Annotated in this window: 50 protein-coding genes, 1 tRNA gene and 1 pseudogene (2 of these 52 cut by a window edge); 37 read left to right on the forward strand and 15 right to left on the reverse strand. The window is 65.6% G+C overall.

Annotated elements, in window-relative coordinates:
• The 8 genes from ASE52_RS01155 to ASE52_RS01190 all read right to left on the reverse strand — a co-directional run.
• Positions 1 to 1,976: the 5' portion of a hypothetical protein gene (locus tag ASE52_RS01155; protein WP_140426108.1), read on the reverse strand. 241 nt of this gene lie to the left of the window's left edge; only the first 1,976 of its 2,217 coding nucleotides appear in the window; it begins with the start codon at positions 1,974 to 1,976; its stop codon lies beyond the left edge, outside the window.
• A 126-nt stretch (positions 1,977 to 2,102) separates the two neighbouring features.
• Positions 2,103 to 4,331, reverse strand: coding sequence for a hypothetical protein (locus ASE52_RS01160; RefSeq protein WP_140426109.1), 2,229 nt, complete (start codon positions 4,329 to 4,331; stop codon positions 2,103 to 2,105).
• Positions 4,332 to 4,597: 266 nt separating this feature from the next.
• The gene (locus tag ASE52_RS01165) at positions 4,598 to 5,431 is read right to left on the reverse strand and encodes a M90 family metallopeptidase (protein WP_029413583.1); all 834 of its coding nucleotides are present in this window, start codon (positions 5,429 to 5,431) and stop codon (positions 4,598 to 4,600) included.
• Between the two features lie 36 nt (positions 5,432 to 5,467).
• Positions 5,468 to 6,277, reverse strand: a complete 810-nt coding sequence (locus ASE52_RS01170; protein ID WP_057223144.1) for a UDP-2,3-diacylglucosamine diphosphatase — start codon at positions 6,275 to 6,277, stop codon at positions 5,468 to 5,470.
• A gap of 163 nt (positions 6,278 to 6,440) precedes the next feature.
• On the reverse strand, positions 6,441 to 6,947 hold the full coding sequence (locus ASE52_RS01175; RefSeq protein WP_010460411.1) for a peptidylprolyl isomerase: 507 nt from the start codon (positions 6,945 to 6,947) through the stop codon (positions 6,441 to 6,443).
• 38 nt (positions 6,948 to 6,985) lie between these two features.
• Complete coding sequence (locus tag ASE52_RS01180; RefSeq protein WP_029413587.1) at positions 6,986 to 7,567, reverse strand: peptidylprolyl isomerase; 582 nt, start codon at positions 7,565 to 7,567, stop codon at positions 6,986 to 6,988.
• Positions 7,564 to 8,850: a L,D-transpeptidase family protein gene (locus ASE52_RS01185; RefSeq protein WP_057223145.1), complete on the reverse strand. Its 1,287-nt coding sequence runs from the start codon at positions 8,848 to 8,850 to the stop codon at positions 7,564 to 7,566. The genes ASE52_RS01180 and ASE52_RS01185 overlap by 4 nt, the downstream gene beginning before the upstream one ends.
• A gap of 84 nt (positions 8,851 to 8,934) precedes the next feature.
• Positions 8,935 to 10,050, reverse strand: a complete 1,116-nt coding sequence (locus ASE52_RS01190) for a nuclear transport factor 2 family protein (RefSeq protein WP_057223147.1) — start codon at positions 10,048 to 10,050, stop codon at positions 8,935 to 8,937.
• A gap of 212 nt (positions 10,051 to 10,262) precedes the next feature.
• Here ASE52_RS01190 and cysS point away from each other — a divergent pair, with 212 nt between their 5' ends.
• The 7 genes and pseudogenes from cysS to ASE52_RS01225 all read left to right on the forward strand — a co-directional run bounded on the left by cysS (position 10,263) and on the right by ASE52_RS01225 (position 17,321).
• Positions 10,263 to 11,645, forward strand: coding sequence for a cysteine--tRNA ligase (cysS, locus tag ASE52_RS01195; protein ID WP_057223148.1), 1,383 nt, complete (start codon positions 10,263 to 10,265; stop codon positions 11,643 to 11,645).
• Between the two features lie 48 nt (positions 11,646 to 11,693).
• Positions 11,694 to 12,365, forward strand: coding sequence for a DNA-3-methyladenine glycosylase (locus ASE52_RS01200; RefSeq protein ID WP_057223150.1), 672 nt, complete (start codon positions 11,694 to 11,696; stop codon positions 12,363 to 12,365).
• 87 nt (positions 12,366 to 12,452) lie between these two features.
• Complete coding sequence (locus tag ASE52_RS01205; protein ID WP_010460423.1) at positions 12,453 to 13,430, forward strand: acetyl-CoA carboxylase carboxyltransferase subunit alpha; 978 nt, start codon at positions 12,453 to 12,455, stop codon at positions 13,428 to 13,430.
• Between the two features lie 173 nt (positions 13,431 to 13,603).
• Complete coding sequence (locus tag ASE52_RS01210) at positions 13,604 to 15,457, forward strand: methyl-accepting chemotaxis protein (RefSeq protein WP_057223152.1); 1,854 nt, start codon at positions 13,604 to 13,606, stop codon at positions 15,455 to 15,457.
• A 128-nt stretch (positions 15,458 to 15,585) separates the two neighbouring features.
• Positions 15,586 to 16,551, forward strand: a complete 966-nt coding sequence (gene tilS, locus ASE52_RS01215; RefSeq protein WP_057223154.1) for a tRNA lysidine(34) synthetase TilS — start codon at positions 15,586 to 15,588, stop codon at positions 16,549 to 16,551.
• Between the two features lie 91 nt (positions 16,552 to 16,642).
• Positions 16,643 to 17,186: pseudogene (locus ASE52_RS01220) on the forward strand (ACT domain-containing protein); the annotation flags it as partial.
• Positions 17,187 to 17,228: 42 nt separating this feature from the next.
• A tRNA-Ser gene (locus ASE52_RS01225) sits at positions 17,229 to 17,321 on the forward strand.
• A gap of 104 nt (positions 17,322 to 17,425) precedes the next feature.
• Here the strand turns inward: ASE52_RS01225 and ASE52_RS01230 are convergent.
• From ASE52_RS01230 to ASE52_RS01240, 3 genes are read right to left on the reverse strand one after another with little or no spacing between them, the layout of a single operon-like run.
• A complete protein-coding gene (locus ASE52_RS01230) occupies positions 17,426 to 17,857 on the reverse strand; it encodes an RNA-binding S4 domain-containing protein (RefSeq protein WP_029413597.1) in 432 nt (143 codons plus the stop codon).
• A complete protein-coding gene (locus ASE52_RS01235; RefSeq protein ID WP_057223156.1) occupies positions 17,854 to 19,320 on the reverse strand; it encodes a sensor histidine kinase in 1,467 nt (488 codons plus the stop codon). The genes ASE52_RS01230 and ASE52_RS01235 overlap by 4 nt, the downstream gene beginning before the upstream one ends.
• Positions 19,317 to 20,015 carry a response regulator transcription factor gene (locus ASE52_RS01240; RefSeq protein WP_010460431.1) on the reverse strand — a complete coding sequence of 233 codons (699 nt, stop codon included), beginning with the start codon at positions 20,013 to 20,015 and terminating at the stop codon, positions 19,317 to 19,319. Before ASE52_RS01240 ends, ASE52_RS01235 begins: the two co-directional genes overlap by 4 nt.
• Positions 20,016 to 20,128: 113 nt before the next feature.
• Between ASE52_RS01240 and ASE52_RS01245 the strand changes: the two genes are divergently transcribed.
• The 15 genes from ASE52_RS01245 to ASE52_RS01315 all read left to right on the forward strand — a co-directional run bounded on the left by ASE52_RS01245 (position 20,129) and on the right by ASE52_RS01315 (position 37,547).
• Positions 20,129 to 21,088: a tripartite tricarboxylate transporter substrate-binding protein gene (locus ASE52_RS01245; RefSeq protein ID WP_010460433.1), complete on the forward strand. Its 960-nt coding sequence runs from the start codon at positions 20,129 to 20,131 to the stop codon at positions 21,086 to 21,088.
• Between the two features lie 83 nt (positions 21,089 to 21,171).
• Entirely contained in the window at positions 21,172 to 21,690 is a 519-nt protein-coding gene (locus tag ASE52_RS01250) for a tripartite tricarboxylate transporter TctB family protein (RefSeq protein WP_057225060.1), read from the forward strand.
• A 12-nt stretch (positions 21,691 to 21,702) separates the two neighbouring features.
• A complete protein-coding gene (locus ASE52_RS01255; RefSeq protein ID WP_029413600.1) occupies positions 21,703 to 23,208 on the forward strand; it encodes a tripartite tricarboxylate transporter permease in 1,506 nt (501 codons plus the stop codon).
• A 240-nt stretch (positions 23,209 to 23,448) separates the two neighbouring features.
• Positions 23,449 to 24,153, forward strand: a complete 705-nt coding sequence (locus ASE52_RS01260; RefSeq protein ID WP_057223158.1) for a DUF2325 domain-containing protein — start codon at positions 23,449 to 23,451, stop codon at positions 24,151 to 24,153.
• A 107-nt stretch (positions 24,154 to 24,260) separates the two neighbouring features.
• A complete protein-coding gene (locus ASE52_RS01265; protein ID WP_057223160.1) occupies positions 24,261 to 25,772 on the forward strand; it encodes a sigma 54-interacting transcriptional regulator in 1,512 nt (503 codons plus the stop codon).
• Between the two features lie 152 nt (positions 25,773 to 25,924).
• Complete coding sequence (locus ASE52_RS01270; RefSeq protein ID WP_057223162.1) at positions 25,925 to 27,118, forward strand: substrate-binding domain-containing protein; 1,194 nt, start codon at positions 25,925 to 25,927, stop codon at positions 27,116 to 27,118.
• A gap of 149 nt (positions 27,119 to 27,267) precedes the next feature.
• Positions 27,268 to 28,740 (forward strand): PHB depolymerase family esterase, encoded by a 1,473-nt coding sequence (locus tag ASE52_RS01275; RefSeq protein ID WP_057223164.1) that lies wholly within the window; start codon positions 27,268 to 27,270, stop codon positions 28,738 to 28,740.
• A 91-nt stretch (positions 28,741 to 28,831) separates the two neighbouring features.
• Positions 28,832 to 29,605 carry an ABC transporter ATP-binding protein gene (locus tag ASE52_RS01280; protein ID WP_057223166.1) on the forward strand — a complete coding sequence of 258 codons (774 nt, stop codon included), beginning with the start codon at positions 28,832 to 28,834 and terminating at the stop codon, positions 29,603 to 29,605.
• On the forward strand, positions 29,602 to 30,345 hold the full coding sequence (locus tag ASE52_RS01285; RefSeq protein ID WP_057223168.1) for an ABC transporter ATP-binding protein: 744 nt from the start codon (positions 29,602 to 29,604) through the stop codon (positions 30,343 to 30,345). The genes ASE52_RS01280 and ASE52_RS01285 overlap by 4 nt, the downstream gene beginning before the upstream one ends.
• Positions 30,346 to 30,460: 115 nt before the next feature.
• Complete coding sequence (locus ASE52_RS01290) at positions 30,461 to 31,447, forward strand: branched-chain amino acid ABC transporter permease (RefSeq protein WP_057223169.1); 987 nt, start codon at positions 30,461 to 30,463, stop codon at positions 31,445 to 31,447.
• A gap of 16 nt (positions 31,448 to 31,463) precedes the next feature.
• Positions 31,464 to 32,537: a branched-chain amino acid ABC transporter permease gene (locus ASE52_RS01295; protein ID WP_057223171.1), complete on the forward strand. Its 1,074-nt coding sequence runs from the start codon at positions 31,464 to 31,466 to the stop codon at positions 32,535 to 32,537.
• Between the two features lie 80 nt (positions 32,538 to 32,617).
• Positions 32,618 to 34,765, forward strand: a complete 2,148-nt coding sequence (locus ASE52_RS01300) for a D-(-)-3-hydroxybutyrate oligomer hydrolase (protein WP_140426110.1) — start codon at positions 32,618 to 32,620, stop codon at positions 34,763 to 34,765.
• A gap of 105 nt (positions 34,766 to 34,870) precedes the next feature.
• A complete protein-coding gene (locus ASE52_RS01305; protein WP_010460459.1) occupies positions 34,871 to 36,040 on the forward strand; it encodes an ABC transporter substrate-binding protein in 1,170 nt (389 codons plus the stop codon).
• A 74-nt stretch (positions 36,041 to 36,114) separates the two neighbouring features.
• Complete coding sequence (locus ASE52_RS01310) at positions 36,115 to 36,981, forward strand: alpha/beta hydrolase (protein ID WP_082606722.1); 867 nt, start codon at positions 36,115 to 36,117, stop codon at positions 36,979 to 36,981.
• An 89-nt stretch (positions 36,982 to 37,070) separates the two neighbouring features.
• Positions 37,071 to 37,547: a DM13 domain-containing protein gene (locus tag ASE52_RS01315; RefSeq protein ID WP_057223175.1), complete on the forward strand. Its 477-nt coding sequence runs from the start codon at positions 37,071 to 37,073 to the stop codon at positions 37,545 to 37,547.
• 9 nt (positions 37,548 to 37,556) lie between these two features.
• On the opposite strand, the gene ASE52_RS01320 is transcribed toward ASE52_RS01315, so the two are convergent.
• On the reverse strand, positions 37,557 to 37,811 hold the full coding sequence (locus ASE52_RS01320) for a glutaredoxin (RefSeq protein WP_057223177.1): 255 nt from the start codon (positions 37,809 to 37,811) through the stop codon (positions 37,557 to 37,559).
• A 112-nt stretch (positions 37,812 to 37,923) separates the two neighbouring features.
• Between ASE52_RS01320 and ASE52_RS01325 the strand changes: the two genes are divergently transcribed.
• The 6 genes from ASE52_RS01325 to ASE52_RS01350 are packed head-to-tail and all read left to right on the forward strand — an operon-like array spanning position 37,924 to position 43,382.
• Entirely contained in the window at positions 37,924 to 38,502 is a 579-nt protein-coding gene (locus ASE52_RS01325) for a lipocalin family protein (protein WP_057223179.1), read from the forward strand.
• A complete protein-coding gene (locus ASE52_RS01330) occupies positions 38,499 to 39,500 on the forward strand; it encodes an NAD(P)-binding protein (RefSeq protein ID WP_057223181.1) in 1,002 nt (333 codons plus the stop codon). The genes ASE52_RS01325 and ASE52_RS01330 overlap by 4 nt, the downstream gene beginning before the upstream one ends.
• A 45-nt stretch (positions 39,501 to 39,545) precedes the next feature.
• Entirely contained in the window at positions 39,546 to 39,731 is a 186-nt protein-coding gene (locus ASE52_RS01335; RefSeq protein WP_057223183.1) for a DUF2256 domain-containing protein, read from the forward strand.
• On the forward strand, positions 39,728 to 41,050 hold the full coding sequence (locus tag ASE52_RS01340; protein ID WP_057223185.1) for a DASH family cryptochrome: 1,323 nt from the start codon (positions 39,728 to 39,730) through the stop codon (positions 41,048 to 41,050). Before ASE52_RS01335 ends, ASE52_RS01340 begins: the two co-directional genes overlap by 4 nt.
• The gene (locus tag ASE52_RS01345; protein ID WP_057223187.1) at positions 41,047 to 42,597 is read left to right on the forward strand and encodes a cryptochrome/photolyase family protein; all 1,551 of its coding nucleotides are present in this window, start codon (positions 41,047 to 41,049) and stop codon (positions 42,595 to 42,597) included. The genes ASE52_RS01340 and ASE52_RS01345 overlap by 4 nt, the downstream gene beginning before the upstream one ends.
• Positions 42,598 to 42,644: 47 nt before the next feature.
• Positions 42,645 to 43,382, forward strand: coding sequence for an SDR family NAD(P)-dependent oxidoreductase (locus ASE52_RS01350; RefSeq protein ID WP_198928048.1), 738 nt, complete (start codon positions 42,645 to 42,647; stop codon positions 43,380 to 43,382).
• Between the two features lie 94 nt (positions 43,383 to 43,476).
• Here ASE52_RS01350 and map read toward each other — a convergent pair whose 3' ends face one another.
• Together map and ASE52_RS01360 are read right to left on the reverse strand one after the other, a co-directional pair.
• The gene (gene map / locus ASE52_RS01355) at positions 43,477 to 44,274 is read right to left on the reverse strand and encodes a type I methionyl aminopeptidase (RefSeq protein WP_057223189.1); all 798 of its coding nucleotides are present in this window, start codon (positions 44,272 to 44,274) and stop codon (positions 43,477 to 43,479) included.
• Positions 44,274 to 44,528, reverse strand: a complete 255-nt coding sequence (locus ASE52_RS01360; protein ID WP_010460477.1) for a ParD-like family protein — start codon at positions 44,526 to 44,528, stop codon at positions 44,274 to 44,276. The genes map and ASE52_RS01360 overlap by 1 nt, the downstream gene beginning before the upstream one ends.
• 278 nt (positions 44,529 to 44,806) lie before the next feature.
• On the opposite strand from ASE52_RS01360, the gene ASE52_RS01365 reads away from it, so the two are divergent.
• Positions 44,807 to 45,517, forward strand: coding sequence for a hypothetical protein (locus ASE52_RS01365; protein ID WP_241776891.1), 711 nt, complete (start codon positions 44,807 to 44,809; stop codon positions 45,515 to 45,517).
• Between the two features lie 95 nt (positions 45,518 to 45,612).
• Here ASE52_RS01365 and ASE52_RS01370 read toward each other — a convergent pair whose 3' ends face one another.
• Complete coding sequence (locus ASE52_RS01370) at positions 45,613 to 47,538, reverse strand: sigma-54-dependent Fis family transcriptional regulator (RefSeq protein ID WP_057223191.1); 1,926 nt, start codon at positions 47,536 to 47,538, stop codon at positions 45,613 to 45,615.
• Positions 47,539 to 47,817: 279 nt separating this feature from the next.
• Here ASE52_RS01370 and ASE52_RS01375 point away from each other — a divergent pair, with 279 nt between their 5' ends.
• The 8 genes from ASE52_RS01375 to ASE52_RS01410 all read left to right on the forward strand — a co-directional run.
• Positions 47,818 to 49,293, forward strand: coding sequence for a benzaldehyde dehydrogenase (locus ASE52_RS01375; RefSeq protein ID WP_140426111.1), 1,476 nt, complete (start codon positions 47,818 to 47,820; stop codon positions 49,291 to 49,293).
• A gap of 232 nt (positions 49,294 to 49,525) precedes the next feature.
• Positions 49,526 to 50,293 carry a coniferyl-alcohol dehydrogenase gene (locus ASE52_RS01380; protein ID WP_057223193.1) on the forward strand — a complete coding sequence of 256 codons (768 nt, stop codon included), beginning with the start codon at positions 49,526 to 49,528 and terminating at the stop codon, positions 50,291 to 50,293.
• A gap of 15 nt (positions 50,294 to 50,308) precedes the next feature.
• A complete protein-coding gene (locus ASE52_RS01385; protein WP_057223195.1) occupies positions 50,309 to 51,223 on the forward strand; it encodes an alpha/beta hydrolase in 915 nt (304 codons plus the stop codon).
• Positions 51,224 to 51,257: 34 nt separating this feature from the next.
• Positions 51,258 to 52,499 (forward strand): ABC transporter substrate-binding protein, encoded by a 1,242-nt coding sequence (locus tag ASE52_RS01390; protein WP_057223197.1) that lies wholly within the window; start codon positions 51,258 to 51,260, stop codon positions 52,497 to 52,499.
• Positions 52,500 to 52,588: 89 nt separating this feature from the next.
• Positions 52,589 to 53,491: a transporter gene (locus tag ASE52_RS01395; protein WP_057223199.1), complete on the forward strand. Its 903-nt coding sequence runs from the start codon at positions 52,589 to 52,591 to the stop codon at positions 53,489 to 53,491.
• Positions 53,492 to 53,521: 30 nt separating this feature from the next.
• Positions 53,522 to 54,865, forward strand: a complete 1,344-nt coding sequence (locus ASE52_RS01400) for an ABC transporter substrate-binding protein (protein ID WP_057223201.1) — start codon at positions 53,522 to 53,524, stop codon at positions 54,863 to 54,865.
• Between the two features lie 6 nt (positions 54,866 to 54,871).
• Complete coding sequence (locus ASE52_RS01405) at positions 54,872 to 55,642, forward strand: ATP-binding cassette domain-containing protein (RefSeq protein WP_140426112.1); 771 nt, start codon at positions 54,872 to 54,874, stop codon at positions 55,640 to 55,642.
• Between the two features lie 56 nt (positions 55,643 to 55,698).
• Positions 55,699 to 56,328, forward strand: partial view of an ABC transporter ATP-binding protein gene (locus ASE52_RS01410; RefSeq protein WP_057225069.1) — the 5' portion only. Its footprint extends 174 nt past the window's final position; 630 of the gene's 804 nt are visible here — the first part of the coding sequence; the start codon lies at positions 55,699 to 55,701; its stop codon lies off the right edge, out of view.

The following is a 56,328-nucleotide window of genomic DNA, read 5'->3' on the forward strand; positions in this document are numbered from 1 at the left end:
GAGTCGGAGAGTGCAGCAAGCTTTTCCACCGTCAGTTGTGCCTGCGATACCGGGCCGTCCACAAGTCCGGGCGGCACGTTAGCGCGGCCCGCCAGGGTGCTCACCATGCCAGCAGGCGTGATCTTGCGGATGGTGGGGCCCACGCCCGTGATGAAGTGGTAAACCCCATCCACCACATACAGATTGCCTGCCGGGTCCAGGGCCATGCTGCCCAGCCCCGAGAACAGCGCCGAACCGGCAGGGCCGTCTGCATGCCCCCGTGCGTTGGGGTTGCCTGCAAACAGGCTGACGGCACCGGTCGGGTTGATCTTGAAGATCACGCCTTGCAGCGACGATGCGTACAAGGTGCCCGCATCGTCGGCGACCAGGCCCGTGATGCCAAGATCCAGAAATGCTGGGATGGCATTTAACTGAGCGGACAGGTCCGCAAAAACTGCGACGTTGCCTGCGGGCGTGGCCTTCAGGATGCGCTTGAGAGAGTAGGAGTAGATGTTTCCGGCACCATCCACGGTGAGTGCTTCAGGGCCGCAGAAGGCGACTTCGTTGATTGGCCCCGTGATTTGCGAGCACGGGTTTTTAACCCTGCCCAGGGTGCCTACCATGCCATCCGGCTGAATGGTTCGAATAGCTGCGTTGTTACGGTCACGCACATACAGGGTGCCTGATTTGCCCATGGCCAGCGCCCCCGGGCCGTCAAACCGGGCTGTGCTCCCGCTGCCATCGGCCCAGCCAGGGCTGGGTGCCGTTCCCACTTTCAAGTCGGCAGCGCCATCGCGGGGGTAGCGGTGGATCAGTGCGTAGCTTTGGAAACTGCTGGACGCGCTGCTTTCGGTGACGAGGAAGCGCCCTTGGGCATCCACCGCGAGGCGTTTGGCAGCGCAAAAGGCAGGCGGCAGGCCATCGGTGCCGAAGGCGCAGTCCGCTGCGCGCCGCACGGTGGTGACGGAACCATCGGCAGCGATCTCGCGCAGCGGCGTGCCCAGGTGCCTGTCCAGCACAAATATCCGGTTGGAGCGGTCTATGGCAATGGCTTGCAGTTCGCCAAACTTGGCCGCTGATGCCGAACCGTCCACATGGCCAGCGTTGCCCTGGGCCACGGTGCCTGAGAGCAGCGTGGCCTGTCCACCGGGCGCAAATTTGCGCACCACATGGTCGTTGGAATCGGCGGCGTACAAGGCCCCGGCGGAGTCGGTCGCCAATTGCACCGGGTAGAAGCGCGCAGGGTTGTTGCGCCCTTGTCCTGGCGTCGGAATCTGGCTGACCTTGAACACCACGGTGCTGACCACGCCGGCTGGTGTGATTTTGCGGATGGGGTTGCCCGTGGGCTCGGCAGGCAGGGTCTGCGTCAAAGGTGCCCATTCAGAGACATAGACATTGCCATCTTTGTCCACGGCAATGCTGGTGGGGCTACACAGCGTGGCCGCCGTGCCGGTGCCGTCGGCATTGCCACATACGCCCACCTGGCCGGCCAGCGTGGTGACGTTGCCGGATGCATCGATCTTGCGCACCAGGTGGTTGCCGGTGTCGGCCACATAGGTGTTGCCCGCCGCGTCCACGGCCACGGCCTGCGGCGCGTTGAAGCGTGCGGCGGTGCCTGCGGCGTCCAGATACCGTGGCCCCGGGCTGCTGGCATCGCTGCGGGTGGGGCCGCCGCCCGCGAAGGTGGTGAGTTGCCCGGTGGGCGAAAGCCTGCGAATGGTGTGGTTGCCTGGATCAGCGATCAGCACGTCGCCGTTGGATGCCAGTGCCATCCCGCCGCTTTCCGTGCTGATCTTGGCTGCGGTACCCTGGCCATCCTGCATACCCGGCCCATCGGTCGTGCCGGCAAGCACTGCCAAGGGAGTGGACGGGGGAGGAGGCGGCGGCGGGGGCGACGTGTCGCCCGAGCCTCCGCCGCAGGACACGAGCGCCGCAATGGCCAGGGATGCCAACAGCGCCGTGGGCAGCCGGAGGACACTAAACAGGGAACCTTGCATGGTGGTGTTCCTTTGGGATGAATGAAGGGGTCTGGAACGTGCGGCTGGGGCCGCACGCCGGTGTGTCGATGTGACGATGTGACGATGTGCCATCGCGCATCGGGCGGCGCTGCGCGCGTGGCAGGCTCACTGCGCCGGCAGCTTCACCTGCGCCACGGCGTTGGGCATGGAGAAATAAAGCATGTTGTCGCGCACCGCGATCCCCGCCGGCCGGTGGATGAGGCCTGGCAGATCGCCCGCCGCAAAGCCGGATGCGCCGAACTGCCCCGCCAGCGGGCTGACCCGGCCGTCCGGGGTGATGCGGCGGACCACATGGTGGGCGCCGTCGGTGATGTAGACATTGCCCTGCGCGTCCACGGCAAGCGCGGCCGTCTGCTGGGGGTACCTGAAGCCCAGGTCCACCGTGAACACTGCGGCGGCGCCGGTGCCGTCCGCGTAGCCCGGCGCAGCCGCGGGGTTGCCTGCCAGGGTGCTGACCATGCCCGAAGGTGTGATCTTGCGGATGGTGGGCCCGATCTTGTTGACTTCATGGAACAAGCCGTCAACCACATACAGGTTGCCGGCCGCATCTGTGGCCATGTTGCCCAGCGCGGAAAACTGCGCCGCCGCGCCCTGCCCGTCCGCGTGTCCGACGGTGCCCAGGCTGCCAGCGAGCAGGGTCACCTCGCCCTTGGCATCGATCTTGTGAATGGTGCCTTTGAACGTGGACACGTAGACATTGCCCGTCCGGTCGGCGGCGATGCCCGAGGCCACGCTGGTGAAGAAGGTCGGTACCTTGTCCAGCAGAGGCTTGAGGTCCGCCCACAGAGCCGCCTGGCAAGCGCTGGTCTTGAAAACGCGCGCTTCCTGGAGGGTGTAGAGAGCACCTGCGCCATCGGTGGCCAGGGGCGCGGTAAAACTGGAGAGCACCTCGCTGCCCAGCCCGCCCACCGTGGTGCAGTGCCCGCCCGGCGTACCCAAGGTGCGCACCACGCCGTCAGGCATCACGGTGCGCAGCGACCGGTTGCCGTCATCGCGCACGTACAGCGTGCCCGAAGGGCTCCACGCCAAGGCACCGGGGGCGTCAAACCGGGCGCTGCCGCCCTGACCGTCGTCCGCGCCCGGCGCGGAGGCAAGACCTGCCACCAGGGTCGATGTGCCCTGGGGTGAGTAGCTGCGCAGCTGCGAGTACTGGAACGTGTTGCCTTGCATCCCGTATTCGGAGACAAGGAAGCTGCCATCGGGCCTGACCGTCATCTGGTTGGCGAGGCACAGGCTGCCCGGCGCACGGGACTCGGTGCATCCCTGTGAGCGCACCAGAGTGGTTGCACTTCCGTCGCTGCCAATGCGGCGGATGGCCGGCAGGCCCGTGCTGTCCAGCACGAACAGGCGGTCTGCCGCGTCGAACGCCATCGCCTTGAAGGCGCCGAACTTCGCCTGCGAGGCCGTGCCGTCGGTGGTGCCCTGGTTGTTGGGGCCGACGGTGCCCGACACCACAGTGGCCTGGCCGTCGGTCGCATACCGGCGCACCACGTGGTCGTTGGGGTCGGCGGCATACAGGGCGCCCGTGGAGTCGGTGGCCAGATGTACCGGGTAGTAGATCTGGATCGGGGGGCCGGAGAAAAAGATGGACGTCGGGTACTCACTGGCCTTGCTGGTCAGTGTGCTCACCTGGCCGGTGGTGGAGATCTTGCGGATGGGATTGGCGGCGGACAAGGTGGTCGACGACGGCCTGGTTTCCGCCACGTACACGGTACCGGCCTTGTCCACGGTAATGCTGGAAGGCCGGCAGAACGTCGCGGTGTCGGACGTGCCATCCTGGTTGCCGCACACGCCCGGCTTGCCAGCCAGAGTGGTCACCGCTCCGGTGGGGCTGATCCTGCGCACCAGGTGGTTTTCCGTGTCGGCCACATACATGTTGCCGGCGGTGTCCACCGCGACCGCCTTGGGCTGGTAGAAGCGGGCAGCGGGGCCGTCGCCGTCGGCATGGTTGGACACGGCGCCGGTGTGCACCCAGCCGCCACCTCCTGCCACGGTGGTGATGTGCGCGGAGCCGGCGCTGAGCTTGCGCACCCGGTGGTTGCCCGTGTCCAGGAAAACCACGTCACCTTGGGGCGTGACGGCCATGCCCCCCACATCGACCCCCACGCGGGCGACGCCCGGGGCGGGCCCGTCCTGGGTGCCCGCGCCATCGGCATTGCCCGCCAGCAGCGACAGGGCCGTGGCCGGGGCCGGAGGAGGGGGTGGAGGGGGAGGCGGGGCCGAAGGCCCCGAAGAATCCCCGGAACCCCCACCGCAAGCATTGAGCAACGTGACCACCAATGCGGCCAGCGCGCCAACGCGCCTGAGCCGATCCCCGGATGAAATGCCAGACATGAAAACTCCCAGATATCGTTCGTTAGTGACACCATGCAGCTATGGCGGCAGAGGCACAACAGTAGCGCCTCATTAGAAAATGAGGCGCAAAAAGGAAGGTCTAGGGCTCAAATCGTTTCAAACAGAAACACAATTCTTCGCGAAGCCCGTCAAGCGCATGCGTGGGTCGCCCAAAAGGCTGCTGGGTCGCCCAAGGCAATTGCTTTGGTGTAGCAAGTTCGGCAGGGGAGTTGCAGAGGTTTGTTGCGCCACGCTCTGGGCTTTTGTTAGGAGCGGGCGGAATCTTCAGTAACAAAGAACGCGTCCAGCACCGGCATCAGCCCTGGAAACTCCTGCGCAAACCGATCCCGGTTCACAAAATATGCCTCGCAGGCCACCGCAAAGAACTCGGACTGCGATGTGGCCCCATACGCGTCCAGCCAGGGTCGTTCGGCGCCAAAGCGCTCGGCCAGGATCACACGCTCGCGGAACTGTTCATAGGCCGGCTCCCAGGCATTCCACCAAGCCTCGTAGGCAGCGCGGCCGGTGCGTGCACCCAGGAAACCAGCGGGCAACGGTGGGCAGCCATTGGCCTCACCGCTGCGCATGTCGAGCTTGTGAACGAACTCGTGCACCACCACGTTGTGGCCGCGCTCAGTGTTCTCACGCCCGTTGGAGGCGTGCTCCCAGCTGAGCATGATGGGGCCGCGTTCCATGGCCTCGCCCAGCAGCACCTGCGTGTGTTCATGCACCACGCCGGCTTCGTCCACCGTCTTGCGGCGTGCCACCGCCTCGCCGGGGTGCAGCACGATGGTCACGAAATCGTCGTACCAGTCCAGCGCCTTCGCCGGGTCGCCCCAGTGCAGCAGGGGCAGGCAGGCCTGCGCCGCAATGTCGATGGCCATGGCGTCGGTCACCACCAGGCCGTGGGCACCGTGGAATTCCTTGTGGTGCAGGAAGAGGGCGCTGAGCGCGCGCAGTTTGGCCTGGTCATGCAGCGACAGCGCCGCCAAAAAGGGGTAGCGCCGGAGGGTCTGCAGCCACAGGGCGGCGGAGATGTCGGGCACAGGGGCCACCGTGGCGCGGACACGGCTCCAGAGCCGGTTGAAAAGAGGTGGCATGGCGATCGAGCAGCGGGAAGTGAAACCCCGCACAGTTCAGGATCGCTCGTACATGGGGGCCATAGGAAGCCGTTCCAAGCCCGCGCGGGACAAACGCAGTATTTCCGCGCGGGGCGGGAATGCTGCAGCGTCCCAGTCGCTCAGCACCACGCGCTGCAGGTTCGAAGCCAGCTGATGGTCGGCCGGGCGGTGGGTGTGCCCGTGGAGCAAGGTGTTTGCCTGGGCCGCCTGCAGCCAGGCGATGGCTGCGGGGCCGTCTACGTCGGCGTAGGTGACGCCGGACTGCTTGCGCGCCTCGCTCTCCTGGCGGATGCCGCGTGCCTGCGCACGGCGGGTGGCCAGGGGCTGTGCCAAAAACTGCTGTTGCCATTCGGCGCTGCGGGCCTGCAAACGAAAGCGCTGGTACTCGACATCGTCCAGGCACAGCAGGTCGCCATGGCTGAGCACGAAGCGCTGGCCAGAGAAGGTCAACACGGTCGGGTCTGCCAGGCCCGTGATGCCACACTGCGCAAGGAACGCTGGGCCCGCCAGAAAGTCGCGGTTGCCGTGCATGAAATACACGGGCAGGCGCTGGGCTGCCGCCCTGAGGGCCGCGCAGCCCTCGGCCTCGAAGCTGCCGGTCTCGGCAATGGCGTCGTCGCCCACCCAGACCTCGAACAGATCACCCAGGATGAAGAGGGCATCCGCTTCGGTGGTTGCCAGGTAGTGCTGCCATGCGGCCACAGTGGCGGGCTCGCTGGCCTGCAGGTGCAGGTCCGAAATGAATTCGACCATGCGCCAGTGCGAGGGAGCGGCAAGCTCCTCGAACCGGGGCACGGTCGTCACGGCGGGGCCTGAATGGTTCATTCCTTGCGCTGCAGCGTGCAACTGGCGGCCGACACTGGCGCGGCCTCGGCGGCAGACGCCGAGCAAGGGCCGCCCCGCAGCGAGGGCGTCGTCCCCCTTACCGCAGCGCGCAGCGTTGCGAGAGAAGGGGGAAAGCGCGCAGCGCCACAGGGGGATGCCATGCTCAGAGGGCGACGGCCTTTTCGATGATCACGTCTTCCTTCGGCACGTCGTCATGGAAGCCCTTGCGGCCGGTCTTCACGGCCTTGATCTTGTCCACCACGTCGGCGCCGCCAACCACCTTGCCGAACACGGCATAGCCCCAGCCCTGGGCCGAGGGGGCGGTGTGGTTCAGGAAGCCGTTGTCCGCCACGTTGATGAAGAACTGGGCGGTGGCCGAGTGCGGGTCGCTGGTGCGGGCCATGGCCACGGTGTAGTTGGCGTTCTTGAGGCCGTTGTTGGCTTCGTTCTCAATAGGCGCGTCAGAGTTTTTCTGGTTCATGCCGGGCTCAAAACCGCCGCCTTGCACCATGAACCCGGGGATCACGCGGTGGAAGATGGTGTTGTTGTAGTGGCCCTTGTTCACATACGACAGGAAGTTGGCCACCGACTTGGGGGCCTTGGCTTCGTCGAGTTCGAGGGTGATGACGCCGTAGCCGGCAATGTGCAGTTCGACTTGGGGGTTGCTCATGGCAAGGTTCTTTCGATCAATGAATCAACAAAAAGGGATTACTTCACCAGCGTGGCGGAGTTGATGGTGACGGGGGTGGTGGGCACGTTCTGGTGCGGGCCCTTGTTGCCCGTGGCCACGGCCTTGATCTTGTCGACCACGTCGTTGCCGCTCACCACTTTGCCGAACACGGCATAGCCATGGCCGTCCGGGCTGGGGGCGTTGAGCATGGCGTTGTCCTTCACATTGATGAAGAACTGCGACGTGGCGGAGTTGGGGTTGCCCGTGCGCGCCATGGCGATGGTGTAGTTGTCGTTCTTGAGGCCGTTGCTGGCTTCAAGGGGAATCGGGGCCTTGGTGGGCTTGGGGATCAGGTCGGCGGTGAAGCCGCCGCCCTGGATCATGAAGCCGTCGATCACGCGGTGGAACACTGTGCCGTCATAGTGCTTGTCCTTGACGTAGCCCAGGAAGTTCTCGACCGTCTTGGGCGCCTTGGCAGGATCGAGCTGGACCACGATGTCGCCCATCGAGGTGGACAGCTTGACCTTGGGGGCATCCTCCGCATGCACGGATGCTACTGAAAACATAGCTGCTAGCGCAACACTGGCAAGCGCCAGGGTCGAATTTCTTCTGGAAATCATCCAATCACTCCTTCGAAAAATATCTGCCATTGTTGGCCCCGCCGCGCCCAGTACTGGCGCTTGACGGGGCCCGTGCGGGCGCCTTCGGCGACTTCGCCGAACGTTACCACCATGGTGTCGGCGGAATCTGTCCAGCGCAGGTAAGACTTGTCCTTGAGGTGTAGTTCCCTGCCCCGCAGTGCGCGGGTCTCGGTCTTGAGCACCTGGGACCATTCTTCCAGCGGCTTCTTGCGGTAGCTCTGGAAATCCGGTGCGTAAAAGCCCAGCAGGCGCTTCATGTCGCCTTCGGTCTTGGCGCTGCGCCAGGCGTTGAGCACCGCGTCAAAAGACTTGCGGTCTGCCTGAACGGCGTGCGGTGCCACCCATTGCAATTGGCGGGCGATGACCACGGGCGTGGAGCGGGGCTCCACGGTGCGCAGAATGCGTTCCAGGTCGGGGTTGGCCAGCACCAGGCAACCGTCGGTCGCCAGGGGCGCGCGGGCAAACTGATCGGGCGGCGTGCCATGCAGCCAGATGCCGCTGCCAGTCTTGCCCCGGCTCTGGTCCAGGGGGTTGGGGTAGTTGATGGGCAGGGCGCCTGCGCCGTAGAAGTCCTTGAGCGTGGCGGGGTCCAGCCGGCTGGTGATGAAGTAGACCCCGAGCGGCGTGCGCTGGTCGCCTTCCAGGTTTTTCTCGATGCCCAGCTTGCCCACCGAGGCGTAGTAGTCCGCAATCAGCTGCAGGCCTTTTGGGGTGTTCTCGAAAAGATACAGGCGTGAGCGCGAAGCGTCCACGGCAATCGCATGGCGCGAGCGGGGCGAGAGCTCCAGGAACTGGGCTGGAATGCTGTGTGCTGGCGGGCGGCTGCGTTGGGCGTCCACGCGCTGGCGCGATTCGTTGCGCAGTTCTTCCAGGGTGGTGGCCGCCTGAAGACTGCGCGCCGAATCGGGTTCTGGCACATCGCCCATGCGGCGGATGGGCCGCGTGCGTGACATCAGCAGGTCGCCCACGGCCAGCTGCGCGAGCTGGAAGTTGGGATAGTCGCGCGCCAGGGTTTCTGCCTGGGCCAGCGCCTCGCGGCTGCGGCCTTCCGCGATGAGCTTGTAAACCGCCAGCAGGCGGGTTTCCGCCTGTCCGTCGCGCAGGTCGGGCGACTTGGCGGCGGCCGGTTCTGCCGCAGAGGGGGCGGCTATGCGGCCGACCTTGCCGCTCTGGGCGTGCGCGGGCGCCGCCTGCAGCAGTGCGGCGAGGAAAAAAGTGCCAGCCGCGGCACAGCGGCCTGGTGCGGACAGCTCCACAAACATGCGCGGTTTCAGGTTCAGGCCTTCAGGGGCGGGCCGCAGAAAACGCCCGCGCTGCAGGCGCAGGCCCGGCGTCGGGGCTCAAGGTCAACCGCCGGTGGATTCGCGGACGATGGTCCAGCGGCCGTTGTGGTTCACCAGATCCAGCGTCTTGCGGCTGGTTACGTTGAGAGCATCGGCGGTGTAGGCCTGGCGAAAGCGGGCAGTGGCCTTGCTGCCATTGACCGCAACGCTGATATCGGACAGCTGGACGCTGATCTTGGATTTGCCCACGATGCGCGCCTCGCGCTCTTTTTCCCAGACGGCGCGCGTCTGGCGGCCGGGTGGATCGAAGGATTTGTCGTAGGCACCCAGGTAGCCTGGCATGTCTTTGGAGGACCAGGCGGTGGCCCACGCCTGCACGGCGGATGTGACGGCCTGGACGGTGGCAGCGTCGCTCGCCGCCGCTGCTGGGGCGGTGGCGGGTGCTGCGGCAGCGGCCTGGGTTTGGGTTGTCGCAGGAGCGGGTGTAGCGGCGGGAGCTGGCGCTGGTGCCGGTGTGGGGGCTGCCGCCGGGGCCGGGGTCGGTGCAGGCGCTGGGGCGGCTGCGGTTGGCGCGGGCCGCTGCGTGGCCACTATGGCGGGGGCCGGCGCGGTAGCGGGTGCGGTGGCAGCCGGACGGCCTGGCTTGCCGGTGGCATCAGGTGCGAACAATTCGCGGATCAGCGCCAGCTTGGGTTTGACGGAATTGGCATTGGTGGCATCGAGCTGCAGCGCCTTGTTGTACGCCTGGCTGGCGAGCTTGGCGTAGATGTCGCCGAGGTTCTCGTGGGCGGTGGCGTAGCTGGGGTTGGTGCGGATCGCCATCTCCAGTGCCGTGCGGGCCTTGTCCAGCTGGTTCTGGTTGGCGTAAAGCACTGCTAGGTTGTTATAGGGCTCGGGCAGCTCGGGATATTCTTCCGTCAGCTTGGTGAAGGTGGTGATGGCATCGGCGGGCTTGCCCGAATCTGCCTGCGCCACGCCGCGCAGGAAGCGCAACTGCGGGTCGCGTGGGTTGGCTGCCAGACGCTGGTCGGCCTTGGCGAGCGCGTCGGCGGGCTTGCCGGCCTTGATCAGCAGGGTGATTTCCGTGTAGTCGTCGGCCTGGGCCGCGCCAGTGCCCACAAGCGCGGTCAGTGCCAGCAGGCGCAGGAGGCGTGGAAGTGTGCGGCGGACTTGCTTCATGGGGGCTTCAAAGGTGTTGGGCAGCGTCTGTCCCGGGCGGGGGCTTATACTGCGGCGGATTGTAGCTGAGGGGGTTGTCATGACGGTACGCTGTTGCCGCGGGTGATTTCGCTGGACGCCCCTCGCTGGGCCAACCCCCACCAAGGGGCCGCCGCCCCCTGCTGCCGGGGCTCATTTCGCCCACCCCATCAAGTCTCCGTTACTGAAATCCCATGAGTTTGCGCATCTACAACACGCTGTCGCGTGCATTGGAAGACTTTTCCCCGCTCGAACCTGGCCATGTGCGCATGTATGTGTGCGGCATGACCATCTATGACCTGTGCCACATCGGGCACGCCCGCATGATGATGGCGTTCGATGTCGTGCAGCGCTGGCTGAAAAGCAGTGGCTACCGCGTCACCTATGTGCGCAACATCACGGACATTGACGACAAGATCATCAAGCGCGCGCTGGAGCGGGGCATCACCATCCGTGCCCTCACCGATGAGATGATCGCCGCCATGCACCAGGACATCGGTCTGTTGGGCATCGAGCCGCCCTCGGTCGAACCCCGCGCCACCGAATACGTGCCCCAGATGCTCTCGCTCATCGGCCAACTGGAAGGCAAGGGCCTGGCCTACCGCGCCAGCAATGGCGATGTGAACTATTCCGTGCGCAAGTTCGACGGCTACGGCAAGCTTTCGGGCAAGTCGCTCGATGAGCTGCGCGCCGGCGAGCGCGTGGCGGTGCTCGACGGCAAGGAAGACCCGCTCGACTTCGTGCTGTGGAAGTCCTCCAAGCCCGAGGAGCCGCCCGAGGCCAAGTGGGACAGCGAATTCGGCTCCGGCCGCCCTGGCTGGCACATCGAGTGCTCGGCCATGTGCGGCGCCACGCTGGGCGAGACGTTTGACATCCACGGCGGCGGGGCCGATTTGCAGTTCCCGCACCACGAAAATGAGATCGCCCAGAGCGAGGGCGCCACCGGCAAGCCGCTGGCCAAATTCTGGGTGCACAACGGCTTCGTGCGGGTCGACAACGAGAAGATGTCCAAGAGCCTGGGCAACTTCTTCACCATCCGCGACGTGCTCAAGACCTACGACGCGGAGACGGTGCGCTTTTTCATCGTGCGCGCCCACTACCGCAGTGCGCTGAACTACAGCGATGCCCATCTGGACGACGCGCGTCAGGCCTTGAAGCGCCTGTACACCGCGCTGAGCCTGGTGGCGCCCGCCGATGTGGCAGCGATTGACTGGACCGGTCCCTACGCCGTGCGCTTCAAGGCAGCCATGGACGAAGACTTTGGCACGCCCGAGGCGGTGGCCGTGCTGTTTGACCTGGCAGGTGAAGTCAACAAGACACGTTCAGCCGGGCTGGCGGGACTGCTCAAGGCGCTCGGAGGTTGCCTGGGTATCTTGCAAGGTGACCCCAAAGCCTTCCTGCAGGCGGGGGCGGGCGGGGTGGACGAGGCGGACATCCAGGCGCAGATTGCGGCCCGCGCTGCGGCCAAGGCGGCCAAGAACTTCGCGGAGGCCGACCGCATCCGCAATGCGCTGCTGGCCCAGGGCATCGTGCTGAAGGACTCCGCCGCAGGCACCACCTGGGAAGCTGCGCAGTGATCTTCAAATCTCTAGTGAAAAACGCCCCCGCGGCAGACAGGGTTTTCGGTGGCTGCTACTAAAAAAATAGCGCCAGATGCCCTGGTTGCAGAACCCGCGCTGGCCACGCCCGACTACTGGGCCGAGGCGTGTAAACACCTGGTGAAGAAGGACCGGGTGATGAAGCGCCTGATCCCGCAGTTTGGCGATGCCGCATTGCAGAAACGCGGCGACGCGTTCACCACGCTGGCGCGGTCGATCGTGGGCCAGCAGGTCTCGGTGAAGGCCGCGCAGACCGTGTGGGAGCGTTTTGTTGCGCTCCCCCGCAGCATGAAGCCCGCCTCCGTGCTCAAGCTGAAAATCGACGACATGCGTGCTGCCGGCCTGTCGGCCCGCAAAGTGGACTACCTGGTGGACCTCGCCATCCACTTTGAAGAAGGCAAGCTGCACGTGAAGGATTGGGCGGCGATGGACGACGAAGCCATCATTGCCGAGCTGGTCGCCATCCGCGGCATTGGCCGCTGGACGGCGGAGATGTTCCTGATCTTCTATCTGATGCGGCCCAACGTATTGCCCCTGGACGACCCAGGGTTGATCGCCGGCATCAGCCACAACTATTTCTCGGGCGACCCCGTCAGCCGCAGCGACGCCCGCGAGGTGGCCGAGGCCTGGAAGCCCTGGAGCAGTGTCGCGACTTGGTATATTTGGCGCTCGCTCGACCCATTGCCCGTTGCTAACTGACGCGCTTTAGAAAACTCGTTAACCGTCGGTTACAGTGCGTGCCATTCATGGCAGCCGCAACCGTCGCGATCCCCTAGGAGAAAAACGTTGGCGAAAAAAACCTTTCTGGATTTCGAACAGCCGATTGCTGAACTCGAATCCAAAATCGAAGAACTGCGCTACGTGCAGACCGAGAGTGCCGTCGATATCTCGGAAGAGATCGACCAGCTGAGCAAGAAGAGCCAGCAACTCACCAAAGACATTTACAGCGAACTGTCGCCCTGGCAGATCACGAAGATTGCCCGCCACCCCGAGCGTCCCTACACGCTCGACTACGTGCGCGACATCTTCACCGACTTTGTCGAACTGCATGGCGACCGCCACTATTCAGACGACCTGTCTATCGTGGGTGGGTTGGCGCGTTTCAACGGCCACGCCTGCATGGTGCTGGGCCATCAGAAGGGGCGCGACACCAAGGAGCGCGCCATGCGCAACTTCGGCATGAGCAAGCCCGAGGGCTACCGCAAGGCCCTGCGCCTGATGAAGACGGCCGAGAAGTTCAAGCTGCCCGTGTTCACTTTTGTGGACACGCCCGGAGCCTATCCCGGCATTGACGCCGAAGAGCGCGGCCAGTCCGAGGCCATCGGCCGCAACATCTTCGAGATGGCGCAGCTGGAAGTGCCCATCATCACCACCATCATTGGCGAAGGCGGCTCCGGCGGCGCACTGGCCATCAGCGTGGGCGACCAGGTCGTGATGCTGCAGTACGCCATCTATTCGGTCATCAGCCCAGAAGGCTGCGCCTCCATCCTCTGGAAAACTAGCGACAAGGCCCAGGAGGCTGCCGATGCCCTGGGCATTACCGCCCACCGCCTGAAGGCCCTGGGTCTGGTGGACAAGATCGTGAGCGAGCCCGTGGGCGGTGCCCACCGCGACCACAAGCAGATGGCCGCCTTTCTGAAGCGCGCGCTGGGCGACGCGTTCCGTCAGGTGGCCGACCTCAAGACCAAAGACCTGCTGGACCGCCGCTACGAGCGCTTGCAGAGCTACGGCCGCTTCAGCGACACCAAGGCCGACAGCCGCTGAGCCGCTGACCGATTGGCAGCCCTTCGCGCATTGCGCCCACGGCCCTTCGGGGCCTTTGTTGTTTTTGCAGCCAAAACCTGGCGCCCTGCGCACTCACCCCGACTGGCGCGCAGCCTGATACCGGATGTAACATGGCCTACGGCCGCCCGTGCGGTTGGATGAAGGGGTGCTCCATGTCGCTTCTGAAGACTCTCAAGGGCCAGATCCTGGTGCTGTCTGCCATGTGCATGGTGGCGGCCCTGCTGGTGTTGACCCTGGTCAACTACTTTTCGGCGCGCGGGCAGGCGCAAGTGTCGCTGGCGGAGGAGGGCCTGGCCACGGCCAAAAGCCACGCCGAAACCATCGAAGAGTGGGCCCGGGCCAAGGCGGCGATCATTGCGGCGTCCGTCACCGCCTTTGAAGAGCCCGAGCCCGCCAAGTCACTGGCCATGCTGCGTGACGCAGGCAAGTTCAGCACGGCTTACTTTGGCTATGCCGACAAGAAGTATGTGTTTTCCGAAGCGCGCAATTTGCCCGCCGACTACGACCCCACTGCGCGGCCCTGGTACAAACAGGCGGCGCAGGCCGGCACGTCGGTTGTCACGCCGCCCTACATTTCAGCGTCTGACCAGAAGCTTGTTGTGACGTTCGCCACCCCGGTCGGCGCAGGCGCAGCCCTCAAGGGCGTAGCGGCGGGCGACGTCTACATGGAGTCGGTGGTGGCCAACGTAGCCTCCATCCGGCCCACGCCCCAGAGCTTCGGTTTCCTGGTGGCAGCCGATGGCAAGATCATTGCCCACCGCGATCAAGCACTCACCCTCAAGCCCATTGCGGAGCTTTCCAAAGACCTCGCCATCGACAAACTGGTGGCAGCCGCCAAAGACAGCAGCACCCTGCTGCCTGCAGACATTGGGGGGCGCAGCCGCCTGCTGAGCGTGGTCCCCATCGCGGGCACCTCTTGGATGCTGGTGGTGGCACTGGATGAGAGCGAGGCAATGGCTCCCATCCGCTCGATGCTGGCCACATCCCTGGTCTCCAGCGTGCTGGTTCTGGTGGTGGCCGTGGGGCTGCTCGGCGTGATCCTGACCCGGCGCCTGCGCCAGCTGACCTTGGTGCGCGACGCCATGCACGAGATCGGTGCGGGCGACGGCGACCTCTCGCGCCGCATCGATGCGCAGGGCGAAGACGAACTGGCACAAATTGCCGCCAGCTTCAACAGCTTTGCGGGCAAGCTCTCGGGGGTGCTGGCGCAGATCCGCGATGCGAGCAGCTCGGTGCGTGTGGCCGCTGAAGAGATTGCCACCGGCAACCAGGACCTGAGCGGGCGCACGGAACTCACGGCGTCTAGCCTGCAGGAGACCTCGGCCTCCATGCAGCAACTGACTGAAACCGTGCGCCACAACGCAGACTCTGCCCGGCAGGCCAACCAGCTGGTGGCCCAGGCGTCCAGCGTGGCGCAGCACGGCGGACAGGTGGTGGGCAACGTGGTGACCACCATGGAGCAGATCAACGCCGCGTCGCGCAAGATCAACGACATCATTGGCGTGATCGACGGCATTGCCTTTCAGACCAACATCCTCGCGCTGAATGCGGCGGTGGAGGCAGCACGCGCCGGCGAGCAAGGTCGTGGCTTTGCAGTGGTCGCGAGTGAAGTGCGCAGCCTGGCCGGGCGCAGTGCGGAGGCTGCCAAGGAAATCAAGCAGCTCATCAGCGCGTCGGTGGAACAGGTGGAAAACGGCTCGCGGCTGGTGCACGACGCGGGTACCACCATGAACGACATCGTGACCTCGGTGCAGCGCGTGACGGACATCATGGCCGAGATCACGGCATCCACCAACGAACAGAGCACGAGCATCAACGAGGTGGGGCAGGCGGTATCGCACCTTGACCAGATGACCCAGCAGAACGCCGCGCTGGTGGAGCAAAGCGCCGCAGCCGCGCAGAGCCTCAAGGACCAGTCGGTGCGGCTGTCGGAGGTGGTGGGCACGTTCCGTCTGTCCTCCGATGCCTCGCATGTCGCACCGCGTTTGTCTGCACCGGTTGCTTGATGGGGCAAAGAGTGTGAGAAGAAGGGAGGGCGCCCGCGATAATCGGCGCCCATGTACTCCCGCCCTGTCCATTGCTTTTGTGCACCTGATGCGGCACCACCGTTTCGTGGCGCAGGCCGGGTGCCGGAATGACCCAATCGTTCGATGCTGCCATGCAGGCGTTTGCGCCCGCACTGCCGCTGGCCGTGGGGCTGAGCGGCGGGGCCGACTCCACGGCACTGCTGCTGGCCTGTGCGCGCCGTTGGCCCGGGCAGGTGCGGGCCATCCATGTGCACCACGGCCTGCAGGCGGCGGCCGATGGGTTCGAGCAACATTGCGCTGCCTTGTGCCAAGGCCTTGGTGTGCCGCTGTGGGTGGAGCGGCCGGACGCCCGCCACGCCCCTGGCCAGAGCCCCGAAGATGCTGCCAGGCAGGCAAGATACAAAGCTTTTGAGGCTGTAGCGCTTGCCAGTAAAGCGCAATTAGCTATTAAATCAATAGCGATTGCACAACACGCGGACGATCAGGCCGAGACGCTGCTGCTGGCGCTGTCGCGTGGCGCGGGCGTTGCCGGGCTGGCCGCCATGCCCGCCCGCTGGGAACGCGCCGGCGTGGTGTGGCACCGCCCGTTGCTGCCGGTGGCCGCCATAGACATCCGCAGCTGGCTGCGGGCGCAGGGGCAGGGTTGGGTGGAAGACCCCACCAACACCGACCAGCGCTACACCCGCAACCGTATTCGTGCACAACTGTTGCCCGCACTGGAGGCCGCCTTTCCCGCGTTTCGCGATACGTTCGCCCGCTCGGCATCCAACGCCGCGCAGGCGGCGGAACTGCAGGGCGAACTGGCGCAGCAGGATCTGGCACAGGTCGGCGTACCGCCGCAGATCACCGCGCTGCAGGGCTTGAGCCGGACGCGCCAGGCGAATGTGCTGCGCCACTGGTTGCGTCAGTTCCACCACACCACGCCCGCGGCGGCGCAGCTGGGCGAGTTGCTGGATCAGGTGGCCGTCTGCACAACACGCGGCCACCGCATCCACATCAAGGTGGGGCGCGGATTTGTGGTGCGGGCCGGGCCAAATATCGATTGGCACAGTCCCCAGGTTTTGGTCCCCTGATCGCACGAACATTGGTGGCGCGCCACAACCGTGTTTTGCCTGGCGCCGTGGCTTCGGAGGCGTCACCCCAACAATTCCAATGGCATGGATCGTTCACGAAGAAGCCAGGTCCGGCACACTGATCACTTGTGAGGAAGACGAAAAAAATGGAACAAGCCGTTGTATCTGGCATCGCTTGCAACCGCGATGAAGCCAAGATCTCCGTGCTGGGCGTGCCTGGCAAGCCCGGCATCGCCTACCTGATCCTGGGCGCAGTGGCCGAGGCCAACATCGAAGTGGACGTGTTCATCCAGAACGTGGGCAAGGACGGCAAGACCGACTTCAGCTTCACGGTCCATCGCGGCGACTGTGCGCGCACGGTGGACTTGCTCAAGGAAAAAGTGGCGCCTGCACTGGGCGCGCAAGAGGTCGTTGGCGACACCAAGATCTGCAAGGTCAGCATCGTCGGCATCGGCATGCGCAGCCATGTGGGCGTGGCCAGCAAGATGTTCCGCGTACTGAGCGACGAGGGCATTAACGTCCAGATGATCTCCACCTCTGAAATCAAGACGTCGGTCGTGATTGACGAAAAGGACGTCGAACTGGCCGTGCGCAGCCTGCACAAGGCGTTCGAGCTGAACCAGGAAGTCGCCTAAACCGCCAGAAGCGCCTCAGAAATGGGGCATAATAGTGGGATTGGAAACGTGACCGAGTGGCCGAAGGTGCTCCCCTGCTAAGGGAGTATGGGGTGTAGAGCCTCATCGAGGGTTCGAATCCCTCCGTTTCCGCCAAGATAAAGCCCAAGTGATTCATTCACTTGGGCTTTTTTCTTTGGGCCATCTGTCTTTTCAGTCTGTCTTGCAGAGCCTTGCAAACCCGCAAGCCCACGCTGCGCTCATTCGTCGATGGAGGCACTCCAGCGGCTGCCCCACTCGCCCCCTTTGTTGCTCACTTTGTCGATCTCGCGCCGATCGCGTTTGGTGGGGCGGCCTTCGTGCAATGTGGCTGCGGGTTCGGGGGCCAGGCGGCGCAGTTCTGCGGCCTTCTCGCGGGCGGCGATGCTGTCGGGCGTCTCCTCATACAGCTGCTGCGCCACCGGCGCGGGCCCGCGCGCCCCGCTCAGGCCCCGGACCTGCACGGTGCGGGCCACTGGCCCTTGGCGCAGGGCCACGGTGTCGCCGCAGCGCAGGTCCCGCGCGGGTTTGGCCAGCTGGCCATTGACCGTGACGCGGCCCTTGCCGATCTCTTCGGTGGCCAGACTGCGGGTTTTGTAGAAGCGGGCGCACCACAGCCACTTGTCGAGCCGCATTGTCTCCAGGGTGTTCATACGGGGGATTGTGCCGCGTGGACGGAGCCGCCCATGTCAGCCGATGGCGCGGCCAGCGGCAGGCGCACCACGGCGTCCAGCCCTGCCATCCTGCTGCCCACCATGCGGTTGGTCAAAGCGATGCTGCCACCGAGGGCTTGCACGATCTCATGGCAAATGGCCAGGCCCAGGCCGCTGCCCGTGCGCACATCGCCTGCTGAAAAGGGCTGGAAGAGGCGCGTCGCCAATTCATCGTCGATGCCGGGGCCGTGGTCGCTGATGGTCAGCGCCACGTGGTGGCTGTCGGTGCGCAGGTCCACGGTGAGTTCGCTGCCCTGCGGGGCATGGCGCACCGCGTTGTGCAGCAGGTTGCGGCTTAGCTCACGCAGCATCCATTCATGGGATTGGACCAATGCCGGCTCGGTGTGTATGCCGAAGTCCAGGTCGCGCTGGGCGATCAAGGGCGAGATCTCCAGCGCCACGGTGCGCAGCAGTTCGTCCAGCCGCGTGGCCGGGGGGGTGCTTTGCTGGCGCAGTTGCTCTACCTTGGCCAGCGCCAGCATTTGGTTGGCCAGCTGCGTGGCGCGGTCCACCGTATCGCTGATCTCCTGCAGTGCTTGCTGGGGCTCCACATCGCCGCGCAAGGCAGACTGCACCTGGGTCTTGAGCACCGCCAGCGGCGTGCGCAGCTGGTGCGAGGCATCGCGCACGAAGCGCTTTTGGTGCCGCAGCAAGTGGCGAAGGCGTTGCATGACCTCGTTGGTGGCATCGATCAGCGGCTGCAGCTCGCGCGGGGTGGACGGGGCGGCGATGGGGCTCAGGTCGCCCTCCTTGCGCCCTTGCAACTGCAGACTCAGCTGCCGCACGGGGTGGATGGCCCGCTGCACCACCAGCACCACGGTCAACGCGATCACGGCGATCAACAGTGCCTGGCGCAGCAAGGTATTGCGCAGAATCTGCAGGGCCAGCGTTTCGCGCACTTCCAGGGTTTCGGCCACCTGAATCACGGCCATGGCGCGGCCTTCGGAACTGGCCACGGGCTGCAGCAGCACGGCCACGCGCACATCGCGGTCGCGGAAACGGTCGTCATAAAAATCCACCAGCGCGGCATAGGGTGGCCGGTCCGGGATGGTCCCGCGCCAAACAGGCAGCTCGTCAAAGCCCGACACGATCTCGCCGCGCAGCGTGGATACGCGGTAGAACATCTGGCTCTGGTTGTCGGCCTCGAAGGCCTCCAGCGCTGAATAGGGCACGATGGCGCGCAATTGCGCGGCGTCGTCGTAGCCCCGCACATCCAATTGTTCGCTGATGCTTTTGGCCGACGCCAGCAGGGTGCGGTCGTAGGCCGTATTGAGCGAGGCCAGGGTTTGCTGATAGAGGCTATAGGTGTTGAAACCAATGAACAGCGCCACTGGCAGCAGGATGCCCAGCAGCAGGCGGCGGCGCAGCGAAGGGTGGCGGGGCGAGCCCTTTGATCCTGTCATGTGTCGGCCCGCAGCAGATAGCCCAGCCCGCGCAACGTCATCAGGGTCAGTCCGGTGCCTGCCATCTTCTTGCGCAGGCGGTACACCACGACCTCAATGGCCTCGTACTGCACATCCAGCTGGCCGGGGAACACCAGTTCGTACAGCCGCTCCTTGGTCACGGCATGGCCTGGCTGGGCGAGCAAGGCGTGCATCAGCGCCAGTTCGCGCGGTGTCAGCTCCATCACTTCGCCATTCAGGTAGAGCGCGCCGCTGTCCTTGTCGTAGCGGATGGCGCCGATCTGCACGGTGCTGGGCGCCATGGGAGTGCCGGGGGCAGGGTCGGCGCTGCGGCGCACCAGGGCCCGCAGGCGCGCTTCCAGTTCATCCAGATCAAAGGGTTTGGGCAGGTAGTCGTCGGCCCCCGCGTTCAGGCCCATCACACGGTCGCCCACGGTACCGCGTGCGGTGAGGATGAGCACGGGGGTGCGCAGTCCGCGTGAGCGGGCCTGTTGCAGCACCTGCAGGCCATCCAACCCTGGCAGGGTCAGGTCCAGGATCACCGCATCGGGCTGCCGGGCGGCCCATTGACTGAGTGCTGCACGGCCGTCTCCCACGGCGGTGACTTCCATGCCACGGCGTGTCAGTGCGCGGTGCAGCGTGGCCTGCATGGTGGGGTCGTCTTCAACAAGAAGCAGTTGCATGCGCGGCACCATATCACCGTCTCATTGTGCGGGGCGCATGAGTGTTTTCCCTGAGTCCACGGACAGCCGTTTGACAGGCAGGGCGCGCATCATCGAGCGGTTCGCAAACCTTACAAGGAGACTCCATGCGTCGCGATATCTTCCTCAAATCGCTGGCAGCCATGGCCGCTGCAGGCGTGCTGCCTGTTTCGGCCCAGAGCGCACCGACCCTCAAGATGATGATCCCCGCCAACCCCGGCGGTGGCTGGGATTCCACGGGCCGTGCCTTGGGCAAAGCCATGCAGGATGCAGGCGCCGCATCGTCGGTGTCCTATGACAACAAGGGTGGCGCTGCGGGTGCGATCGGCCTGGCCCAGTTTGTCAACGCCAGCAAGGGCGACCCGAACGCCATGATGGTGATGGGCGCCGTGATGCTGGGTGGCATCATCACCGGCAAGCCGCCGGTGGGCCTGGACAAGGTCACGCCACTGGCACGTTTGACCAGCGAATACAACGTGTTCGTGCTGCCCGCCAATTCGCCTTTCAAGTCCATGAAGGATGTGGTGGACCAGCTCAAGAAAGACCCTGGCAGCGTGAAGTGGGGCGGTGGTTCGCGTGGCTCCACCGAGCACATCGCAGCCGCGATGATCGCGCGCGAAGTGGGCGTGGACCCTTCCAAGATCAACTACGTGGCTTTCCGTGGGGGTGGTGAGGCCACCGCCGCCATCCTGGGTGGCAACGTCACCGTGGGCGGCAGCGGCTACAGCGAGTTTGCCGAGTACATCTCTGCGGGCAAGATGCGCGCCGTGGGCGTCACCTCGGGCTCGCGCCTGAAGGGCGTGAACGTGGCCACGCTCAAGGAGCAGGGCATCAACGTCGAAATCGGCAACTGGCGCGGTGTGTATGGCGCGCCTGGCATCACGGCCGAGCAGCGCAAGGCACTGATCGACGCGCTGGCCAAGACCTTCAAGCACAAGGCCTGGCAAGATGCCATGGAGAAGAACGGCTGGACCCCGGCCTGGATGGCGGGTGACGAGTTCGCCAACTTCGTGGATGCCGAGTTCGCCAGCATGCGCGCCACCATGGCCAAGTCCGGAATGATCTGAAGCAAGGCGCGCCAGTCGCCTTCAACCCTTTGGGGGTGGGTGGTGGCGCTGCCGCAGCAGTGGTTGGTGCGAAGGAAAAAAACATGACACAACAACATTCGTCGCGCTCCAAGCCCTTGCAGACCCTGATAGGGGCGGGGCTGGTGGTGCTTGCGCTGTGCCTGGCTTGGGGCGCCAGCTCGGTCAGCTCTGAAGCTGGCTATGGCGGTGTAGGCCCCAATTTCTTCCCCTGGATGGTCAGCATTGCCTTGCTGATCTGCGGTGTGCTCTGCGTGGTGCATGCCCTGACCGGGGGGTTCCGCGAGCTGGAAGAAGGATCGGGCGACGAGCGCGCCCACTGGAAGGGCTTCATCTGGGTGTCGGCCGGGCTGCTGCTCAATGCCCTGCTCATCACGACGCTGGGCTTTATCCTGAGCTGCGCGCTGTGCTTTGTGCTGTCGGTGCGGGGCTTCCGGAGTTCCGAAGGCGAGCTGGACCTGCGTCTGCAGGCCTGGATCAAGGATTCTTTCATCGGTGTGGCCGTGGCCGCCCCGGTGTACTGGATGTTTACGCAATTGCTGGCCATCAACCTGCCCGGCCTGACCAACACGGGGTGGCTGTAAAGCCTGCACGCTATGGAAACGTTGAATCTCTTGATGCAGGGTTTTGCGACCGCTGCGACCCCCATCAACCTGATGTGGGCCTTTGTGGGCTGCATGATCGGCACTGCGGTCGGCGTGCTGCCCGGCATCGGGCCCGCAGTGGCCGTGGCCATGCTGCTGCCCATCACCGTCAAGGTCGAGGCCACGGCCTCCATGATCTTCTTTGCCGGCATCTACTACGGAGCCATGTACGGCGGCTCCACCACCTCCATCCTGCTCAACACACCCGGTGAGGCCGGGTCCATGGTGACTGCCATGGAGGGCAACAAGATGGCCAAGAACGGCCGCGCCGGCGCAGCGCTGGCCACTGCCGCGATTGGCTCGTTTGTTGCGGGCACCATTGCCACGGTGCTGGTCACTTTTTTTGCCCCATTGGTGGCTGAATACGCCGTGCGCCTGGGCCCGCCCGAGTACTTCATGCTCATGGTGCTGGCCTTCACCACCGTGAGCGCCGTGCTGGGCAAGAGCACGCTGCGCGGCATGGTCGCCCTGTTCGTGGGGCTGGCCATGGGCCTTATCGGGATTGACCAGATCTCGGGCCAGGCGCGCTACACCGGCGGCGTGCCCGAGCTGATGGATGGCATCGAGGTGGTGTTGATCGCCGTGGGCCTGTTTGCGGTGGGTGAAGCCTTGTACAACGTGATGTACGAAGGCAAGTCCGACGAGACGCAGAACCGCCTGACGAGCACACACATGACCAAGGAAGAGTGGAAGCGCTCGTGGCCGGCCTGGCTGCGTGCCACGTTCATCGGCTTTCCGTTCGGCACCATCCCTGCAGGCGGCAGCGAGATCCCCACCTTCCTGAGCTACGCGGCTGAAAAGAAGCTCAGCAAGAACAAGGAAGAGTTCGGCACCACCGGCGCCATCGAAGGCGTGGCTGGCCCCGAGGCCGCCAACAACGCGGCCATCACGGCCACGCTGATCCCGCTGCTCACGCTGGGCATCCCCACGTCGAACACCACGGCCATCCTGCTGGGCGCGTTCCAGAACTACGGCATCCAGCCCGGGCCGCAGCTGTTCGACACCAATGGCGCGCTGGTGTGGGCGCTGATTGCGTCGATGTACATCGGCAACGTGATGCTGCTCATCCTGAACCTGCCCCTGGTGGGCCTGTGGGTGAAGCTGCTGAACATTCCCAAGTCGTACCTGTACGCGGGCATTCTGGTGTTCTCCACGCTGGGCGTGTATGGCATGCGCCAGAGCGCGTTCGACCTGGTACTGCTGTATGCGATTGGCCTCTTGGGTGTGGTGATGCGCCGCTTTGACTTCCCGGCCGCACCAGTGGTGGTGGGCATGATCCTGGGCCCCTTGGCCGAGGCGCAGATGCGCAATGCCGTGTCGATTGGTGAAGGCAAGTGGACCATTTTCCTGGAACGTCCAGGCTCGCTGACACTGATCATCATCGTGCTGGCCGTGCTCATCCTGCCGCGCCTGCTGCGGCGTTGGGCGGCGCGCAAGCTGGCGTTGGCACAGACCTGACCTGCGCGCGCAGTGCGCGTCCTTCACCCACAAAAAAACCGCGCTGAAATGGCGCGGTTTTTTGTTTTTTGGGTAGCCGTCGGGAGGGGCGATTTCTTAGAACAGGTTCTTAGCGTTTGCGCAAGCCAGACACCGGAGGCTTCATGCCTCCGGTGTCCTCCCCACCAAGGTGACTTGCGTGCTCACAAGCCGCGAATCGTACCATAAAATGCGAATAATTCTTATTTGCAAAGGTGGCGCATGCAATCACTTCCGCAGGAGTTTCTGGCGCTGTGCCGCCAATTGGGCGATGCGCAAAAGCGCTGCAGCGCCACGGTGTCTGCCCAGGCGGCGCAGATTGTGGCCCTTCAAACCCAGGTGGTGCGACTGCGTGCCGAGGTGATCGTGCGGGACACGCGCCTTGCCCTGGCGCAGGACGAACTGGCGCAGATCAAGGTCGCGCACCCCAGCCTGCCACGCCGCCGGGCGATGGCCCGCCACATCAGCGTGCTCGTCGACCGCATTGCGAGCCTGTCGCGCGAATGCCTGCGCTGGCGGCTGGCAGCCCAGGCGAAGGTGGCGCCGGCCCAGGCTGCGGAGCCCCCCCGGGGCCACCCCGCGAGGGCCGGTGGTGTTGCCAACCACCCGTCTCAGCGCTGGGCGGTGGACCGCACCGCCTCCACTGGGCTGCGGGACGGCTCGCTCGATGCCAACCTGGCCGCTGCCGACTTGGTCATCTGCCAGACCGGCTGCATCAGCCACGACGAGTACTGGCGCGTGCAAGACCACTGCCGCCGCACAGGCAAGCCCTGCATCCTGGTGGACCAACCCCTGGCCGTGCGCGAGGCCGAGGTGCTGGCCGCCATCCAGCCCATGGTGATTCTGCGCATGACGCGCGCGCAGTGTCCCGTGGGCAGTGCACCGGTGGCCGATGGCGTCATGATTTTGGATAAAAAAAGCCGCTAGCGCTTTATGGATTTGCGCTAATAGCTATAAAAATAGTAGCAATCGAGCTGCATGTTGTCTGCGGTGTGACTGCACTTGGCCAGACCCCGCCGCGCTACCATCCACAGATGCCCTTGCTCACCGATGACGCCCCCGCACTGCCGCTGGATGCCCAGGGCATTCTTGAACTGGCGGCGCGCTCCATGTTCCAGCTGTTCTCCAGCGTCAGCCAGGGCATGTTCCTGGTGGACCGCAGCGGCCGCATCGTGTGGGTGAACGAGGGCTATCAGCGCTTTCTGCCCGACCTGGGTTTCTCGTCGGTCGATCAGTTTGTCGGGCGCACGGTGGAGGAGGTCATCCCCAACACCCAGATGCGCCGTGTGCTGGAGACCGGCCAGCCCGTGCTGATCGACCTGCTTACCAACAAGGCCGGCACCTTTGTGGTCAGCCGCATCCCGCTGCGCGACGATGCCGACCGCGTGATAGGCGCCATTGGCATCGTGCTGTTTGACCACCCCGAGACCACACTGCAGCCGCTGATCAGCAAGTTCGCGCTGCTGCAGCGCGACCTGGACGACGCGCGGCGCGAGCTGGCCAGCCAGCGCAGCCGCTCGCTGGCCGTGGCGGGCGACGGCGAGCGGCGCGCCAAATACACCTTTGCCAGCTTTATCGGATCGAGCCCCGCAGCGGCCGAGGTCAAGCGCCAGGCGCGGCGCGCGGCGCAGTCCAGCAGCCCAGTACTGCTGCTCGGCGAGACCGGCACAGGCAAGGAGCTGCTGGCCCACGCCATCCACGCGGCATCCAGCCGCGCGAGCGGCCCGTTTGTGAGTGTCAACATTGCCGCCGTGCCCGACACGCTGCTCGAAGCCGAGTTCTTCGGCGTAGCCCCGGGCGCCTACACCGGCGCCGACCGCAAGGGCCGCGACGGCAAGTTCAAGCTGGCCGACGGTGGCACGCTCTTCCTCGACGAAATCGGCGACATGCCGCAAAGCTTGCAAGCCAAGCTATTGCGGGCCTTGCAGGAGGGCGAGATCGAGCCACTGGGCTCCAACAAGCTGGTGCCCTTCAACGTGCGCATCCTGGCGGCCACCTCGCGCGACTTGGCGACGCTGGTGCGCGAAGGCAAGTTCCGCGAGGATTTGTTCTACCGCCTGCACGTGCTGCCTGTGCGTGTGCCACCGCTGCGGGCGCGCCGCACCGACATCCCGGCGCTGGTCGAGGCGCTGGGTGAAGACCTGGCCTTGCGCAACGGCACGGCCCCGCCCGAGCTGCTGCCCGACGCCATGGCGTTGCTGGCGGGCCAGCCCTGGCGCGGCAACATCCGCGAGCTGCGCAATGTGCTGGAGCAGGCCGTGATGCGCAGCGACTCCCCGTCCATCGACGCGGCGCAGCTGGAGCGCGTGCTGCGTGAAGCCGGCGTGGAGCCTGCCGCACCCGCCCCTGTGCAGGACGCCGCCCCGATGGGCGATGCCGAGGATGGAAGCCGCTACCTGCGGCCGCTGTCCGAACAGGTGGCCGAACTGGAGCGGCGTGCCATCGCCGCGACCCTCAAAGCCCATGGCGGCAACAAGCTCGCCACGGCACGCCAGCTGGGCATCTCGCGGGCCACGCTTTATGGACGTCTGGAAAACCCTGAATAAATATTGGGCATATGTCTGATTTGTAGACAATCTATTTGTCCATAAATCAGACTGTGTCGCACAGGTGTCAGCAGAAGTTTCATAAAAATCAACAGCTTGCGTGTTGGCATGAACTGTGCAATGTTCAGGCATCACAACAAGGAGACATCGCCATGCACCGTCGCACCCTGGTCGCCCTCGCCACTGCAGCCGTTACCGCCGCCACGCTTTCCGCCCCCGCATTCGCCCAGACCGGCGAAATCCGCATCGCCCACGTCTACAGCAAGACCGGCCCGCTGGAGGCCTACGGCAAGCAGACCCAGACCGGCCTGCTGATGGGCCTGAACTACGCCACCGGCGGCAGCATGACCGTCAATGGCAAGAAGCTCGTGGTGATCGAGAAGGACGACCAGGGCAAGCCAGACCTGGGCAAGAGCCTGCTGGCATCGGCCTACTCCGATGACAAGGCCGACATCGCCGTAGGCCCCACGTCGTCGGGCGTGGCCCTGGCGCTGCTGCCCGTGGCCGAGGAATACAAGAAGATCCTGCTGGTGGAGCCCGCCGTGGCCGATGCCATCACCGGCGACAAGTGGAACAAGTACATCTTCCGCACCGGCCGCAACAGCAGCCAGGACGCCATCTCCAACGCCGTGGCCATCGACAAGGCTGGCGTCACGGTGGCCACGCTGGCGCAGGACTACGCCTTTGGCCGCGACGGCGTGAAGGCCTTCAAGGACGCACTCAAGAACGCCAAGCTCGCCCACGAAGAGTACCTGCCCACCACCACCACCGACTTCACCGCCGGTGCGCAGCGCCTGATCGACAAGCTCAAGGACGTGCCCGGCCGTAAGGTCATCTTCATCATCTGGGCCGGCGCGGGCAACCCCTTCAAGATCGCCGACATGGATCTGAAGCGCTACAACATCGAGATCGCCACCGGTGGCAACATCCTGCCCGCCATGGCTGCGTACAAGAACTTCCCCGGCATGGAAGGCGCCACGTACTACTACTTCGGCATCCCCAAGAACCCCGTGAACGAAGCCCTGGTGGCCGCGCACTACAAGGAGTTCAAGACCCCGCCGGACTTCTTCACCGCCGGTGGTTTCAGCTCCGCCATGGCGCTGGTCACGGCGCTCAAGGCCACCGGTGGCGACACCAATACCAACAAGCTCATCAAGACCATGGAAGGCATGAGTTTTGATACGCCCAAGGGCAAGATGACCTTCCGCAAGGAAGACCACCAGGCCATGCAGAGCATGTACCACTTCAAGATCAAGGTGGACCCGGCCTTCGCCTGGGGCGTGCCCGAGCTGGTGCGCGAGATCAAGCCCGAAGAAATGAACGTGCCGATTCGCAACAAGCGATAAGCGGATTTGCGTGGCCCCGGGGCGCTGCCCCTGGGGGTTCATCCCGCAGGGGCGGCCGCCCCTTTTTTTCCAGTGAATTGATGCATGAACTCCCGGATTACACGGGGGCTGGGTCGGTTTTTCTCAAAATTATTTGGAGACAAGACAACATGGCTTTCAATTTCATCCGGGCGGCCGCAGCAGGAGCTGCCATCGCGCTGTGCGCTACGGGCGGTGCATATGCCGCCGTCAACCTTCCCGCGCTCAAGATCGACAAGACCCAGACCACCGTGTCGGGCCTGTCCGCAGGCGGCTTCATGGCCGTGCAGCTGCACGTGGCGTATTCGGCCACGTTTGCCAAAGGGGTGGGCGTGGTTGCGGGCGGGCCGTTCTATTGCGCCGAGGGCTCGGTCGTCAATGCCACGGGGCGCTGCATGGCCAGCCCGGCGGGCATTCCCACCAGCACGCTGGTCAGCACCACCAACACCTGGGCCAGCCAGGGCGCCATCGACCCCGTGGCCAACCTGCAGAACTCGAAGGTCTACCTGTTCTCGGGCACGCTCGACAGTGCGGTCAAGACCGGCGTGATGGATGCCCTGCGCACCTACTACAACAGCTTTGTACCGGCCGCCAACGTGGTCTACAAGAAGGACATCGCTGCCGAGCACGCCATGGTCACCGACGACTACGGCAACGGTTGCACCACCAAGGCAGCGCCCTACATCAGCAACTGCAACTTCGACCTGGCGGGTGCCATGTTGCAGCACCTGTACGGCCCGCTCAATGCACGCAACAACGCGGCGTTGCCCACCGGCAACTTCATCGAGTTCAACCAGAGCGAATTCATCTCCAACCACGGCATGGCCACCACGGGCTGGGCCTATGTGCCGCAGGCCTGCCAGGCGGGCGGCAGTGCCACCTGCAAGCTGCACGTGGTGCTGCATGGCTGCAAGCAGAACATCAGCGATGTGCAGCAGCAGTACGTGCGCAACACCGGCTACAACCGCTGGGCCGACACCAACAACATCGTGATGCTGTACCCGCAGACCAGCACCGCGGCCACCAACAGCTGCTTTGACTGGTGGGGCTACGACAATGCCAACTACGCCAAGAAGTCCGGTCCGCAGATGGTCGCCATCAAGGCCATGGTGGACCGGGTTTCCAGCGGCGGCACCACCAACCCACCGGTGGACCTGCCTGCCCCCACGGGCGTGAGCACCTCGGGCGCCACGGCCAGCAGCATGGCGATTGCCTGGAATGCCGTCTCGGGCGCTGCCAGCTACAACGTGTACCGCAATGCTAACAAGGTCAACGCGCTGCCCGTGACCGCAACGAACTACAGCGACACCGGCCTGGCCGCTTCCACCACCTACAGCTGGACCGTGCGTGCCGCCGATGCCAACGGAGCAGAGGGCGCTGCATCCGCCGCTGCATCGGGCACCACGTTGGCAGCCCAGGGCGGCGGAGGCACCTGCACCACCGCCAGCAACTACGCCCACACCATGGCCGGCCGTGCCTATTTGTATGGCGGCTACACCTTTGCCCTGGGCTCCAACCAGAGCATGGGGCTGTGGAACATCTTCGTGAACAACACGCTGAAACAGACGAGCCCGAACTACTACGTCATCGGCACGTGCCCTTGACAATGCGCTGAACGCCGCGCGCTCTGTCCATTTCAGGACAGGGCGCCCGACACCAACGAATGAAGACGACCGTGAAAGTGAAACACCACCCATGAGCACCTTGGCCACCAAGGACTTGACCATCCGCTTCGGCGGCCACGTGGCGGTCAACGCCGTGACCTGCTCTTTCGAGCCCGGCACGCTGACCGCCATCGTGGGCCCTAATGGCGCGGGCAAGACCACGTACTTCAACCTCATCTCCGGGCAGCTGCGCGCCAGCGCGGGCAGTGTCACCCTGGGCGGGCAGGACCTCACGGGCCAGTCGGTCTCGGCGCGCACGCATGCGGGCCTGGGCCGTGCCTTCCAGCTCACCAACCTGTTTCCCAACCTCAGCGTGCTGGAGAACGTGCGCCTGGCCGTGCAGGCCACGCAGGAGGGCAAGCATCGCCGGGGGCTGAACCTGTGGAGCATCTGGAGCGACCACCGCGACCTGACCGACCGCGCCCGCGCCATCCTGCAGGCCGTGGCCATGCTCGACCGCCAGGACACCCCCGTGGCCAGCCTGCCGCACGGCGACCAGCGCAAGCTCGAGGTGGCGCTGCTCATGGCGCTGGAGCCGCAGGTCTACATGTTCGACGAGCCCACGGCCGGTATGAGCCACGACGAGGCCCCCGTGATCCTGAACCTGATCCGCGAACTCAAGAAGGACAAGACCAAGATCATCCTGCTGGTGGAGCACAAGATGGACGTGGTGCGCGAACTGGCCGACCGCATCATCGTGCTGACCAACGGCACGCTGGTGGCCGACGGCCCGCCGGCAGAAGTGATTGCATCGCCCGTGGTGCAGGAAGCCTATCTTGGCGTGACGAAGGAGGCGGCTGCATGACCACCACCACGAACAACACGGGCAACCTGCTCGAACTCAAGGGCGTGCACACCCACATCGGCGCGTACCACATCCTGCACGGTGTGGATTTGGCGGTGCCCAAGGGCCAGCTCACCATGCTGCTGGGCCGCAACGGCGCGGGCAAGACCACCACGCTGCGCACCATCATGGGCCTGTGGCATGCGTCGCAGGGCTCGGTCCACTTTGCGGGCAAGGACATCACGGCGCTCAACACCCCGCAGATCGCGGGCATGAACATCGCCTACGTGCCCGAGAACATGGGCATCTTCGCCGACCTCACGGTCAAGGAGAACATGCTGCTGGCCGCGCGCGGCGCCAAGAACGCCGCGCAGATGGACAGCACCCGGCTCGAATGGATCTTCAAGCTCTTCCCTGCGGTCGAAAAGTTCTGGAACCACCCGGCCGGCAAGCTCAGCGGCGGTCAAAAGCAGATGGTGGCCGTGAGCCGCGCCATCGTCGAGCCGCGCGACCTGCTCATCGTGGACGAGCCCAGCAAGGGCCTGGCCCCTGCCATCATCAACAACATGATCGATGCGTTCGACCAGCTCAAGAAGAGCGGTGTGACCATCTTGCTCGTCGAGCAGAACATCAATTTCGCCAAGCGGCTCGGCGACACCGTGGCCGTGATGGACAACGGCAAGGTGGTGCATGCAGGCAGCATGGCCGCGCTGGCGCAAGACGAGGCACTGCAGCGGTCGCTGCTGGGGTTGGCACTATGAATTTCACACCAAATTTCAAGCTTTTTTGGCCACTGGCGCTTGATGGTAAAGCGCTGATAGCTATTAAAAATATAGCATTTTCGCGCACGCTGCTTGTCGCGCAAGGAGACCGGGCATGAGCATCACCCGCGACTTCGACTGGAAGCCCCTGGTCCTGGTGCCAGCGCTCGCACTGCTGGTGCTGCCCTTCATCGGCTCGCCCAGCACCTGGCTCACGCTCACCGTGGCGGGGCTGGCCATGGGCATGATCATCTTCATCATCGCCTCGGGCCTCACGCTGGTGTTCGGCTTGATGGACGTGCTCAACTTTGGCCACGGCGTGTTCATCGCGCTCGGCGCCTTCGTGGCTACCAGCGTGCTGGGCACCATGGGCGACTGGACGGGCTCCGACCAGCTGTGGCGCAACCTGGTGGCGGTGCTGCCGGCCATGCTGGTGGCCATGGCCGTCGCAGGGGCGGTGGGCCTGGCGTTCGAGCGCTTCATCGTGCGGCCCGTGTACGGCCAGCACTTGAAGCAGATCCTCATCACCATGGGCGGCATGATCATCGGCGAAGAGCTGATCAAGGTCATCTGGGGCCCCGCGCAGATCCCGCTGCCATTGCCCGAAGGCATGCGAGGCTCGCTGCTTGTGGGCGACGCCGCCATCGAGAAGTACCGCCTGGTGGCCGTGGCCGTGGGCCTGCTGGTCTTCGCCGTGCTGGCCTGGACGCTGTCGCGCACCAAGGTCGGCCTGCTGATCCGCGCCGGCGTGCAGGACCGCGAGATGGTCGAGAGCCTGGGTTACCGCATCCGCCGCCTGTTCATCGGCGTGTTCGTCGTGGGCTCGGCCCTGGCGGGTCTGGGCGGGGTGATGTGGGGCCTGTACCAGCAGAACGTGATCCCGCAGATGGGCGCGCAGGTCAACGTGCTGATCTTCATCGTGATCATCATCGGCGGCCTCGGGTCCACGGGCGGTGCGCTCATCGGCGCGCTGCTGGTGGGGCTGATGGCCAACTACACCGGCTTTCTGGTGCCCAAGGTGGCGCTGTTTTCCAACATCGCGCTGATGGTGGCCATCCTGCTGTGGCGCCCGCAGGGTGTCTATCCCGTGGCCAACCGCTGAAGAGGAGCCGACTGATATGCTGAACCGACTTCTCTCCGGCGACTACCCGCGCAGCAAGGTACTGGCGGTGATCCTCGTGGCCATCCTCATCGGGCTGGCGTTTGCACCCTTCCTGTTCCCGGGCGTCAAGGCGCTGTCCGTGGCCGCCAAGGTGCTGATCTTTGTGGTGCTGGTGGCCAGCTTCGATCTGCTGCTGGGCTACACCGGCATCGTTAGCTTTGCGCACACCATGTTCTTCGGCATCGGGGCCTACGGCATCGCGGTGGCCACCACACGCATGGGGCCTACCTGGTCCGCGCTGGCCGTGGGCCTCGCCGGCGCGCTGGTGCTTTCGCTGCTGCTGTCGCTGGCGGTGGGGCTGTTCTCGCTGCGCGTGCGCGCCATCTTCTTTGCCATGATCACGCTGGCCGTGGCCGCCGCGTTCCAGACGCTGGCCTCGCAGCTGTCGGACATCACCGGCGGCGAAGACGGCCTGACCTTCAAGGTGCCCGAGATCCTGTCACCCAGTTTCGAGCCCTTCGATGATCCCTTCCTGGGCGTCGCTATCGATGGCCGCCTGATCTGCTACTACCTGCTGTTCGTTACGGCCGTGGCGCTGGTGCTGGCGCTGCTGCGCATCGTCAATTCACCGTTCGGCCGCGTGCTGCAGGCGATCCGCGAGAACGAGTTCCGCGCCGAGGCCATTGGCTACCGCGTGGTGGTGTACCGCACCACCTCCAGCGTGTTGTCGGCGCTGTTTGCCACCATGGCAGGCGCCATGCTCGCGCTCTGGCTGCGCTACAACGGGCCCGACACCTCGCTCAGCTTCGAAATCATGATGGACTGCCTGCTGATCGTGGTGATCGGCGGCATGGGCACCATCTATGGCTCGGCCATCGGGGCCGTGCTCTTCCTGGTGGCGCAGAGCTATCTGCAAGATCTGCTGCGCCTGGGCCACGAGGCCACATCGGGCCTGCCCTGGGTGTCTGCCTTGCTATCGCCCGACCGCTGGCTGCTGTGGCTGGGCGTGCTGTTTGTCCTGTCGGTCTATTACTTCCCCACCGGTGTGGTGGGGCGCCTGCGCGCGGCAGCTGCGCGCAAGGCGGCGTGAGGAAGCCAACGCCGCCTGGGCGGTTGTTGGTGGGATGGAGCTGCGCGAAAAGCAAACAAGAAATACCAGGAGACAAGCACATGAAGATGAGCATGATGAAGGCGCGGGTGCGTCCGTTCGTTCCCGCTGCCGTGGCCGCCGCCGTTTTGGTCGCCTGTGGGGGCAGCAGCGACGGCGACAGCGCCGCGCTCAACACCAAACCCGCCTACCTGGGCACGGTCAGCGAGGCCACCTACGACGGCAGCACCAATGACCTGCTCACCGCGGGCCTGGGCGCCACGGGCCTGGCCGCTGCAGTGCCGCCCGCCTCTGCCGACCCGCTCAAGCCCACCGCCGCCGAGCTGCGCCGCTTGGCCATCCACACCAACTACCGGGCCATGCTCGACATGACGGCCGCGGGCGGATATGGCCTGCTGTACGGCCCCAATGTGGATGCGCAGGGCAAGGCCACGGCGGGTGAGGGCAAGGTGGCGGGCACGGAATACATCGCGTTCGCCGACGACGGCACGGGCCGCAAGAACGTTACGCTCATAGTGCAGGTGCCCACCAGCTTCAACCCGGCCAAGCCCTGCATGATCACGGCCACGACCTCGGGTTCGCGCGGGGTGTACGGCGGTATCTCTACGGGCGAGTGGGGCCTCAAGCGGGGCTGCGCCGTGGCTTACTCGGACAAGGGCACCAGCGGCGCGCCGCACGACCTGCAAAACGACACCGTGCCACTCATCGACGGCACCCGCGCCACGGCCGCTACTGCGGGCAAGAGTGCGGCGTTCAACGCAGGCCTCACGTCCACGGAACTGGCGGCCTTCAACACCGCCACGCCCAACCGCTTTGCCTTCAAGCACGCCCACTCGGGCCAGAACTCCGAGAAGGACTGGGGCACCACCACGCTGCAGGCCGTGGAGTTCGGCTACTACGTGCTCAATCAGCGCTACGGCAACACCAACGCAGCGGGCCAGCGCCTGAAGACACTCACGCCCGGTAACACCATCGTCATTGCGTCCAGCATCTCGAACGGCGGGGGCGCCGCCATTGCTGCCGCAGAGCAGGACACGCAGGGCCTGATCAGCGGCGTGGCCGTGTCCGAGCCCGCGCTGGAACTGCCCGCCAACCCCGGCGTCACCGTGCGCCGTGGCGGCACCGAGGTGGCCGTCACGGGCAAGACGCTGGTGGACTTCACCACCTACGCCAACCTGTACCAGGCCTGTGCGTCGTTGGCGCCGTCAGTCAGCACCAGTCCCTTTGCCGCAGCGTTCGCGGCAGGGTTTGCCAGCGCTGCGCTGCCCATCGCCCCCAACCGCTGCGCGGCGCTCAAGACGGCGGGGCTGCTCTCGGCATCCACCACCGCAGCGCAGGCCGAAGAGGCTCTGCAAAAGCTGCGCGCCTATGGCTGGGAGCCCGAGTCGAACGACCTGCATGCCTCGCTGGCGGCATTCGAAGTGGCCCCGGCCGTGGCGGTGACTTTTGCCAACAGCCTGTCGCGCAGCAGCGTGAAGGACCACCTGTGCGGCTTCAGCTACGCGGCCACGGCGACCACAGGCGCGGTGGCGCCCCTGGCGGCCGCAGCGTTGCCGGGCATGTTTGCCACCGGCAACGGTGTGCCGCCTTCCGGTGGCATCAACCTCGTGAACAACCTGGGCAAGCTGGGCCCGGCGCGTGACTTCCTGTCGTTCTCGGACACGGGCGTGGCCGACTGGAATACGGCGGGCGCGCTGTGCCTGCGCAACCTGGTGACCGGCATCGATGCGGCCGCCAAGAAGCTGCAGGCCGGCGTGGACGAAACGCGCCGCAACGGCAACCTGCGGGGCAAGCCCACTGTCATCGTGCACGGCCGTGCCGATGCGCTGCTGCCCGTGAGCCACACTTCGCGCCCCTATGCCGCGCTGAACAGGAAGGTCGAGGGGGCTGCCAGCAGGCTCAGCTATGTGGAAGTGGCCAACGCCCAGCACTTTGACGGTTTCATCGGTCTGCCCACCGTGCTGCCGGGCTACGACACGCGGTATGTGCCGCTGCACGTGTACCTGAACCATGCGCTGGATGCCGTGTACGAGCACCTGGCCAACGGCAAGGCTCTGCCCGCCAGCCAGGTGGTGCGCACCGTGCCCCGTGGCGGCACGCCCGGCAGTGCGCCAGCCATCACTGCGGCCAACGTGCCGCCGCTGGCCACCGTGCCTGCCGCAGCCAATGCGATTGCCATCACGGCGGGCGCCATCTCCATCCCCGACTGACGCAGGCCGCAGGGCTGCAAGAGGAGGGATCACGCCCGTGCTGCGCGCCCGTTGCAGGCGCGCGCGGCGCCGGGGCCGTGCGTTTCTGACACTAAGGATGGACGTATGAATGCTGTGATGAAGACCTGGGCTCGCCGTATGGCGGCGGCGCTGGCAGTGCCCGTTGGGCTGTTGCTGGTGCTCGGAGCCAGTGGCGGTGCGCCGGCACGCGCGGCAGAGATTGTGGTGGGGCAAGTGGCCCCGCTATCGGGTGTGCTGGCCAGCACCGGCGCGCAGATGGTGCTGGGCGGCAAGATCTACTTCGACTGGGTCAACGCCCAGGGCGGCGTGCACGGCGCCTCCATCCGCCAGGCGGTGGTGGACGACGCCTACAAGGTGGCCGACACCGTGAAGCTGACCCGTGAAATGCTGGCCAAACCCGAGGTGGTGGCGCTGTATGGCTTTGCGGGCACGGCCAACATCACCCAGCTGCTGGCCGATGGCGTGCTGGAGCAGGGCGGCGCCGCGCTGGTGGCGCCCTACACCGGGGGTGAGTCGCTGCGCAACCCGTTCAACCCCTGGATCTTTCATGTGCGCGCAGGTTATGTGGACGAAACCGAGCACATGGTGCAGCAGCTCACCACCCTGGGCATGAACCGCGTGGCCGTGATGTACCAAGACGACGGTTTTGGCAAGGCGGGCCTGGCGGGGGTGGAGGCAGCGCTGGCCAAGCGCAATCTCAAGCTGGTGGTGGCTGCGGGGTACGAGCGCAACACCGACAAGGTGGATGATGCCGTCAAGGCCATCAAGGCGGCCGATGTGCACGCCGTCATCATGATCGCCGTGAACAAGCCCGCCGCCGCATTCATCCAGCGCTACCGCGAGCAGGGTGGGGGCGCGCAGCTCTACAACATCTCGGTGGTGGACCCGACCGAGTTGGTCAAGCTCGCGGGCCTCAAGAATGCACACGGCCTCGGTATCAGCCAGGTGGTGCCTTACCCCTACCGGCCGCAGCTGCCCGTGGTGCGTGAATACCAGTCGCTGCTCAAGAAATACGCGCCCGAGGCAGAGGTCAACTACACCAGCTTCGAGCAGTTCCTGGGCGCCAAGGTGCTGGTCGAGGCCCTGCGCCGTGCCGGGCCCTTGCCCACGCGCACCAAGATCGTCAAGGCGCTGGAGTCGATGCAAAGCTATGACCTGGGCGGCATCACGCTCGGCTATTCGCCCACCAATCGCATCGGCTCACGCTACGTTGAAGTGACGGTCATCGGCAGCAACGGCCGCCTCATGAAATGAATGCTTCGCTCTCAGTCCGCAGGTTGTTTGATCAGCAACCGGCATCCCTCTACTGACTCACAAGGTTGTCCACCATGACTCCGTTATCGTGCTACGCCACCTGCGCCGGCTATGAAATCCACTACATGGAGTGGGGGGCACGCGATGCCCCCGTGGTGGTGGCCTGGCACGGCCTGGCGCGCACCGGGCGCGACATGGACGAGCTGGCAGCCCACCTGGCTCCTCGCTACCGCGTGATCTGCCCCGACACCATCGGCCGGGGCCTGAGCCAGTGGGCGCGTGCGCCGCAGGACGAATACCGCCTGTCGTTCTACGCGCGCATTGCCGCCGGCCTGTTTGACCAGCTGGGTATCGAGCAGGCGCACTGGGTGGGCACATCCATGGGCGGAGCCATCGGCACCGTGTGCGCCTCGGGCCTGTTCGAGCCACAGCTCAAGGGCCGCATCACCAGCCTGCTGCTCAACGACAACGCGCCCCGCCTGGCGGATGCCGCGCTCGAACGCATCAAGGCCTACGCGGGCCACCCGCCATCGTTTGACACGGTGCAAGAGCTGGAGGCGTTCTTCCGGCAGGTGTACCAGCCCTACGGCTGGCTCAGCGATGCGCAGTGGCGCCGCCTGACCGAGACCTCGACCCGCCGCCTGCCCGATGGCCGGGTGACGCCGCACTACGACCCGGCCATGGTGCAGCAGTTCACGCACCACGCCAACGACTACCTGATCTGGGACCACTACGATGCGCTCGACATCCCTGTGCTCTGCCTGCGCGGTGCCGACTCGGACCTGGTGCTGCGCGAAACCACTGCCGAGATGTTGACCCGTGGCCCCGGTGCGCTGGGCCGGGCGCAGGTGGTGGAGGTGCCCGGCTGCGGCCATGCCCCCGCGCTCAATGTGCCGGAGCACTACGCGCTGGTAGACGGGTTTCTGGCCGACGCGGGTTGACGCGGGGCGGGGCGTTGCGGGGGTATCCCCGGGAGCTAAAGGTAGCCGGGCTGGGGGTACATTGGCGCAACGCCTTTGAGTCCGCTGTCATGAAACCCCTGAAGCCCCTTCTGCTCACCGCCTCGCACCTGCTCACCTTGGGTCTTGGGTTTGCGCTGGGCGTGTATGCGCTGCCGATCCTGATCGCGCCGGATGCTCCCACGCAGCAGGAAATCCAATCCCGCCTGCCCGCCGCCCGATGGACCGCCACCTTCCGCCGTGACCTCAAGGACAGCGATGCCTTGCACTGGGGCGAGGGCGCTGTGTCTGTCGGCCCGCAAGCCATCAGTCTGCTGGGCAAGCTGGCCCCGGGGCCGGACTACAAGCTCTACCTGTCGCCTGAATTCGTGGAAACCGAGGCCGACTTCAAGCGCCTCAAGTCGCAGATGTTGCGCGTGGGGGATGTGAAAACGTTCAACAACTTCATCGTCCCGGTGCCGCAGGGCGTAGACCCGGCCAGGTTCAACACCGTGATCGTGTGGTGTGAGACTTTCAGCGAGTTCATCACCGCTGCGAAGTACCGGTAGTTCTGGCCGTTAAGTCGGGGTCTGCGGAGCGATTTGCGCCAACGCTGCCTGCAGCCCGGCCAAGCCACCTACGCGCTGGTCATTGATGAAGATCTGCGGCATCTGCCGCACTGAGGGCCCGCACTTGGCATAAAAGGCCAGGCGCTCGGCCTCGTCATCGATCTTGATTTCCTCATACGGCAGCGAGCGCGACTTGAGGAGCATCTTGGCCGACTCGCATTGCGGGCAGGCGGACTTGGAATACACAGTGATTTGAAGAGTCATGGCGCAAGTTTACGGGGCGCGGTGTGGGCCAGAGGTGCCAGAGGCCATCCGACACCGCATGGAAATCCCATTGAGTTACCATTTGGTTTGTTTTGCGACTGATTGGTAATTTATGTCCCGATTGTTCCCATGGGCCCACCGGTCCGTGCTGCTGGTGATGGTGATGGTGATGGTTGCCATGGTGTTGGCCCTCACTGGCTGCTCATCCGCCAGCCCACCCCCCGGCATCGCCCCCTTCACCCCGTTCGACCTGGCCCGCTACGAAGGCCGCTGGTACGAAGTCGCCCGGCTCGACCATCCGTTTGAACGCGGCATGACGGACGTGAGCGCCACCTACCAGCGCCGGGGGGACGGCAGCGTGCGTGTGCTCAACCGGGGCTTTGACACCGGCAAGAATGACTGGCGCCAGGCGGAAGGCAAGGCGAAGTTCACCGGCGATGCAAGCACCGCGTCGCTCAAGGTGTCGTTCTTTGGCCCGTTCTACGGCGGCTACCACGTGGCCGCGCTGGATGCGGACTACCAATGGGCGCTGGTCGTGGGGCCCGACCGCAGCTACTGCTGGATCTTGTCGCGCACCAAGCAATTGCCCCCTGGCGTACGCGAACAACTCATCGCCCGTGCACAGGCCCTGGGCATCGACGCCCAGGCGCTGATCTGGGTGACGCACGAACGCACCGACCCAAAATCATGAACCTTCCTGCGCCACAAACCATTGCCGTCATTGGCGCAGGCCTGGCAGGTCTGTCGTGTGCGCAGGCGCTGCTGCAGGCAAGCCACATCGTGCATGTGTTTGACAAAAGCCGTGGCCCTTCCGGCCGCATGAGCACCCGCCGCGCTGAAGACGAGCACGGTGCCTGGCAGTGCGACCACGGCGCGCAGTATTTCACCGCCCGCGATCCCGCCTTTCGTGCGGAGGTGGCCCGCTGGCAGCGGGCTGGCGTGGCTGCAGTGTGGGATGCCCGCCTGGCCAGTTTTGACGGGAGCATATGGACCACGCCGCACACTCCGCTCAAGCGGTTTGTGGGCACACCGCGCATGACGTCGCCCGCCGCGTGGCTGGTGCAGAACCTTGGCGACCGTGCGCTGGCACGGTGGCAAACCACCATACAGGGGCTGGACCGCACCGAGGGCGGCTGGACCATCACCTCCGCAGAGCATGGCCCACTCCACCAGCGTTACGACGCTGTGATGCTGGCGGTGCCCGCCCCGCAGGCCGTACCGCTGCTCGCCCCCGTAGCGCCCGCTGGCGCTGCCGTGGCCGCCAGCGCGCGCATGCGTGGCAGCTGGGCCGTGATGCTGCGCTACGCCGCCCCCGTGGCCCTGCCGTGGGAGGGCGCCTTCATCAACACTGGCCCGCTGCGCTGGGTGGCGCGCGACAGCAGCAAGCCCGGCCGCACCGGCGCAGAAACCTGGCTGCTCCACGCCACCGCCGAATGGAGCGACGCCCATATCGAGGACAACGCCGAGTCCGTCACCGCCACCTTGCTCGCCGCCTTTGCCGCCCTGGGTGGCCCCACACCCTTGGCCGCTACAGCCCACCGCTGGCGCTATGCCGACACTGGACCCGCGCTCACGCTGGGCAGTTGGTGGAACGCATCGCTGCGCCTGGGCCTGTGCGGCGACTGGTTGAACGGCGGCAAGGTCGAAGGCGCCTGGCTCAGCGGGCGGACACTGGCTGCGCAAATGTAGTCCGACTGAAACCGTTTTACCTTTCACTTCACGTTTGCCACTGCCATGCGCATGCGCAAGAAGCACGACCTGCCGCAGAAAACCTGCCAACACTGCGGCCTGCCCTTCACCTGGCGCAAGAAGTGGGAGAAGGTGTGGGACGAAGTGAAGTTCTGCTCCGAGCGCTGCCGCAGCGAGCGCAGGCGCGCGGGCCACGCAACCGGCGGCTCGAAAGGGGAGGGCACTGCATGAGGACCGTCGTTTTCTGGTTCCGCAACGACCTGCGCCTGCACGACCAGCCCGCGTTGCAAGCCGCGTTGACCGGTGGTGCCACCCACCTGCTGCCCGTGGTGTGCCAGCCCCCGGCGGATGAGGTTACGCCCTGGGGCTTTGCCCGCGTTGGCCCACACCGTCAAGCCTTTGTGGCCGCCGCGCTGCGTGACCTGGGTGCGCGCATGGCCGCGCTGGGCAACCCATTGCAGGTGTGCCACGCAGCGCCCGCCACGGCATTGCCTGCGCTGGCGCGTGCCGTGGGCGCCGCCACAGTGGTGTGCGAAGACATTGCCGCCCCCTACGAGCAGGCCGAGGTCGCAGCCCTGCGTGCTGCCGGGCTGCAGGTGCACACCGTGTGGCACAGCAGCCTGCTGCAGCCTGCCGACATGCCCTGGCCTGTGGCCGAACTGCCTGCCGTGTTCACCCCCTTTCGCCAGGCTGTGGAGCGTGCCGACATCGCGCCCCCCGCACCGTTGCCACCACCCGTATCCCTGTTGCCGCCCCCGCTGGTGTCATCCGATGTGTGGGAGGCCTTGGGCGCAATGCCCGCATGGGCAGAGCAGGGTGCCGCCGCAACCGACAACCTCGCAGGGCGCGACCCGCGCTCCTCTTTCCCCTACGGCACGCCCGCGTGTGATGGCAGCGAAACCCTCGCACTCGCCCACCTGGTGCAGTACCTGGCCCGCAAGTTGGCCCACAGTTACAAGGCCACCCGCAACGGCCTCACGGGGCTGGACTACTCCAGCAAGTTCTCACCCTGGCTGGCCACGGGCGCGCTCTCGCCCCGAAAAATTCATGCCGACCTGAAAACCTTTGAACGCGACCACGGTGCCAACGACGGCATCTACTGGCTTTGGTTTGAGCTGCTTTGGCGCGATTACTTTCGGTTGCTGCACCTGCAATACGGCATGGCGCTGTACCGCGCGCGGGGCCTCTCTGCACTGCCGGTGGCCCCTCACAACGTGCAGGGGTTCGAGCGCTGGTGCCAGGGCCGTACGGGCGAGCCGCTGGTGGACGCCGCCATGCGCGAGCTGGCTTCTACCGGGTATCTGAGCAATCGCCTGCGCCAGGTGGCTGCCAGCTATCTCATCCACGACCTGCACGGCGACTGGCGTGCAGGCGCTGCGTGGTTTGAATCACAACTGGTGGACTACGACGTGTACAGCAACCAGGGCAACTGGCTCTACATCGCCGGGCGTGGCACCGACCCGCGCGGAGGCCGCCGCTTCAACCCGATCAAGCAGGCGCAAGAGCACGATGCCGACGGCAGCTACCGCCGCATGTGGGGCACGGCATGAGCACCCCGCAACCGCGCACCCCCACGTTGCGCTTGCTGCTGGGTGACCAGCTCAACCCCGGGCATTCATGGTTTGCCACGCTGGACGAAGGCGTGGTCTATGTGTTGATGGAAGTGCGGCAAGAAACCGACTATGTGCTGCACCACGCGCAAAAGATCCTCGCCATCTTTGCAGCCATGCGCGACCTGGCCCGCCACCTGCGCGAGGCGGGGCACCGCGTGCGCTACGTGGCGATTGACGACGCGAGCAACCGCCAGTCGATGCCTGACAACCTGGCCGCCTTGATGGCCCACTACGGCGCGCACACGCTGCAATACCAGCACCCCGACGAATGGCGGCTGGATGAGCAACTTCGCACCTGGGGTGCAGAGCAAGCCTTTGCCGTGCAGGCTGTCAGCAGCGAGCACTTCTACACCACCCGCACCGAAATGGCCGAGGTGTTCAAGGGCCGTAAGCAGTGGCTCATGGAGCACTTCTACCGCCGCATGCGCCAGCGCCACAGCGTGCTGCTCGACGAGGCTGGCGAGCCCGAAGGCGGCCAATGGAACTACGACCACGACAACCGCAAGCCCTGGCCTGGCACACCCGCACTGCCGCCCGACGCCCGCCCCACGCACGACCACAGCGCCCTGTGGGTCACCATCCAGGCCGCAGGCGTGCAAAGCTTTGGCAACCCGCAGGCCCATGCGCTGCGCTGGCCGCTGAACCGGGCCGAGGCGTTGGCTTGGCTCGACCACTTCATCACCACCACGCTGCCGCACTTTGGCGCGTACGAAGACGCCATGAGCACGCAGAGTGCGCGGCTGTTTCACTCCCTGCTGTCCTTCGCGCTCAACACCAAAATGCTGCGCCCGCACGAGGTGGTGCAACGCGCCCAAGCCGCCTACCACGCAGGCGCTGCACCCCTGCCTGCGGTGGAGGGCTTCATCCGCCAGATCCTCGGCTGGCGAGAATATGTGCGCGGCATCTACTGGGCCCACATGCCCGGCTACGACGAGCGCAACGCCCTGGGCCACAGCACACCACTGCCGGAGTGGTTCTGGACGGGCGAGACCCGCATGCGCTGCATGCAGCACGCCGTGGGCCAGTCGCTGGAGCATGCGTACGCTCACCACATCCAGCGCCTCATGGTCATCGGCAACTTTGCGCTGCTGGCGGGGCTCGACCCCGCTGCCGTGCACCGCTGGTATCTGGGCGTGTACATCGACGCCTTTGAATGGGTGGAAGTGCCCAACACCGTGGGCATGAGCCAGTTTGCCGACGGCGGCCTGCTGGCCACCAAACCCTACGTGAGCAGCGCCGCCTACATCGACCGCATGAGCGACTACTGCGGTGGCTGCCACTACGACAAGAAGCTCAAGGTGGGCGAGAGTGCGTGCCCGTACAACGCGCTGTACTGGGACTTTTTTGCGCGCAACGAAGGCACGCTGGGCAGCAACTTCCGCCTGGGCATGGTGTACCGCCAGTTGCAAAAGATGCAGGGCCCGCAGCTCGATGCGCTGCGCGAGCATGCGGCCAGCCTGCGCACGCGGCTGGACGCGCTGTAGCCCTCCCTACCCATCACCCAACGCCACTCCCACTGCAGGACCGCGCCATGTCTCACGCACAGCCATCCGCAATGCCGTTCACCTCCCTGCAGTCCCTGCCACACGGCTACCGCGCCCTCGTTATTGGCTCCACCGGCGCCATTGGCAGCGCCTTTCTCGCCCACCTGCAGTCAGACCCACGCTGCGCCCTGGCCGTGGGCCTGGGCCGCCACACCCACCCGGCGGTCGATTTGGACGACGAATCCACCATCGCCGCAGCCGCCCGGCAGCTCAAGGCCCAGGGGCCGTGGCACTGCATCATCCACGCTGCGGGTGTGCTGCACGGCCCTCACGGCCAGCCTGAAAAGCGCCTCGGCCAAATGAACTACGCGCAGATGGAGGCTACCTTCCGCACCAACACCTTTGGCCCTGCGCTGGTGCTGGCCCACTTTGCGCCGCTGCTGCCCAAACAAGAGCGCGGCCTGCTCGCCGTGCTCTCCGCCAAGGTCGGCAGCATTGGCGACAACCGCCTGGGGGGCTGGTACAGCTACCGCGCCTCCAAGGCCGCGCTCAACATGCTGCTCAAAACGGCGTCGATTGAAGTGGCCCGCACCCACCCGCTGGCCGTGCTGGCAGCGCTGCACCCCGGTACGGTCAATTCAGCGCTATCGGCGCCGTTCCATGGTGCAGAGATTGGGCGGCCTGCTGAAGAGGCCGCAGCGGATTTGCTGCGCGTGCTCGATGGCCTCAGCGCCGAGGCCACCGGTGGGTTTTATGCCTACAGCGGCGAGCAACTGCCCTGGTGATTGCAGGGCTTTTGCTATTGTTTTGATACCGATCATCTTTGAAGGGCAGGCGCTAGCGGCCCATTGGGCATAAAACGGTGCCATTGGCCGCATCTCAGATCGGCGGGTAGGCCCCTGTGCCGCCCGGCCAGGCTGTCAGCACCTCATAGCCATCGGGCGTCACCGCTACCATGTGCTCCCACTGAGCAGACAGCGACCGGTCCTTGGTCACCACCGTCCACCCGTCGGCCAGCTCTTTGGTCTCGCGCTTGCCAGCGTTCAGCATGGGCTCGATGGTGAAAATCATCCCCGCCTCCAGCGTCAGCCCTTCGCCGCGCCGCCCGTAGTGCAGCACCTGCGGTTCATCGTGATAGACCTGCCCAATGCCGTGTCCGCAGTATTCACGCACCACGGTGAAATGCTCGCGCTGCGCCACCGCTGCAATGGCGTGCCCCACATCACCCAGCGTTGCCCCGGGTTTCACTTGCCGAATGCCCGCGCGCAGCGCTTCATACGTCGTCTCCACCAGGCGCCGCGCCAGCACGCTGGGCGCGCCCACGCAGAACATCCGGCTGGTGTCGCCAAACCAGCCATCCTTGTTCACGGCCACGTCGATGTTGACGATGTCGCCCTTTTTCAGAACCTGGTGGGGTGAGGGGATGCCGTGGCACACCACATGGTTCACCGAGGTCAGCACCGTCTTGGGGTAGCCCAGATACCCCACGTTGGCAGGCGTGGCGCCTTGCACATTTACGATGAAATCGTGGCAGATGCTGTCCAGCGTTTCGGTGCTCACGCCCGGCACCACATGGGGCTCGATCATGTCCAGCACCTCTGCTGCCAGCTGGGCCGCCCGCCGTGCCATGACCAGTTCTTCGGCCGAGCGGATGGGGACTCCACCACCGCGCGCCATCAGTGCTTCCCTGCCGGGCGTGCGCCCGCTTTGTCCAGCTGCGCCGTGGCTGCCAGCGCCACATCCAGCCCGCCTGCCAGTTCTGCCCGCACGAGAAGTTGGCAGATTTCGCGGTGGTCCAGGTCGGGATACATCTCGGTCAGCATGCCCACCCGCATCCAGTGCTCTGCCTGGGAGTTGATGGACCGGCTGAGTGCGCCGCTGGCCACGCGCAGGTTTTCGTGCATCTGGTCTGAAATTTTGACAATTCCCATGGGCTATCTCTATGTGAAACGTATGCGTATTGTATATGTTTTGTATGGTCGACGTTGGGGTGAGGAATGCAGTTGGTGGCATCTCCACCGCCAAGGCCTCCAATGCAGTTGGAATGCACAGTGTTATGGTTTTTGGACGAGTGGTCGGCTCTCAACAAGCGCTAGCAGCCAATTCCACCAATTTCTGCATCGTGTGTGTTTGAACTGTTGGCCGCAAAGATCCATAGCTGGTGTCGGCCAGGAACGGAAGTTGGCAAGAGGGTGCTAACGTCATATCCATGCTTGAGGACTATTTCTCCCTTCAATTGAAATTTGCCAAGTGCTACGCGGTGAAAGCAGCAGTGCCGTTCGACGTCGCCATTGACCGTTGTACCAACTTGCGACGCAGGCTGAATCTGTGGGGGGACACTGGCGCGAGTAGGTGGGATCTCTTTCTGGACAGGGTAAAAAGCGCGGTCGATGACCATACCGAGCAAGTCGCTTTATGTGCCGAGTTCCAACGATCTCTTTCCTACGTCGAAGTCAAACGGTCGTTCGGCTGTTTCTCTTACGATCCGCCCGATGCATACGGTACCTTGCGCATCCACTTTGTTGCGCCAGACGGAATCAATTCCAGTCCGCTGGCTATTGAGAATTCCAGTGCGAGGAGGGCCGACCTGCAAGATCTGATTTCGCATGTTCAGCGCACTGAGCCCAGCGTTACAACCGTGCGCGGCGTTTCCTGGCTCTACAACCTGCAGGCATATAGGCGGCTCTTTCCAACGGCCTATATTGCTTCAGTTCAGTCCGCACGGTTTCCTTTGCACTTGAACGGGAGTTCAACCTGGGGCCAGGTACTGAACTGGCGGCAGGAGGTGAAACCGGCTGTACGAGATCAATTGTTAGTTCGCCTCCATGAAATGGAGGTCGCAACTCCTTGGCGGGTCTTTCCGCTCCAAGCTTTGGTCGCTACAAGCCAGATCGAGGTGTTTTATGACTGGTTCACATGAAGGTTTTCGAGTGCTGGGCATGGGCCCGAACCAGTCTTCCAAGTGACCTGCTTGGGTGACCGCAACTGTTGCAAGCCGCTCGCATTGTTCCCTTCTCAAATCCCAAACTTCTTCACCCGATAAGCCATCGTCGCCCGGCTGATCCCCAGCAGCCTTGCCGCCGACGCCACATTGCCTCCCGCGCTGTGCAGCGCCTGCCGCAGCAATTGTTCTTCGGCCTGATGCAGTGGCGCGACTGTTGGCGTGGCGGTGGGGGGCGGGTTCCAGCTGGATGTTGGCTGTGGGGGTGCTGGGTTCTGCGGGGCAACGGCCCCCGCGGCAACTCCGCGTTGCGGCTGCCCCGCCGCATGCAGCGTGCCCGTGCTGTTCGGATTCAGGTGCAGCGACATCACGTCCGAACTGGGCTGTTCGCCCCCGGCAAACAAATGGTGCGGCTCGATCGGCTCGCCATCGGTTGCCAGGATCACCGCCCGTTCAATCAGGTTCTGCAGCTCGCGGATGTTGCCGGGGAAGGGGTAGTGAAACATCGCCTTCACCGCCGCCTGGCTAAAGCCCGGCACCTGGCGCTGGTGCTTGCGTTGGTAGTGCGCCAGAAAGTGGCTCATCAGCAAGGGTATGTCATCGCGCCGGTCGCGCAGCGGGGGCAGGTGGATGGGGAACACGTTCAGGCGGTAGAACAAATCTTCGCGGAAAGTGCCTTCGCGCACGGCCTGGCGCAGGTCCACGTTGGTGGCGGCGACCAGGCGCACGTCCACGCGCACGGTGCGGGTGCCGCCCACGCGCTCGACCTCGCCCTCTTGCAGCGCGCGCAGCAGCTTGCCCTGGGCCACCAGGCTGAGGGTGCCGATTTCGTCGAGGAAGAGGGTGCCGCCGTGCGCCCGCTCAAAGCGCCCTGGGCGCGATGTGCCTGCGCCGGTGTAGGCACCGCGCTCCACGCCAAACAGTTCGCTTTCCACCAGCGTGTCGGGGATGGCCGCGCAGTTGATGGCCACAAAGGGCTGGTCTTTGCGCGGGCTGATGCGGTGCAGCATGCTGGCGAACATTTCTTTGCCCACGCCCGATTCGCCGGTGAACAGCACGGTGGCGGCGGTGGGGGCCACGCGCTGCAGCATGTGGCAGGCGGCGTTGAAGGCGGAGGAGGCGCCCACCATGGTGGCCTGGGCCGTGGGCTCGGCGGCGGTGCCTGCAGGGGGCGCTGAGGCTTTGCCCGGTGGCATGCCCAGGTAGGTGGTGCGCGCCTTGCCCTGCGCCCCTTCTGGCATCGAGGGGGGCAGCGATGCGGGCGGGGTGCCCACAAAGTCCTGGGCGTTCAGGTAGAACAAATCCTGCTCGGGGTCTTCCCACAAATGGGCCGACTTGCCGATCACGCGGCAGTGGGCCGCGCCGGACGAGCGGCAGTCCACCTCGCGGAACACAATCATGTGGCCAAACAAGGTGCTCACATACCCTGTGGCGTATCCCACCTGCATCCAGCATGCGGGCGATCCCCCCACGCCATAGGCGGCAATGTGCTCGTCGTCCTCGCTGGAGTTGTGCCACAGGAACTCGCCTTCGTACGCGCCCCTGTCAGCGTCGTAGCGGGCGTGCACCACTTCCACCTGCACCACGCCCTCCAGCGCGTGCAGGCGGGTGCCCGCAATGGCCGCCGCCGTGGGCTCGGCATTCGGCCATTGCTGGCGCACCAGGCGGGCGTCGCGCGCGCCGCTCACGTAGCCCGCGCGGGTGAGCAGGCCGCGAGCCTTGTCCAGGCCGATGCTGTCGATCAGCTCCCGCCGCAGCGAGCCCAGGGCCTCGGAGTGCAGCAGAATCATGCGCTGGTCCTGCAGCCAGATGCGCCCATCGCCGGGGGAGAAGAACAGGCACTCGCTGATGTCGGCCACCGTGGGGTGGGTGTGCTGGCTCACGCCGACGGTGTCGAACCCGCCCAGGGCAGAGGGCTCGGTCGTGGTGGGCAAACCCCCGGCCTGGCCGGTGGCGGTGCGGCGATTCAGATCGGCCAGGGAGACACGGCGTCGGGACATGGACTTCTCCGGCAGTCATCAAAAATCGATCAAAAAGTGATCATTTGAGCAATTGGCAAGCAGCCATTTGTTTATGAATGGTAACTATTTGTCGGCAAAAAGTCGCCCATGCCAGCCGTCTTTCAGCCTAGGGAAAGTCCGTAGCGTCCCCTCTCAAAAAAGCCCCGTTGAGCGTGTTCAACGGCGTTGGGGCGCGTGGGGCTGGTACGCCCGTTGCAATTTGAGGTCACACCGCCGCGGCAATGCGGTGGGTTTTGATTTCAACCAAGGAGCAATGCAATGGGTGTTTCAGAAAAACCAGGCCTGCTGGACAACCGCCTGTGGGCGGGCAAGGCCTTCGATGGTGCGTGGTCTACCGCGCTGAGCACGGCGCGTGACGCGGTCGAGCCCGCCACGGGCCAGGTGTTGAGCCGCGTGGGCATTGCCAGTGCGGCCGACATGCAGGCCGCCATTGGCCGGGCGCAGCAAGCACAGGCCGCGTGGGCGGCCACGGGGCCGCGCGAGCGTGCGGCGGTGTTCCACCGTGCGGCCAGTATTTTTGAGCAGCACTTTGACGAGCTGGCCATGGCGGTGGCCCGCGAAACCGGCGGCATCGTGCCCAAGGGCCAGCACGAGGTGCGCGAGGCCATCACGCTGTGCCACCTGGCCGCGGCCCTGCCCATGCAGGCCCAGGGCCAGGTGCTGCCCAGCACGCCCGGCCGCCTGTCCATCGCCCGGCGCGTGCCGCATGGCGTGGTGGGCGTGATCTCGCCGTTCAACTTCCCGCTCATCCTGGGCTTGCGCTCGGTGGCCCCGGCGCTGGCGCTGGGCAACGCGGTGGTGCTCAAACCCGACACGCGCACGCCGGTCAGTGGCGGCTTCATCATGGCCCGCGTATTTGAAGAGGCCGGCCTGCCCAAGGGCTTGCTGCAGGTGGTGCCCGGTGATGCCGAGGCGGGCGAGGCGCTGGTGGTGGACGAGCGCGTGCCCATGATCGCCTTCACCGGCTCGCCCACGGTGGGCCGCCGCATTGGCGCGCTGGCGGGGCAGCACCTGAAGAAGGTGTCGCTGGAGCTGGGCGGGGCCAACAACCTCATCATTCTGGAAGACGCCGACCTGGACGCCGCCGCCAGCGCCGCCGCGTTTGGCGCGTGGTTCCACCAGGGGCAGATCTGCATGGCATCCAATCGCATCCTGGTGCACGAGTCGATTGCTGAAGCCATCCTGCAACGCTTGGTGGGCAAGGCCACGCACCTGCCCGTGGGCGACGGTGCCAGTGGCCAGGTCGCCATGGGGCCGATGATCGACGCCAAGCAACTGCAGCGCTTCGACAAGCTCATCCAGGACAGCGTGGCCCAGGGCGCCAAGCTCGAAGCGGGTGGCACCTACGAGGGCCTTTGCTACAAGCCCACGGTGCTCTCGGGTGTCAAGCCCGGCGTCCGTTCGTTCGACGAAGAGCCCTTTGGCCCGGTGGCCAACCTCGTCACCTTCCGCACCGACGACGAGGCCGTCCAACTGGCCAACACCAGCCAGGGCGGCCTGGCTGCCGCCGTCATCAGCCCCAGCGTGGGCCGCGCCATGGCCATCGGCCAGCGGCTGCGCGCAGGCATGGTCCACATCAATGACCAGACGGTGAACGACGAGTGCACCAACCCCTTTGGCGGCCCCGGTGTGGGTGGCAACGGGGGCAGCGTGGGTGGGCCTGCGGACATTGATGAATACACGCAGTGGCAGTGGATCACGGTCAAAGACGCGCTGCCCGCATTCCCGTTCTAGCAGCGACAACCCCCTGAGGCGCTGCGCGCCTTCCCCCTTCTCTCGAATCGCTGCGCGATGCGGGAAGGGGGACGCCGCCAGCGCGGCGGGGCGGCCCTTGCGCGGCGGCCCTCGCCTGTGCTGCGCCAGTTGCCGAGGTCGGCTGCATGCACGACGGCCACAGAGCAAACGAATACGCCCAAGCCTTCATGGACACGGGCACTGATCGACAAAACTTAAGGAGACAACTTTCATGACCCTTCACAACAAAACCATCGTCGTCACCGGCTGCTGCTCGGGCATCGGCGCAGACTTTGCCAAGCTCGCCCGCCAGCAGGGCGCCCGCGTGATCGGTGTGGACCGCAATGCGCCCACACTCACGCTTGACGGCTTTGTGCAGGTGGACCTGGGCGACCCGGCCGCCATCGACGCTGCCGTGGCGCAACTGCCCGCCAAGATTGACGCGCTGGCCAACATTGCCGGCGTGCCGGGCACATCGCCCGCCGAGCTGGTGGGCCGCGTCAACTACCTGGGCCTGCGGCACTTCACACACCGTGTGCTGGAACGTATGGGCGAGGGCGGCTCCATCGTCAATATCTCTTCCATCCTGGGGGCCGAGTGGCCTCAGCGCCTGGAGCCACACCGCGCTCTGGGCGCCACCACCAGCTTTGAAGAGGGCGCGAAGTGGCTGGCCGCCCACCCCGTGGCGCAAGACACCTGCTACCAGTATTTCAAAGAAGCGCTGATCGTGTGGACCTACACCCAGTCGCAAAAGATATTCCTGGAGCGCGGCGTGCGCATGAACTGCGTGGCCCCAGGCCCCGTGTTCACGCCCATCCTGGGCGACTTTGTACAGATGCTGGGCCAGGAGCGTGTGGAGAAAGACGCGCACCGCATGAAGCGCCCGGCCTTCAGTGATGAAGTGGCGCCTGTGATTGCCTTCCTGTGCAGCGACGCGGCACGCTGGGTGAGCGGCATCAACCTGCCCGTGGATGGCGGGCTGGCTTCCACCTATATCTGAGCGAAGGGGCCACACATGTCCGCACAACAGCTCCAGGCCATCTTGCAGATGGCCGCGCAAAACCCACCGCCAGCCCAGCCCACTCCCGCGCAGCTGCGTGCGTGGTTTGATGCCAGCAACTCGCAGATGCCCCTCGCCCAGGGGCTTCCCATCCAGACGCTGCGCATCCCCAACGGGGCGGGCGGCACCATGGCTGCGGAGTTGCTGAGCACGCCGCAGGCTGACCCGCGCAGGCTCATCATGTATTACCACGCTGGCGGATTTGTGTTTGGCTCGCTGGCCTCGCACCGGGCGCTGTGCTCGTACCTGGCGCAGTTCAGTGGCGCGCAGGTGCTCAACGTGGACTACCGCTTGGCGCCGGAACACCCCGCGCCCGCAGCACACGACGATGCGCTGGCCGCCTACCAGTGGGCGCTGGCCAACGGCTACGCTGCGTCGGCCATTGCGCTGATGGGCGACTCGGCGGGCGGCAACCTGGCCTTGTCTACCGCCGTGCGTGCCCGCAACCAGGGGCTGCCCCTGCCTGCGGCCATCGTGGCCTTGTCGCCCGCGCTGGACCTGGCGTCCGAAGGCGAGTCCCACCACACGGTGGATGACCCATTCATCACGCGTGAGCTGATGGGCTTTTTCAACGCCATGTATGTGCCGGATGGCGATGTGCGTTCGCCCACGGTCACGCCGTTCTACAGCGCTGACCTGCAGGGGCTGCCGCCCGTGCAATTGCAGGTGGGCGGCTGGGAGCGCCTGCGCGACGACTCCGTGGTCATGGCCGCCCGCTTGAAGGCGGCGGGTGTGGAGGCGGAATGCACCGTGTGGGACGGCATGGTGCATTGCTGGCAGCTGTTTGCGCCCGTGCTGGATGAGGCACTGGCTTCGCTGGAGCAGGCGGGCCGGTTCATTGCCGCGCGCCAGCGCATTGCCGCCGCGTAGCGCAGCGCCCCTCGGTAGCACAAGGACTGAAACCATGATGAAACGACCCACCGGCGCAGACCGGGGCGCGAGCCTGCGCGGCGCAAGGAGCGCGCTGCTGTGGTGGCGCCCCAGTGCCCTGCTGTTGCCGCTGTGCCTGTGTCTGTGGCTGCTGCTTTGGCCCGCCGCCCACGCGCAGCAAGGCGCACAGCGGCCCATCAAGGTGGGTGCGGTCAGTGCCCTGAGCGGCCCCCATGCATTCCCGGAGTCCTCGCAGGCTGCCAAGGCCTACATCGACGCCGTGAATGCCGCCGGCGGCATTGGGGGCCGCCGCATCGAATACATCTCGCTCGACGAAGGGGGCTCGCCCGCCAGTGCCATGGCAGCGGCGACGAGGCTCATCAACGACACCGAGGTAGTGGCGCTGGCGGGCAGTTCCGGCCTGCTGGACTGTGCGGTCAATGCGCCTCGCTACGAAGCGGCGCGGTTGATGTCGCTCCAGGGGGCCTCGGTATCGCCCGCATGCTTCCGATCGTCGCATGTGGTGCCCCTCAACAACGGACCCTACGTGGGGCTGGCCAGCGCCGTGCTGTTTGCCCATCGCACGCTGCGCAGCCGAAAACTGTGTGCCCTGGCGCTCGATCTGCCAGACATGGCCGAGGGCTACCAGCAGGCGCTGGAGCGCCTGGGCACAGCGAAAGCCATGGAGGTGCCGCAGCTGCAGCTGGCGGGGCCAGAGCAGGACCCTGCGCCGCTGCTTCGGGATGTGAAGGGGCAGGGCTGCGACACCGTGATCTTCACGGGGCATGAGGCCGCGGTGCTCCGCTGGAGCGAGGCCGCCCACGCGCTCGGGGCGGGCGGCATGACCTGGATCTATCTCACCCCGGCCTACACCGACCGTGTGGCCCGCGCGCTCGCTCCGCGGGATGGCGCCGTGTATGTGATGGCCGAGTTCGAGCCTTGGAAGAGCCGGTCCTTGCCCGCGCAGGACTGGCGCCGCCTGATGCAGGACGCTCGCCTGCCCCTGAGTTCGCTGTCGCAAGGCGGCTACGTGGCGGCCCAAATGCTGGTGCGCGCCCTGCGCCAGGTCGAGGGCCCCATCACCCGCGAGACCGTGACCCGCGCCCTGCAGCAGATGCCGCCCACCAGCCATCCCCTGCTGGGGATGCCGTTCGAGATCGGCCACCGCCGCGCCCACAACCCCAACCGTGCGGCCCTGCCGCTCAAGCTGCAGCAAGGCCACTGGTACATCGCGACCCCCACCTGGATCGAGGTGCCCGAGTTGCTGGCGCACTGAGGCCGTGCGGCAGCGTTTTGTGAACGGATCGATTTCCCGTGAGACCCGAAGCGTGCATTTCAAAAAACCAACCTGAATGAGGAGACAACATGACAACGCACTACAAAAAACCTTTCCGCCTGGCAGTGCTGGCCCTGGCCGGCACGCTATGCACAGCGGCCTTCGCTACCGAGGGTGGAGGCTCCACCTATCCGCTGGGCACCGAGAATTTCATGGCGGGCGCCGCGCCGCCGCCCGGCCTGTATGTGCTGGAGTACCTCAACTACTACACCACCAGCCGCGTGAACGACGGCCAGGGCAACGCCGTGCCCATCCCCGGCTTCAAGGTGCGCGCCGCCGCCGCTGCCACGCGCCTGATCTGGATCACCCCCCAGGAGGCGCTGGGCGGCCTGGTAGCCGCGCACGCCATCCTGCCTGTGGTGGACCTGTCGGTGCGTGCCGGTGGTGCAAACGATTCGCGCACCGGACTGGGCGATGTGACGGTTGGGGGCTCGGTGGCCTGGCACCACTCGCCGCAGCTGCACAGCGTGGTCGGGCTTGACGCCGTGCTGCCCACCGGCGGGTATGACCGCACGCGCCAGGCCAACATTGGCCGCAATTACCTGTCGCTGCAGCCCCTGGGCGTGTTGACCTGGATGGACCCGAGCGGCTTCAACGGCGACGTGAAGGCCACGCTGAATTTCAACCGCACCAACAGCGACACCAACTACCGCTCTGGCCGCGAATTCATCGTGGACTACGCCGCAGGCTGGGGCCTGGGCAATGGCTGGGTGGTGGGGGTGGGCGGCTATGTGTACCGGCAGTGGAGCGACGACAAGGTGGGCGGTGTGGCGCTGGCGGGCTCGCGTGGCCGCAGCCAGTCCATTGGCCCCTCGGTGCGCTACGCCAACGGCAAGGGCTGGCTCATCACCGCCAAGGTCGAGAAGGAGTTCGGCGTGCGCAACCGCGCCCAGGGCTCGCAGTTCTGGCTCAAGACCACCATCCCTTTCTGAAATTTCAACGAATCGCTGGAGACATATTCCATGACAACCAACACCCCTGAATCCACCGTGCCCGCCGCAGACATTGCGCAGGCCGCATCCCGCACCATCTCGCGCCGTGGGCTGATCGCTGCTGCAGGCGCTGGCGGCCTCGCGCTGGGTGCAAGCCCGCTGTGGGCCCAGGCTGCAGGCGCCGCGCCCGTGCTCAAGGTGGGCTTCATCAGCCCGCGCACCGGCCCGCTGGGCGCGCTGGGCGAGACCGACACTTTCATCCTGGCCCAGGTGCGCAAAACGCTGGCGGCGGGCCTGACCATTGGCGGCGTGAAGTACGCGGTGGAAATCCTGGACCGCGACACGCAGTCCGACCCGGCCCGCGCCAGCCAGCTGGCCAAGGCCTTGATCAACAACGACAAGATCGACCTCATGCTCACCACCACCACGCCCGAAACGGTGAACCCGGTGTCCGATGCGTGCGAGGCCGCAGGCGTACCCTGCCTGTCCACCGTGATGCCGTGGGAGGCCTGGTACTTTGGCCGGGGCGCCAAGCCCGGTGCGCCATCGCCCTTCAAGTGGACGTACCACTTTTCGTTTGGCGGTGGCAGCTTCACCACGTCGTACACCTCGCAGTTTTCTGCGCTGCCCACCAACAAGAAGATTGGCGTGCTGTACCCCAACGATGCCGACGGCAACGCGATTCGCGCCACACTGGCGCCCGAGCTGGCCAAGGCGGGCTTCACCGTGGTGGACGCCGGGCCGTACGAGAACGGCACCACCGACTACTCTGCACAGATCGCCAAGTTCAAGGCCGAGCGCTGCGAGATCTTCAACACCTTCCCCATTCCGCCAGACTTCGCCACCTTCTGGCGGCAGGCGGCCCAGCAGGGCTACACGCGCATGGTGAAGATTGCGCAGATCGCCAAGACGGGCTTGGTGCCGTCACAGGTGGAGGCCTTGGGCCCGCTGGCGCTGAACCTGGGCGCCGGGTGCTTCTGGCACAAGACCTTTCCGTATGCGTCGGCGCTGACCGGCCTGACGGGCGTGCAGCTGGCAGATGCCTACGAGGCCAGCACCGGCAAGCAATGGACACAGATGCTGGGCTCCACCATGTCGCTGTTTGATGCAGGCACCGAGGCGCTGAAAGCCAGCACCAACCCGCGCGATAAGGCAGCGCTGGCCAAGGCCATCAGTACCCTCAAGGCCACCACCATGCAAGGCCCGGTGGACTTTGCCAAGGGGCCCGTGCCCAACGTGTCGGTGACGCCCGTGGTGGGGGCCCAGTGGGTCAAGCCTGCGGCGGGCAGCAAGTTCAAGCTCGACATCGTGGTCACCGAGAACGCCACGGATCGCAACATCCCCGTGGCGGCGGCGCTCAAGTCCTACAGCTGATCGTCCATGCCACATTCACCTCCATATCCGCAATCCCCGCCAGCGGGCGGGCCGCAGCATCTGCTGCAGGCCCAGGGCATCGACATGCGCTTTGGTGCCTTGAAGGTGCTGGACCAGCTCGATTTTTTGGTAGGCACCGACGAGGCCGTCGGCATCGTCGGGCCTAACGGTGCGGGCAAGACCACGCTGCTGAACGTGCTGGCCGGAGCGTTTGCGCCGAGCCAGGGCACCGTCTGGTTCCAGGGGGTGGATGTGAGCGCCCGCAGTGCGGCAGACCGCTGCCGCGCGGGCATTGCGCGCACCCATCAGGTGCCTCGACCGTTTCTGGGCATGACGGTGTTTGAAAACGTGCTCACCGGCGCCACGCATGGCGCGGGCCTGCATGCCCGCGACGCGGGTGACCGGGCCATGGAGTGTCTGCGCCTGTGTGGCATGGAGGCGCTGGCCAATCGCCGTGCAGAGACGCTGGGCCTGCTCGGCCGCAAGCGGCTGGAGCTGGTGCGCGCGCTGGCCACCGGCCCACAGGTGCTGCTGCTCGACGAGATCGGCGGGGGCCTGACCGATGCCGAGGCCAGCGAGCTGGTAGCCATGGTGCGCACCATCCAGGCCCGCGGCATTGCCATTGTCTGGATCGAGCATCTGGTGCACGTGCTGCTGCAGGTCGCCACGCGCCTGGTGTGCATGGACGGCGGGCGGATCATTGCCAGCGGCGATCCGCAAACCGTGTTGAACGATGCCACCGTGGTCGAGGCCTATCTGGGCGGGGTGGCGGCATGAGCGCCGCCCGGCCGCCCGAAGGCGCTCGCACCGCAGCCGAAGGCGAAGGACATCGAATGAGCGCGTTGTTGAGTATTGACAACCTGAACGCCCACCACGGGCAGCTGCCTGCCGTGCGCAATGTGTCGCTGCAGGTGCGCCAGGGCGACATCCTGGCCCTGGTGGGGGCCAATGGTGCGGGCAAGACCACGCTGCTGCGCACGCTGGCCGGTGCACACCGCGCCAGCAGCGGCACCGTGCGGTGGGACGGTGTGGACATCACCCGCATGCCTGCCCAAGAGCGTGTGGCCGAAGGCCTGGCCCTGGTGCCCGAGGGGCGGCGCCTGTTTACAGGCATGACGGTGCGCGAGAACCTGCTGGTGGCGCGTGCAGCGGGGCGGCGCGGACAGTGGAGTTTTGACACCGTGCTGGACGCCTTCCCGCAGCTTGCGCCGAAGCTGAACGCCCGCGCTGGCGAGCTCTCGGGCGGGCAGCAGCAGGCCGTGGCCATTGGCCGCGCGCTCATGACCAACCCGCGCGTGCTGCTGCTCGACGAGGTCTCGCTGGGCTTGTCGCCCGTGGCTGTGCAGGGCGTGTACGAAGCGCTGCAGGGCGTGATGGGGCAGGGCACCACGCTGGTATTGGTAGAGCAGGACCTGCAGCGCGTGCAGGCCGTGGCCAGCCGCATTGTCTGCATGCTCGAAGGC

Source organism: Acidovorax sp. Root275, assembly GCF_001428965.1.
Lineage (GTDB): Bacteria > Pseudomonadota > Gammaproteobacteria > Burkholderiales > Burkholderiaceae_C > Acidovorax > Acidovorax radicis.

What these genes read in the sequence shown, in the direction of transcription:
- ASE52_RS01370 (WP_057223191.1), bottom strand. Translation starts at nt 47,538, where the DNA reads ATGTCCCGACGCCGTGTCTCCCTGGCCGATCTGAATCGCCGCACCGCC.
- ASE52_RS01190 (WP_057223147.1), bottom strand. Translation starts at nt 10,050, where the DNA reads ATGAAGCAAGTCCGCCGCACACTTCCACGCCTCCTGCGCCTGCTGGCA.
- ASE52_RS01210 (WP_057223152.1), top strand. Translation starts at nt 13,604, where the DNA reads ATGTCGCTTCTGAAGACTCTCAAGGGCCAGATCCTGGTGCTGTCTGCC.
- ASE52_RS01160 (WP_140426109.1), bottom strand. Translation starts at nt 4,331, where the DNA reads ATGTCTGGCATTTCATCCGGGGATCGGCTCAGGCGCGTTGGCGCGCTG.
- ASE52_RS01230 (WP_029413597.1), bottom strand. Translation starts at nt 17,857, where the DNA reads ATGAACACCCTGGAGACAATGCGGCTCGACAAGTGGCTGTGGTGCGCC.
- ASE52_RS01295 (WP_057223171.1), top strand. Translation starts at nt 31,464, where the DNA reads ATGCTGAACCGACTTCTCTCCGGCGACTACCCGCGCAGCAAGGTACTG.
- ASE52_RS01245 (WP_010460433.1), top strand. Translation starts at nt 20,129, where the DNA reads ATGCGTCGCGATATCTTCCTCAAATCGCTGGCAGCCATGGCCGCTGCA.
- ASE52_RS01335 (WP_057223183.1), top strand. Translation starts at nt 39,546, where the DNA reads ATGCGCATGCGCAAGAAGCACGACCTGCCGCAGAAAACCTGCCAACAC.
- ASE52_RS01330 (WP_057223181.1), top strand. Translation starts at nt 38,499, where the DNA reads ATGAACCTTCCTGCGCCACAAACCATTGCCGTCATTGGCGCAGGCCTG.
- map (WP_057223189.1), bottom strand. Translation starts at nt 44,274, where the DNA reads ATGGCGCGCGGTGGTGGAGTCCCCATCCGCTCGGCCGAAGAACTGGTC.
- ASE52_RS01235 (WP_057223156.1), bottom strand. Translation starts at nt 19,320, where the DNA reads ATGACAGGATCAAAGGGCTCGCCCCGCCACCCTTCGCTGCGCCGCCGC.
- ASE52_RS01275 (WP_057223164.1), top strand. Translation starts at nt 27,268, where the DNA reads ATGGCTTTCAATTTCATCCGGGCGGCCGCAGCAGGAGCTGCCATCGCG.
- ASE52_RS01385 (WP_057223195.1), top strand. Translation starts at nt 50,309, where the DNA reads ATGTCCGCACAACAGCTCCAGGCCATCTTGCAGATGGCCGCGCAAAAC.
- ASE52_RS01375 (WP_140426111.1), top strand. Translation starts at nt 47,818, where the DNA reads ATGGGTGTTTCAGAAAAACCAGGCCTGCTGGACAACCGCCTGTGGGCG.
- ASE52_RS01175 (WP_010460411.1), bottom strand. Translation starts at nt 6,947, where the DNA reads ATGAGCAACCCCCAAGTCGAACTGCACATTGCCGGCTACGGCGTCATC.
- ASE52_RS01360 (WP_010460477.1), bottom strand. Translation starts at nt 44,528, where the DNA reads ATGGGAATTGTCAAAATTTCAGACCAGATGCACGAAAACCTGCGCGTG.
- ASE52_RS01240 (WP_010460431.1), bottom strand. Translation starts at nt 20,015, where the DNA reads ATGGTGCCGCGCATGCAACTGCTTCTTGTTGAAGACGACCCCACCATG.
- ASE52_RS01310 (WP_082606722.1), top strand. Translation starts at nt 36,115, where the DNA reads ATGACTCCGTTATCGTGCTACGCCACCTGCGCCGGCTATGAAATCCAC.
- ASE52_RS01395 (WP_057223199.1), top strand. Translation starts at nt 52,589, where the DNA reads ATGACAACGCACTACAAAAAACCTTTCCGCCTGGCAGTGCTGGCCCTG.
- ASE52_RS01325 (WP_057223179.1), top strand. Translation starts at nt 37,924, where the DNA reads ATGTCCCGATTGTTCCCATGGGCCCACCGGTCCGTGCTGCTGGTGATG.
- tilS (WP_057223154.1), top strand. Translation starts at nt 15,586, where the DNA reads ATGACCCAATCGTTCGATGCTGCCATGCAGGCGTTTGCGCCCGCACTG.
- ASE52_RS01345 (WP_057223187.1), top strand. Translation starts at nt 41,047, where the DNA reads ATGAGCACCCCGCAACCGCGCACCCCCACGTTGCGCTTGCTGCTGGGT.
- ASE52_RS01390 (WP_057223197.1), top strand. Translation starts at nt 51,258, where the DNA reads ATGATGAAACGACCCACCGGCGCAGACCGGGGCGCGAGCCTGCGCGGC.
- ASE52_RS01315 (WP_057223175.1), top strand. Translation starts at nt 37,071, where the DNA reads ATGAAACCCCTGAAGCCCCTTCTGCTCACCGCCTCGCACCTGCTCACC.
- ASE52_RS01305 (WP_010460459.1), top strand. Translation starts at nt 34,871, where the DNA reads ATGAATGCTGTGATGAAGACCTGGGCTCGCCGTATGGCGGCGGCGCTG.
- cysS (WP_057223148.1), top strand. Translation starts at nt 10,263, where the DNA reads ATGAGTTTGCGCATCTACAACACGCTGTCGCGTGCATTGGAAGACTTT.
- ASE52_RS01185 (WP_057223145.1), bottom strand. Translation starts at nt 8,850, where the DNA reads ATGTTTGTGGAGCTGTCCGCACCAGGCCGCTGTGCCGCGGCTGGCACT.
- ASE52_RS01320 (WP_057223177.1), bottom strand. Translation starts at nt 37,811, where the DNA reads ATGACTCTTCAAATCACTGTGTATTCCAAGTCCGCCTGCCCGCAATGC.
- ASE52_RS01400 (WP_057223201.1), top strand. Translation starts at nt 53,522, where the DNA reads ATGACAACCAACACCCCTGAATCCACCGTGCCCGCCGCAGACATTGCG.
- ASE52_RS01180 (WP_029413587.1), bottom strand. Translation starts at nt 7,567, where the DNA reads ATGATTTCCAGAAGAAATTCGACCCTGGCGCTTGCCAGTGTTGCGCTA.
- ASE52_RS01300 (WP_140426110.1), top strand. Translation starts at nt 32,618, where the DNA reads ATGAAGATGAGCATGATGAAGGCGCGGGTGCGTCCGTTCGTTCCCGCT.
- ASE52_RS01280 (WP_057223166.1), top strand. Translation starts at nt 28,832, where the DNA reads ATGAGCACCTTGGCCACCAAGGACTTGACCATCCGCTTCGGCGGCCAC.
- ASE52_RS01350 (WP_198928048.1), top strand. Translation starts at nt 42,645, where the DNA reads ATGTCTCACGCACAGCCATCCGCAATGCCGTTCACCTCCCTGCAGTCC.
- ASE52_RS01285 (WP_057223168.1), top strand. Translation starts at nt 29,602, where the DNA reads ATGACCACCACCACGAACAACACGGGCAACCTGCTCGAACTCAAGGGC.
- ASE52_RS01290 (WP_057223169.1), top strand. Translation starts at nt 30,461, where the DNA reads ATGAGCATCACCCGCGACTTCGACTGGAAGCCCCTGGTCCTGGTGCCA.
- ASE52_RS01165 (WP_029413583.1), bottom strand. Translation starts at nt 5,431, where the DNA reads ATGCCACCTCTTTTCAACCGGCTCTGGAGCCGTGTCCGCGCCACGGTG.
- ASE52_RS01250 (WP_057225060.1), top strand. Translation starts at nt 21,172, where the DNA reads ATGACACAACAACATTCGTCGCGCTCCAAGCCCTTGCAGACCCTGATA.
- ASE52_RS01170 (WP_057223144.1), bottom strand. Translation starts at nt 6,277, where the DNA reads ATGAACCATTCAGGCCCCGCCGTGACGACCGTGCCCCGGTTCGAGGAG.
- ASE52_RS01365 (WP_241776891.1), top strand. Translation starts at nt 44,807, where the DNA reads ATGCTTGAGGACTATTTCTCCCTTCAATTGAAATTTGCCAAGTGCTAC.
- ASE52_RS01260 (WP_057223158.1), top strand. Translation starts at nt 23,449, where the DNA reads ATGCAATCACTTCCGCAGGAGTTTCTGGCGCTGTGCCGCCAATTGGGC.
- ASE52_RS01340 (WP_057223185.1), top strand. Translation starts at nt 39,728, where the DNA reads ATGAGGACCGTCGTTTTCTGGTTCCGCAACGACCTGCGCCTGCACGAC.
- ASE52_RS01405 (WP_140426112.1), top strand. Translation starts at nt 54,872, where the DNA reads ATGCCACATTCACCTCCATATCCGCAATCCCCGCCAGCGGGCGGGCCG.
- ASE52_RS01265 (WP_057223160.1), top strand. Translation starts at nt 24,261, where the DNA reads ATGCCCTTGCTCACCGATGACGCCCCCGCACTGCCGCTGGATGCCCAG.
- ASE52_RS01270 (WP_057223162.1), top strand. Translation starts at nt 25,925, where the DNA reads ATGCACCGTCGCACCCTGGTCGCCCTCGCCACTGCAGCCGTTACCGCC.
- ASE52_RS01380 (WP_057223193.1), top strand. Translation starts at nt 49,526, where the DNA reads ATGACCCTTCACAACAAAACCATCGTCGTCACCGGCTGCTGCTCGGGC.
- ASE52_RS01255 (WP_029413600.1), top strand. Translation starts at nt 21,703, where the DNA reads ATGGAAACGTTGAATCTCTTGATGCAGGGTTTTGCGACCGCTGCGACC.